This is a genomic window from Gammaproteobacteria bacterium (genome assembly GCA_013214945.1).
Classification (GTDB): Bacteria; Pseudomonadota; Gammaproteobacteria; order Enterobacterales; family Psychrobiaceae; genus Psychrobium.
The window spans coordinates 115,343-173,013 of sequence record JABSRT010000007.1; the positions used below are offsets into that span (position 1 = coordinate 115,343).

Below are 57,671 nucleotides of genomic sequence, written 5' to 3' on the forward strand. Positions count from 1 at the left end.
TGATAAGAAAACCGTGGTTCGTCAGCTTGAATATCTCAATTGGCAGTCGACCCTGACACCGGACAAACTTGGCGTTGTGACGGTAAAACCTGAGTCATTATCAATTACTGGCTTGTTTGATTACCTCGATTATCTTGAGGCCAACAAGCAAGAAACCAGTCGTTATGATTTAGCCTTGTGGCGTAAAGTGATGCAGCCATTAAGCGTTGCCGTGATGATGTTGTTGGCATTATCTTTTGTGTTTGGACCGCTGCGCAGTGTCAGCATGGGGGCTCGTTTGGTGATGGGCATTATTACCGGTTTCTCATTCCATCTTACTAATCAGGCGTTTGGGCCAATTAGTTTGGTTTATAATCTGCCGGCAATTTTAGGCGCGGTATTACCGAGCTTAGTCTTTATTGGTCTGGCGGGTTACTTTCTCAATAAACGCACCTAATTTTTAGCTAACGATTGACTGATAAGTTGGCATAGCTCAATCAACTGTTGCCTGAGTTTAAACTCGGGCGATGCGCTGCAATCGCTGACAATTGCCCAGCCGATGCTAAGGCGGAAGCAGTCTCGATACAAATTTAGTGTGCTAAATTGATGACCGCCGTGAATCGAAATCTGCTGCTTTTGCGCCATCGCTAATAAACGATGGCTGTCTAAATTCTCTAATTGAACCCAAATTACCATGCCACCGTCGGCGGCGCTAATGCGTGTTTGTGACGGTAAATTCGCGCGTAATAGCGCATGATAGTCTAAGGCGTGTTTCGCCAGCGTTAAGCGTAATTTTTTAAGGTGTTTTAAATATTGTCCCGAATCGATAAATTCGCAGATGGTATTTTGAACTGGGTTGTTAACCCCAAACGATTGCACGCAGCGGTACTTAAGGTATTGCTCAAAAAAACGTCCTGGCTCACACCAACCAAGCCGATAACCAGGGGCAATGCTTTTCGGCATTGAACCGCACCATAATACCCAGCCCGATTTATCCCAATATTTAATCGGTAGCGGACAAGTATCGCTATAACCAAGCTCAAGGTAAACATCGTCTTCAATCACGGGTATTTGATAGTGCTGCGCTAAATTGGCAATGTCACGCTTTTGCTCGTTACTCAGACAGATCCCTTGGGGATTAATGTGATTGGCACTGAGCAAACATGCGCTGACATTGTTGTTGGCTAGGTGTTGTTCTAATTGTTTTAAGTCTAACTGCGACTGATGACAAGGGATTTCGACCACTAACCGGCCCATGTTTTCCAACAAATTTAATAAGCCGTTAAAACAAGGGGAGGGTATCGCAATGGCATCGCCAACTTTTGTGGTTACTTCTATCGCGGTTTTAACCGCATCAATACAGCCATTAGTGACCACTAAAGTGTCGGCCGACAGTGGAAAGTATTGGCCACTGAAATGTCGGGCCAAAGCCTGGCGTAAGCTTAAATTACCCTGGTAATCCGGGTACTGGTAAACCCCGTCGCCATATCTTAAATTACCGCGGCGTAAACAACGTGCCAGTATTTCTTGGGGAATGAGTTGCGGTGATAATTGCGCGGTATAAAACGGCCCACCACTGTTTAAACTTGCACTATGGTCCATCTTTGGCTGGCTTACTTTCGCTTTAAAAGTAGGAAAAATAGGGATTGTTGTCTTGTTTAATGGCTGACTGACAAAAAAGCCAGATTGTGGTTTGGCCTGCAACCACCCTTGATCTTGCAGTCGTTGGTAACAGCTGATAGCGGTGGTCATGCTGACCTGATGCAGTTGGGTAAACTTTCGGATCGAGGGCATACGCTGCCCGATAATTAAGCGCTGGTTATTAATGTTGTCAATAATATCTTCACTTAGCTCAATGTAACGTGCGGTCATCTTTACCTCAACTGTACCCTAAAAATATCAAAAAATTACATCTGTTTATCTTTTAGGAAGTCGCGATACTAGTCAAATGATTTTTAATAATTGGAGGAAGTATGAAGCTGTTTCATTTGATATTGGCGATTGGGGTCACGTGTTTATGGGGCTTTAATTTTTCGGTGATTAAGGCTGGCGTCGATAACATAGATCCCTTTGTCTTAACGGGCTTAAGGTTTAGTTTTGCGGCGATCCCTGCGGTATTTTTTGTAGCACGGCCCAAGGTTTCTTGGTGGTATTTAGCCGCTTATGGCTTAACGTTTGGTGTGGGGTTGTGGGGCATGATGTCGCTATCAATTGAGCTTGGCTTGTCGGCGGGCATGGCCAGCATTGTTTTACAATCTAGCGCATTTATCAGCGTGCTAATCGGCTGGTTTTTACTTAAAGAGCGGCTTAATGTAGGCCGTAGAGTAGGGCTTGTTTTATCGGTAGTAGGCTTGTTAATTGTGTTGAGCGTTGAAGATGGTTCGGTGAGCTTGTTAGGTTTTCTGGCTGCTGTTGTTGGGGCATTAAGCCTTAGTGTCATTAGTTTAATCATTAAAAAAGCCCAAATAAAAGAGATGTTCGCATTTGTAGTCTGGTCGTGTTTGTTTGCCCCGATCCCGTTGTTTCTGCTGTCTTATCTAGTTAATGGCAGTGCGGGTTTTGATTTTTTCGGTCAAGGTTTCAATCAAGTTGGCTTAATGTCAGCATTATTTCAAGCTTACCCCACGACGTTACTCGGTTATTGGATTTGGAATAAATTGCAGACCCGTTATCCGCTATCAACCATGGCACCCATTAGCTTGTTGATCCCTATCTTTGGCGTATTAGGGTCGGTCATTTTTTATAATGAGCAGCTCGCACCACTAAAAATGATTGCTTGTAGTTTAATTGTCGCTGGTGTGGCGTTGCCTTTATTTGCTGAGACATTAATTAAATTAACAAAGAGTAATAAGCTTTATTCACGGCAGGAGAGCTAACAATAACCTAGCGGCTCGTTGCTGGCGCAGCGAGTTTTAACCAATGGAAAAGCGGTATTGCCATAAAACTGTCTTAAAAACGTCACAACTGGCTAATAATATAGCGCGCAAATCTACTTGTATTAGGATTAGCATGCGAGTTTCTACATTTACCCGAGTTTTAGCTATTTCACTAACCACTGCGAGCGTGGCATTGGCGTTAACATTATTTTGGGCTAGCGACGCTTTAAACCGCTTGAACCAACAAACAGCAAGTTATACCGATCTAAAAAACATTATTGTTATTGAACTGGCCCATGATGTGCAAACCTATTTGTCAGCAGGGCAGGCTGAATCACTTAATCACGCGAGTGAGATTATTAGTCAGATCAAATCAAGTAATCTCAATATGTTAGAACCTGCGCAACAACAAAATTTAGTGAGTCAGTTAGACCAGCTAGAGCATGGCATTAAAACCAAATACCGTGCTTTAGGTAAATTGGCTGGCAACAATAATGCTTTGTTTGAAAACGCGATTCGTCAGATGTCTGGCGCGGTCAACTCCCTGATCAAATATGCCCAGCAAGGCGCTGCTATTAATGAAATAAACGCGCATAAATACATTGAACTAGCTAATGACTTTTATTTTGAGCTTATTACCTTAAATCAGCGCAGCAATAGATTCGTGGTTGACTTGACGCAAGAAAGCCAACAGTCTCTTGCCCGTAGCTTGGCAGCGTTACAGGCTTTAGCACTTGATATTGAAGGGCTACCCGAGATAGGTCTATATGCTGAAATTGATCAAGATGAGCTGAGTCTCGATACACAAGCGCCTGAAGAGTTAGCGATCGAAATAAAATCAGAATTAATCAGCTGGGTTAATCGCTACGACAAAGACATTAGCACCACCACAGCTCAGGCTAAAAATGTCCAAGCGGGTATTAGCGAGTTGCGCGGACAAATTGCGGGTTTATCTAAAACTATTTTAGCCGCTGAGCAGCAGCTGTATCAACACCGAAAAGAGACCCTCAACGTTGTGTTTTTAGTGTTCTCTAGTGCGATTAGTGCAATCGCATTATTAGCGTTATTCGTTTATTTTATTCAGCGAAGACAAGTTTTAAATCCGCTACTTAAACTATTAAATGCATTTAAAGGTCTAATTGAAACCCAAGCGCTGCAACCAATAGTGGAGCTTGACCCCAACACCGAAGTGGGCGAAATTGCCAATTACTTTAATATTTTGATCAATGCGCAGCAGGTGGAAAACGAGAGTAAGCAGCAGTTGTTGCTGGTCATTAATGCCTTTATGCAAGATATGACAGAGCATTTAGACAACATTAAATCGCACTCAAGCCAAACCGCGCAGCAAGTTGAACAAAACCAAAAATTGCTGATCGACATAAAAGAGCTTGGACAACATGTTAATGAAATCAACGGCCAAGTCGCTGACAATGCAACGAGTACTTTTGCCGCGATGGATCAAAGTAAAAGTCATGCGCTATCAATGTTAGAGGCCAGCTCGACCACTCAGCAGCGGGTGCAACATGGTATGGACAGCTTAAGCGATTTATTACACGGGGTAACCGACGTTCATAAAATTGTAGAATCGATTCAGGTGATTGCAGATCAAACTAACTTGCTAGCGCTTAACGCGGCTATTGAGGCTGCTCGTGCCGGGGAGTTTGGTCGTGGTTTTAGCGTAGTGGCCGATGAGGTACGTAAATTGGCGCAACAAACCCATTATTCGCTCGACGATATTAAGCTGCGGTTAGACAGCTTAAGTCGTCACTCAGGATTAGTGTCAGTGCAAATATCGCAATTGGCCGATGGGGTACAAGCCCAAACTACCAATGCCTCAGAATTAAAAGTTAATGCTGAGCGGGTGGCGGAAAATGCCCAATATACCAATACCGCCGCTAATGATGCTCGCGCATTAGCAAATCAACAAACTGCCTTGCTAGAAAATTTTTCTGGTACGATGGAACGGATGAAAGACCAGGTGCAAGCGACCGATTTATTAATTGCCCACATCGATGATAACTTGCAGCAACAAATTGCTAAGGTGACTAAAAACTTAAAATGGGACAGCGCAAGCATCTAGTGTGAGTGCTCGTTAATGCAACGTCTAAAGGGGAATACATGCTGAGACAGGGAGCCGACTCAGCATGGTAAGTTTTGTGATTAAAGCTGATCCCAGTTTTTTATTCTGTTAGCTTTATGGCTTAATACCACCATTTCAGATCCTGAGATCCGGTCTTGCAGGCTCATATTCTCGCTTTCTTTTGACCAAAGCCAAATGTTACCCAGCCCTAAGAAACCAGTGCCTAAACGAAGCACTGCCTGCAAGGTGCTAATAGAACGGCCGTCCATGCGCTGAATTTTTAAACGCCAAGCTCGCATACCTAATGTTTGACCGCCATGAGTCCAAAACCACACAAAGAACAAACACACTACCGTGATCAAATAACCTGAATAAACATCACTGGTGATTAAACACTGCTGAATGTCGGCGCCATCATCACAGAACTTTGGGTTTAAATTGGCCAACACAGCGACGATAATAAAACCGACAAAATGCGCGACAGCATAAACAGCCATGCCTACCATGTAATCGTATAATAGTGCGCCTAAACGTCGTTTAAATCCTGCGCGGGGGAAATCTGCGTGGTTCTCTGGTGCCATTATTTTATAAGCCTTAAAAAATTTTGCTTAGTTTAACAAAAGTGCTCAGGCTTGTAATGATTTTTAACTAGGGCTTGCTCACTATGACGAAAAGGTTATTCAAAGGCCGGTTTAGGTATTAACTATTCCAGAGTGTTTGTTTTACCGCCACTTAAACGCTTAATTGGTCATTATTGACCGATAATGAAAAATGACGCTTGCCAATAGAACAAGCCTAGGTATAATGCCATCCCATATCAGCGTGTTAACACACTGATAGTTGCATAAAATGCCGGTATGGTGAAATTGGTATACACGACGGATTCAAAATCCGTTGCCTTCGGGCGTGGCGGTTCAAGTCCGCCTACCGGTACCATTTTATGTTCTAAATTAGCCTCACATTGTTGAGGTTTTTTTATGCCTAAAATAAAGCACAAGGCGAACAGCGTCCGACTGTTTACGCGGTACTATTTTATGTTTAAATCAACCAACGAGAGTTGGTTTTTTTATGTCTGAAATTCAGTGTGAACATACAGCTGGCAGTATTAATTACGGTTTATAAATCAATGTAGTTACGTTTTTACTTGATCGAATAATTGTCGATAGGCGCTCTTATAGAAAATAAAGATATCTTGGTGTTGCCTAAATATGCTTCTGATGAAAGTTATTGAATATCAGTTATATTTCTTTGCGTGTCCCATCTTTGTTTTTTAACTAACTTCACGCTACAACTCTGCACGAAAACTTGTCTATAGCCTCAAAATTTAGAGGTTAGTTTTTCGTTGAGCCTTGGCTTTGGCAGGTGCTGTTTACTAATGCGTACGATCAGTGATGTGTGCCTATAACGCTACCTCTGTTGGTCGTGAACTTGCTCAGGATATTTTATTAAATTTTAATCCAAACGTTTTGCCGTTCATTTCTGTTTGATAATATTTAATGCTGGTATCATTTATAACTCTTTGTACTAATTGGATATCAGAGTTATCTGTATTACAGCCGAAATACACAGCTTTTAATGGTGCAGGCCATGGGTGTAAGCTATCACCTGTAGAAACTATATGGCGCCATTCATCTTCATAACCCCAGTGCATGGACTTAGTAAATAAAATACGGTGCATACTTGCTTTTTTTGATGCCGGATTTATTAGTGATTGTGTGCTTAATGTGGGATGGTTGTTGGTATAGAATATTTTTTTAGTCGCTTCGTCATCAGACAAAGCTGAAGTATTTATTCGTTCAAACTCTAGACACATACCTTTGTGTTCACACCCGTAATGTGCCCATAGAAGTAGGTTTTTATTGGTGGTACTCAGTGAGAGAACACCTAATTCTTCAATTTCTTGTTGAAATGATTTTAACTCTCCATCGAGAGGCGCTTTATTTGATACCATTGCGCCCTCCATATCCTCTCCAAACGCGGCATTTATTTTTGTGCTATTGGTAGTTCCGTCATAGGTACGAAGTTTCCCTGTGACATAAAATCGGGTATCGAAAGGGTCGTTAAATCTAGCTGGTTTAGAATACCATATCATTTTTTGCGATAGAGCTGATAGTTGGTTTTTGTTGATAGGCCCGTATTTGAACAGAGTTTTTATTTCTGGGAATTTCAATGCTATCCAATCCTTTATATATTGAGTTTAATACTGGGAGCTTTACTGCATGGATAATATATTGATTAACAGAAAGTTTCACAACTAGTTTTATCTGCCTAATCAATTCTTATATGAGCAGTAAATTCAGTAGTGAGCGTAATCGCTAATTTGATTTATCACTTATAGAATCAGCGTTTCAGCCGTGTGTGTCACAAGCTCGTATGGGGATATATAACATTTACCCTACGCACGTATCTAATCATTCCAACTGTTACCAGTTAACTAAGCTGTTAATTCTCCAGTCTCACAATAATTATCAAACCTTTTATTTACTAGTTTTTGATAGGTATTATAATTCTTAAATTCGTTTACAATGAATTCATCTGATACCCCCATCTGTAGAACTTCAAATTGCATTTTCTCAAATAGCTGTATTATTATGAATGTAAAGTCGGATAAGCATTTTGAATTAACTAGCTCTGGTGCTCTGAGGATTCCGAAGTTGTGTTTGAGATCTGATGGTGACATGAAACTGGGTAGGTAAATAGCAGGGTCGTTTTTTGTTGTTGCCTTAATGCCTTTTCGCCACCTTGATACGCGCTTTTTGATATGGCTTATTTCAGGGTTTACATACTCCTGTTTCTCTAGAATACGATCTTCACTTTTGGCTTCTTGCTCTTGAATAGCATTTGCAATGTCTGTGTAGAAAGTGGTCCACGATATACTGTTAGTTTTATATTTGTGTGTTGCCCATTTGGACTTTATTAATTTGATGAGGTTGCTATTACTGCGTTCCAGCTGACTTTTTTTGTTTAAGCTTGGTAAACACTGGCTCACTATGGACTTATATCCTGCTTCTCCATCTGGCTCACCAAATTCTGTGACCAAAAACTTTTCATATAGAGCGGCCCAATGTAGCACCATACTTATTAGGTAACTTGCCTCTGCCTCTTTGGTTCTATTGCTAAAATCCATGTTAACTGTCGGTAACCAGTATGCTGTTAATTCATTTAAGAAGTGATAGTTCTCCTCTTGTGTTTTACTTTGTCTTTCTCGTCCTGTTTTTATGAATTGTTTGTCTACCTCGCATAGTGCATTAATGAACTCAAAAAACTTTGATTGTTTTGTATTGTGACAACTTAACATCGCACCTCTTATTATTGATTTTAATAAGAACCATCCACCGATGTTTTTGGGATCTTCCGTTACCAAATCAGTAAAGTCTTCAGTAAAATCTAAGTTAATACCTAGTTCCTTGAAGTGATAAATTAATTTATTTACATCCATCTGCTCAGATCTGATTTCTCGAAATATCTGCTGATCGGATGTAATTGACTCGTCCTCTTTTATCATTCGGCTCATTTTCAGCATCATGTCTGCATCAGATTTAAAGAGTTTTGTTGAGAAGAATATTAGCTCTTGAAAGTGATTGAAAATAAGGCCTTTTTGAAATCCTTTATGTCGTGTATTCATATTTCAGTCAAATGTCCCTTTTATTTGTTTTCGTGAGCGTATCATCAACGTTGCTCTATATGAATAGATATTTTATCACTTAAAACTTAAGGACTTATTATGACTTTTATTAAACCACAAGATAACTCAAGCAACATGGGAAATGCCAATAAAGGTACTTCAGGAACTAATAAGCAGCGCGGTCAGGCTCAGGGAAATAGAAGTAAGCAACTTCAGCAAAACCGCCAAACTAGCAATAAATAAAGGGGTACCCTAATGAGTAGAGATTCTAACGATGATCGTAGTGACAGCATGAACCCAAATAATGATGCATATTGGGATAGTCTAGACAATCATGGAGATCAATTAAATCCGAATAATGATGAGTATAGCGGTGATGACGAGTAACAACATTACATCTCCCCTGCATTGTTAAGCATCGCGCGTAGCCTCTGATTTATAATTTTAATTAGGGGCTTTATATTTACATAGGAGATACTTAAGTAAACCAAGGCATTAAAACAGCATTATCATAACATTGTTGGTGTGTGTTTTTGTTCGCATTAACACGATAACTAATTGATTTTCAAAAACAAAGATAGGGCACGCATAAAGATCTACTTAATAAATAAAGAGTTAATTATTAGCTAGATGTTTCCAGTCAAATTACGATTTATATTATTTGGTTTAACAAGCCTCATTTAGTTGAGGCTTATTCATGTCCTAATTTCGATGTATACAATAATTAGCCTGAATTTTGGAATGTTAGTTTTTATTAATTAAGTAGCGACGGCTGCGCCCTTCGCCAACTGGCATTAAGATTTCTTTTTCAACGAGATCTACAATATCTCTTGCCGCGGTAGCGTCTGTAGTTTTAGCTAATGCTTTATACTTTTTACGAGAAATACCCTCACTAAAATCCGCAGTTTCTAATAAGCGAACAATCAATTTTTGTTGTCTGACATTGATAAGTGTTTTCTGATGTCTTTGCCAAAAATGAGTCGATTGCATCACTCGTTCAAATTCTTTCTTAGCATCGGTAGCAGCAATTTCTACCATAGATAAAAACCAGACTATCCAAGCGGTTAAATCAAGGTTATTACCTTCATTAATACAACGCTGATGGCTCTTTACCCCGCAACGCTGATGACTTTTCATCTCGCAACGCTGATGGCTCTCCAGCTGTTGATAATATTCAGTGCGGTGGTTTTCAAGAGCAGATGACAATGAATATAGGCGTAGGTTTGTATGTTCCGCTTCGGCTAGACAACGTTCAGCAATAATACGAGATAATCGGCCGTTACCATCATCAAAAGGGTGAACAGTCACAAACCAGAATTTAGCGATAGCAGCTCTGATGAAAGTTGATTCATCTGATGAGGTATTTAGCCAGTTAAAAAACGTATCCATTTCTTGTTCTACTTCGTTCTTTTCCGCACAGGGCGCTTCAAAGTGGATTTGTTGTTTACCGTATCGCCCTGAAATAATCTGCATTGTGTCATCGCGATAATCACCAATAGTCATAGGTGTGATTATTGGTGCAACAGGAAAAAGCATGTGATGCCATTGCTTTATAACATCGTGAGTTATTTGCTGATCGGTACTGCGGATCGCCGACAATAAAAGCTCAACCATCGCATCACTTTGTTTATGTGCTCTTGTTGCAAGGGAGGTACTCCCAGTGCCGATGCCGAGTTTATTAACGATGCTGGAACGCACGGAATCTCGATCATATAACTCGCCTTCTATTTTAGCTGAGGCTAGTGTTTCATCGAGTAAAATGGCCGCTTCCCAGTCTAAGCGTTGTTCATGAGTGAGCACTGCACTTAATTGTTTTAACGGCGAAACAGCTTGTATGCACGACTCAAGTTTTTGCATAACGATGGCTTTGTCATAAGTAAAGTTAGGCCAGTCTTTGTGTTGCCAAATGTATGAAGGAGAGTGGGGCATAATTTCCTCTTGAGTCGTTTAGGTGAGCTAATCGTATCAAATTATGAGTCGATTAGGCGTGTTAATCAACTCATTTATACATTTTATGCCTGAAATCAGTTGCCGTCAGGCGTGGCGGTTCAAGTGCTATACCCCAGCCTATTATTGTTTCTTAAGCAAAATAACAGCCAATCTTAAGCGTTTCTTTAGTGTCGACGAGTAGGCTAGACAAAAATTAATTAGCCGAGTTAATCAATGTTTAGCCTTATAAGAAATAAAAGCCCGCTCTTTGAAATTAGCAGTAATCAATTGATTATTTATCTCTCATTACTGTTTACCGTGTTATTTAATTTCCCCTTTCTAAATGGTGTCAGGGCGGCGGTATTTGAGGTCAATGATTACTCAATCGGGTTCTTGTTATCGGTGCCTGTTTTATTGTTTAGTCTTATTGCGATATTTTTTTCTTTGCTCGCTATTCCGCTGTTATTTCGCCCTATAGCAATGATAATCACAGTGCTATCGACGTTTGTTTTTTATGGCACCAGTGTTTACGGCGTGGTATTTGACTATGGCATGATTCAAAACACCTTTGAAACAGATGTATCGGAGGCTATGTCATATATCAATGTGTCTGCAGTAACAATAATCACGCTTATTGTTGTGCCTGTTACCTACCTTATTTACCAAGTAAAAATCACCTATAAACCCTTGCCTAAAGAGCTGCTCAGTCGATTAGTACTGGTTGTATGTTTATTTGCGACAGCTGCCGTGATTGCTAAGGTGTATTACGCTGACTATGCCGCGACGGGACGAAATAATCGCTATCTAAAAAAAGAGATTATCCCATTTCAGTTTGTTAGCAGCGGTTTTAAGTTTTTTTACGATGAGTTTTTAGCCCCAGAAAAACAATTTAAATTGTTAGATACCACACCGTCATTGATTAATACGGGTAACAAACCCAAAGTTACTATTGTGGTGGTCGGGGAAACCGCGCGGGCAAAGAATTTTGAGTATAACGGTTACGACAGAGCGACTAATGAATATACCCGAGTCTATTCTCCAAGCTATTTTTCAAATGTAGCGTCATGCGGTACTGCGACGGCGGTTTCTGTGCCATGCATGTTTTCGCAACAAACTAGAAGCAACTTCTCTAGATCTGACACGGATAACCAGCAAAACTTACTTGATATTGCCCAACTTGCTGGCGCTGATGTTCTGTGGATTGATAACAATAGTGGCTGTAAAGATGTTTGTAACCGTGTGCCTTCGATTCAAATCGATCCACAGCAAGACTCGCCACTGTGTGATGGCACTTATTGTTATGACGAAATATTGGTGCAGCAGTTAAAGAAAAAGCTAGCAAACATTCATGCTCAATCGACCTTAATTGTGTTGCACATGATTGGGTCGCACGGCCCTACGTATTTTAAGCGCTATCCTACTGAGGCGAAAAAGTTTGTTCCAGATTGCCCACAAAGCGATATCCAAAATTGCAGTCAGCAAGCGCTAATCAATACTTATGACAATACCATTTTGTATAGCGACTTGGTTAATGCACAAATTATTGCTGCGTTGCAGTCTTACTCATCATCTTACGATCTGTCTTTTATCTATGTCTCTGATCATGGTGAATCATTGGGTGAGAGCGGTGCTTACCTTCATGGTTTCCCTTATGCCTTAGCGCCAGCTGAGCAAACGCATGTGCCAATGTATTTTTGGTCGTCGCACCATCAGCGTGAATTCAAGGATTGTCTAGCGCCATTGAGCAATCGCTCGTTATCACATGACAACGTATTTCATAGCCTGATCAATTTAACCGGCCTTAACACTAAGGCGTTCGATGCGCAGTTGAATCTTTTTAATTCGTGCCAAACCTAAGGTAAACCCAAATGACAACAAATTTAAAGCAACGAACTGGCTTGAAACGCGTGCTTTTCACGGTCGTTCATTCTGGAAATGGCTTCAAGTGGCTGTTAAAAAATGAAGCAGCATTTCAACAGGAGGTTGCGTTATTTGTGCCGTTAAGTGGCGTGGCACTGATGTTAGACATCTCGCTTGCAAACCAACTAATTCTAATCTGCTCGCTGTTATTTGTATTATTTGCAGAGCTGGTTAATACCGCCATTGAAGTGGTGGTTGACCGCATAGGCAGCGAATTTAATACCTTGTCTGGTGTGGCTAAAGATATTGGATCGGCCGCGGTCTTTATATCGATGCTGATGGCTGCACTTATTTGGTGTGCAGTATTGTGGGGATAATCAAAGGACAGATATTTTTCGCTAAAATACTCAAGCGTAAAGGAACCAACTAGCACCAATAGCACTCGAACCTGCCTTAGTTGAAAAGGTCATTGCCCATGTGTTATTTGGGCTAGCCTATAGTGATAGCTGTATCGTCGTCTTGGCTGTTCAGCGCTTGTTGTAATAAATTTTAGGAAATTATAGTGAAACTTTTGATTGTTGAAGACTCTGAACCACTAAGGCGCAGTTTGTGTGTTGGGTTTGAAAATAGTGGATATACGGTTGAACAATCGGGTGATGGTGCGCAAGCATTAAGCTTAATCGCGAATAATGAATTCGATTTGGTGGTGTTAGATATTATGCTGCCTAGCGTCGATGGCTTGGCGATACTTAAAAGTATGCGTGCGAGCAACTCTTCGTCACGCGTTATTATTTTGTCGGCAAAAGCTCGCCCTGATGAAAAAGTAAATGGTTTGATGCTCGGTGCCGATGATTATCTTTCGAAACCATTTTTATTCGACGAATTGCTTGCTCGGGTGCAAACCGTATTACGGCGTGGGGCGTTGTTAAATAGTACCGACAGCAAAATAGTCATTGATGATTTCGAGCTAGATACTGCAATGAAATGTCTTAACTATTACGATAACGTCATAGAACTTACGCGAAAAGAGTATCAGATAATTAATTGTCTGTTTTCAGCCAAAGGAAAAATAGTAACGATCAATAAGATCAGTGAAATGATTGTTGGTGATTTTGACATGCTGTCAAAGAGCACAATCGAAGTACATATTTCAGCGATAAAAAAGAAAGTTCGCAAGGTTGGTGGTGAATTACCGATTAGAAATAAGCGCGGATTCGGTTATATTGCAGGTGGTTAATTTATGCGTTCAATAAGACAGCAGTTAATAAAAACCATCTCTATTATATTATCAGTGGTGCTGTTCGTGATTTTTCTGGTCGTCGATATTAGTTTAGACAGCTGGGTTGAAGAGCAGTTTAATCACTCGTTAGAGCAGAAAGCTAACTATTTGAAAAACCTAGTCGATGAAGATGATGGGGTGATTGAATTTGACTTTTCTGCTCAATTTATGCCGGAATTTTCCGCGCAGTTGAACCAAGAATATTTTCAGCTTTGGAGCAATGACAGCACGGTTGAAAAATCAGATTCTTTTAAACACTTACCGGATGTTAATTTACCCAGACTCGATCTTATGATCAACACCTCTACTATTGTCGATACCGTGTTGCCTAACGGTCGAGATGGTCGAGTAATCATTACTCATTTCTTGCCACAAGCTGGTGATAGTGGCGAAATGCAGATGCAAACGGCGACATACCTTTCCGTTGCTATGCCGACAAAAGATCTAAGCCAGCTCACTATTATTGTCGATATCTCATTAATATTGAGCTTTATGTTAGCAATTTTTGCGGTGAGATATTTTGTCAGTAAAATAGTGACGAAAGGTTTAAGGCCATTGCTTGAGTTAAATGAGCAGATCAAAAATTTAGATATTACCAAAGCAAATGCGCTACTTGAAGTGGGTGAAAGTAGAGTTGAAGAAATAGAGCCAATCCGCAGAGAGCTCAATAGCTTTATTAAAAACAACAAAAGATTAATCGAAAATGAGCAGAGACTGACGTCTGACATTGCTCATGAAATTAAAACACCAATTTCTGAAATTATTAGCTTAACTGAAATGTCGATCAAGTACCCAGATGAGGTGCGGATCAATAAAACCTATAAACAGGATGTGCTTGCTTCGTCAACTCGGCTAAATAATATCGTGCATAAGATGCTGCTATTACATCAGGCTGCAAGCCAAGAGCTGGCAATAAATGAGGAACCGGTTGAGATTATTAACGCGATTGAAAATACTTGCTCCTCGTTAAGCTTTAAATACCCAGCTCAAGTAGCGCAGATAATTATCACTAATCCAGATAATTTAACCACGATGTTTGTCGATAAGTTTTGTTTCGAGACGGTATTAAATAACTTGTTAGATAATGCATTTTTTTATGCTGCCGATCACTCTCCAGTGCGGGTTGAGCTCAGTCAGTTAAGTGCATTTCGGTTGCAGATAGCCGTGACAAATCAATGTGACAAAGGCATGAGTCAACTCGAACTTACCAGTTTGTTTGAACCTTTTTATCAGTTAGAAAAATCCCGAACTCACTCGGGACGTCATGGCCTAGGGCTTTCTATTATTAAAAAATTATCTGACTTAGCTAACTACAATATATCGATCGAATATAATAACAACGTAGTCAGCTTTTCTTTTGATGTTCAACTGCTTAATGACTGATTCCTTAATGGCTAGCGCCTTAACTGGTTAATGACTACCCCCTTAACAGTTGAGCGAGTTCGAGATAATTTATTCATTAATTAAGTTGTGATGTTTCGAGCGCCGCTCCTTGCTTTACTTTTTGCTTGGCCAATGCAAATTTGCTCAAGCGAACGATCACTAGGCTACGTAACTTGCCATATGTTATGTCGGCAGTGGATAGCTTGAGAAATTGCTTATAGGCGACTATCGCTTTGTCAATTTCGCCGATGGCCTCATTGGCATAGGCAAAATTAATCATCACAGCGGGATTATTCCCTTGTATTTTGTCAGCAACCTGCAGCATATAAATAGCAGCTTGTGGATTGTCTAACTCCTGTTCGACAATCGCACGTTGTACCCAAATCGCTACCTCATCTCCTTGCCGCGCTATTGCTTCATCGAGGTATAAAGCGGCATTGGCTAAATCTTGATTTAATAGCAGCGCAGTGCCGGCCCAAAACCACGGGCGCCAGTCTTGCGACGATTGAGACGTTAATGGGCTTAATACCCTAATGGCTTGATCAGAGCGGCCCGTTTTTGTTAGTAATCGCCCGTAGGCTAATCGGACGTCGGCATGGTCAGCATCAAGCTTATAGAGCTCGGCCAGTTTAGTGCTGGCGCGGGCTAAATTACCGGTCTTTTCCAGTTTTAGCGTTGTTGCCAGCATTAACTCGATGCTCGGTTGTGTCGCTGTGGCGGCAGTGCCCACTGGCTGCGCTAAGGCCGCAGGCGACAACATCAACACAAGTATCATCATAAGGTAGGTAAACAATGTTTTCATTGGCGGTTATCCTGTGGCTGAGGTTTATTAATTGCGGAAAAACTATCGTCGATCACCGTGGGCGTAATGAAAATAATCAGTTCTTTTTTTACGGTATTTTCATAATTACCTTCAAACAATTGTCCAACCCCAAAGACGTCTTTAATGCCTGGCACACCGCGGTTTGTTTTAGATTGTTGGGTTTGGATTAGACCACCGATAATAATAGTTTCTCCGTTAAGCGCTCTGATTAAAGAAGAGGTTTGTCTTATGTCGAGATTAGGCGCGGATGACAGCACATTACCTGTCGAGTCTTTGACCTCGCTAACACTTGAAACGCGGGTGATAACGGGCGAAACGTCCATAATCACCCAGCCATCCTTTGATATTTGAGGGGTGATCGACAGCACAATGCCTTCAGTAACGACTTGGGGCACGTCGGTGGTGCTGGTGGTTGAGCCGGCCGTAGTAGTATCGGTGCTTTGCTCTCGCCTGAAAAAGGTCCGATCGGTACCTACCTTGATCAGTGCTGATTGGTTATTGAGGGTACGGATGTGGGGTTGAGACACAATTTTAACTTCCCCTTGTTCTTTTAGTGCATTGATTGTTGCCGATAATTGGTTAGCTCCGTTGGCCCCAAAATCAAAAATACCCAGTGACAGGGTTGGGTTTAAGGCTGCGCCAACACCCGTTGGTGCCGTGATAATATTACTGAGACTGAAATCGGTTTGAATGCTACTTTTATTGGAGCTCGCTAGCCGAGACCAATCGACACCGAGGCTATAATCGTCATTGAGTGTTACCTCGAGAATTTTTACCTGAATATCGACCTGTCGGCGAATAGAGTTGTTAATATCGTCAATGTATTGGGCCATTTCCTTAACTCTGGGGTGACGGTCCGAGATCTGAATGGTGCCGGCAATGTTATTAATCACCAATCGTCCTTCAGCAGACACGAGCGTTTTTAACTGCTTTTCTAGCTCGGCCCAAAATTCAATCCGGTTTTCCTGTTTAATGCTAATGTTTCCGGCTTGGGCACCAGATCCCTCTCCGCCTCCTGAAGAGCTACCCGAGCTGACACTTGCTTCACTTGAGGAGGTTCCTACCCGGTTTAGACGAATATAATTGACGTTAAATATCCGAGTTTGCCACGAGCGTACGCGAATTAAATCTTGTTCAATTTGCCAGTAATAACCCATTGAGCTAAGTAACGCGGTCATTGCGTGGTCAAAAGGTAATTGGTGAAAGTCGACATTAACAACACTGCTAACATCTTGGTCGGTTAAAATATTAAGCTGATAAGTTTTGGCAAATAATCGAATAGCTTGTTGAATTGGCATATCTTTGGCAACGAAGCTATATAGTTTTTCTTTGGTTTGTACCGGCAGCGCATTGGCCACCTCAGGGAAAACTATGCGCTCGGACACGGGAATTTTCTGCAGCTGTTCCAATGAAATAGGCTGAACTTTTTTTGCGTGATAACGCGGAAACTCGGTATTTATTTCCGTTTTTTGCAGACTTGAGCAGCCAAAAAGTAACATTGAATAACCTAGGCTCTGCAAAATAAGGAAAATCCGGTTTTTATTCATCATTTACTCCAAAGAAAGAATGATAGTTTTGGTGGACGTGAGTTGATGGAGACTGACGGTTGTAGAATCAATGGCTAGTACTTTATAGTCATTAATCAATTGACCTACGCTGGTGATCTGACCATTTAAAATCGCAAACTTAGTGGTATTAGCCACGACAAAACCAGTCAGTTGAGGGATTGCGTCGGCGCTAGGTTGTGATGTTAATGCTGAACTTGCTTGAATCTTTTTATTGGTCGGCATGGTTACAACAATCGTTGTTGATTGGCTAGTCGTTGCTGGCTTACTTATGGCGTTAAATTCTGAAAATGGATCACGCATCGGAGCATTGTTCCAAACCAGTTGGTTAATTGCGACTTCGCCACCGGAGTTGGGCCGAGATGGGGACTGTAGAGCAGGGGAGTGCTCAGCAGGAAACCGCTCAGCAGTATAGGCCGTTGCAGCGGGCTCTGCTGCAATTATTGTGCTGTCGCTCGAGACGGCTATTTCATCGCCAAAATAAGGTGATAGCTGGTGTAGTACATAATAAAGTGCCAGCATCACCAAGCCTAAAATAAACCACTTATTATTGATTAAACGGGACATCCATGCCCTCCTCTTGGTGCGATTTAGTGGTCGGCTCTATGGCATTTAAAATATAGGTTGAATCTTTGACCCACAAGTTAATATCTAGGGTAAAGAAAGTAACACCGTTACCATTGCTTTTAACCTTGGTGGCTAGTATTTCTAGATGGTGATGGCCTTGAATCATATTTTGGGTAAAATCGAGCATTTTAGTATACGGCGACTCATTTTTAGCTTGCTCAACGCTCAGTTGAATCTCGATTGGAAAGGAGAAGGTGTTATTGAGGCTTAATTTAGCGGCATCACCGATTAAATAAGTCATTTTAATCTTTAATGATTGAGCATAATCGCTTTGTTCAATCAACCACTGCGCTAACTGCTCAAAATTTTCAAAGATTTTAGCTTCCGCGATCGAAATATCTTGTTCAATTTTATTAAACTCGTCTTCTGACCATTTTCTATACTGAGATTTCACCTCAGACTCTAACTGAATTTTTTGAGATAACAGGTTCAAGTTGGTATGAATAACAGGCAGCCTAATCTCTAAGCTCCAATAAAGAAAAAAAATCTGAACCACGAATATGACGATATAAAGTATTCGCCCGACCGGAGTTTCGAAAACAACTTTTCCAGCGTTATCCATCAGCGCACGAAAATAGATAGCGCCATCGGTTATTTTTAGCTGACGACGTTTAGAGGGAAGGGTAACTTCCTCTGGTGTTAATGGTACGTCCAACGGCATGTTCATTTCATTGTTCCGGTTATTTCAAAAGCAAGAGGCTGCGTGCTTAGGGCTGCACCTGCTTGTAATTGCTGGTACCAGGTCGATTTCCAACTTTTGGTAATGGTGATATTCCAAGGGGGACTTTTCATCAAACTTTCAAGGTGTTGTAAGTCAGAAGTTAGATGATTTAAACTTAATTTACTTTGCCCTTTAAGTTGGATTTCCCACTTAGCATCGACACTTAACACGCTGAGATTGGTCACTGTAAGTCCCGCGGGCATAATATCGCCAAGATGATTAACAAAAAAAATGGGTAATAAATAATGGGCATGAGACTGCAAAGTATTGAGTTTTTCTTGTTCGCGCATTCGCCTTGCTAATAAGCCTTCTATTTTGTTGCGCTCTCTTGTTAGCATGGCGATGTTTGCCGTGACAGCTTTTGAATCTATGGTTTGTTTGGTTAACATATATTCGACCCCCGAAATAATCGTACCAGTGGCTACCGAAGTCACTAACATTACCCACAATGCAACACGGTAAAAAAGTGTGCGATCAATTTTCTTTTGCGCCATCAAGGGAATAAAGTTGGCGGAACGTTGTCCTTTGAGCTTTGATACTTCACAGGCCCAATAGAATGGATCTAAACCATTGGGGTCAAAATGTAACTCTTCTTCTATTTGAGCACCAATTTGCTCAGTAATTTGTTCAGCACCTTCGCCAATTAGCCACGTAGCAGCCACCGATTTTCTTAATTTCTGTCGGGTATAATGGATCGTTCTGTTGATGTCGGTAATAAGTCGTTGTTGGTTTGATTCATTGCCGTTGTAGGGCAGTTCCCTGACAAACAGCACCTCGCCATTGCCGCAAGTAACAACAATTTCAGTTCTTTGTTTAAACAGTGCGGTGAGCACTAATATATCGTCGTCTTTGGCCCGATATGACTCGGTGATAGACGAAACAACTTCGGTCAGTGGCACCAGTTGGCGCGGGGTTAAATAAAATTTCTGACATAATCGTACAATAGCGTCAACCACATGCTGAGGCATAATATGGAGCAAGATGCCTTCTTCATGGTCGTTGTGCCTCGCTTCGTGATAACACCAAGCGGCTTTGTCTTCAAAGGGTTTATTTTGCAGAACTTTACGAGCTAATGACTTTTCTAGGTCGGTCTTGGACATATTTGGCACGGTAAAAAACTCGTGCGTGTGCAGATCATGCTCGTAAGTAATGGTCACCTCGCCACCTCGAGACAAATCCATATGTTCACTTGCCCCTAGCAGTGCTCGATTAAGATCTTCTAGGTTGTGCACTGGAAATGGCGCGGTCCATCTTTCTAGCGTAAAGCCGCGCCGTACTCTGGCGAGACGAAATTCACCATAAATCCAAGAAATTGAAAACTTTGTCACAGCCATTACTCTGTCCAGCCCCCGTCCGTTTTGTACCGAGCAGACCAATCAGACTTAACGATATGAACGAGCTCTTTGCCTGTTGTCGAAAATAATGAAATTTTGGTGTTATCGATAACATAACGGGTAAGGCTGGTTTCTACGCCATCAGTGGCCGCTAAAATTGGATATGTTGTGCCCGCTTCCAATTGAAAATATGGCTGACTGATATGTTGATTACTGAGTAATATACGATGAAATTTATTGGTGAAATTTAAGCGCTGAATTTTTAAATCTGAGCTTTCAACGAGGGTAGCGGTACTTGTTTGATCCCAAATAGCATTAAATACTGACGCCGTATTAGCCACTGCTGCAACGTTGTTACTAAGGTCAGAAATGAGTATTGCCCGGGGAGAGTTGGGGCGGTTTTGTAAACCGTAATTTTGGCTATGCCCCTGAAATACAGCATCAGTGGTGGTAAAAAAACGTGGGTCAAAAATCAATCGGCGGCGATAATTTAGGGCATTAAACTCAATGTCTGTCGCCGAAAAATCACTGCTAGTTTGCACTGCCGCTACCCACGAACTGGTCACTGCTGTTGGCATCGATTTTTTTATCACAACCGACAGTACGATACTTTGGCCGATGCTAGACAAGTTTTTAACTTCGACATCGGCCCGGGCACGTTTAATGGCATCAAAAATGTTGGGGACAAGGGCGCCAGCAAGCATCGCTATAATGGCCATCACGGCGATTAACTCGAGCAAGGTAAAACCGCGGCTCTTATGGCAAGGGCGTTGCTGGGTGTTATTTACAGCGTTATCTGTCATCGCGCTCCCCCGATGCCAGACATCAGGCTAAACATGGGTAAAAAAACCGCGCCGCCAATCAAGCCAACAATAATTATCATGATGACCATAACCATTGGTTCTAATACTGAAAACACCCGTTTTATTTGACGTGGAATTTCTTTATCAAATCGAATAGATACGTATTTTAATGAATTATCCAACCGACCTGTTTCTTCGCCAACGACGATCATTCGTAAGACAATCGGTGAAATAATTTGGTGCTTGCGCAGTCCCTCGGTCATTTGTTTGCCTTCATTAACTGATATTTCTGCTTCCTTAACCGCCAGTGCCATTAAACGGTTGCCGACCAAGCCGTGACACAGTTTTAATGCCTCGAGTATCGGTACACCGGCTTTAAGTAGTAAGCCTAAATTGTGGCAAAAACGCGACTGCACAATAAGGCGGTTGAGCTTGCCAAAGACCGGCAGATTCAAAATTAATTTATCGGTAAATAGGCCAAAGCCAGGGATATGTGCTGGGCCTTTTTTGAATAATAAAACGATAACAACGGGGCAGAGCAAAATTAACCACCAATATTCTGTGGTAAATTCACCGATCTTAACCACCACTCGAGTGAGCAAAGGTAATTCCAAATTCAAACTTTCAAATATCATGCTAAATCGTGGCACGACAAACGAAAACATTAAGAAAATTAATCCTAATACTGCAGAAGCTATCATTATCGGATAAATGCTGGCTTGTTTAATGTCGGCCATAATTTCTTCTTGCCACTCGAGGTGATCACAGATGTCTTCGCACGACGTGGTCAAGTTGCCGCTGTACTCACCTGCTTTAATTAAGTGGGTTATTTGGCTAGAAAAAACCTTGGGGTGTTTAGTCATGGTTTGGTCAAGCGTGTTGCCGGCTTCGATGTTAACTTGTAAATCACGCAGTACTTGAGAGAAATTCTCATCTGGAGTTTCTTGGGCAATCGCCATAATTGCAGTCGCAACGGGTATGCCCGCTGCAAGCATGGAATGTAGGCCATTGAAAAAATCTATTAGCTCTTTACGAGGTACTTTTTTATCGCTAAATTTGTTCTTTTTTGCTTTATTTAGCGCGTTCTTTTCACCCGTATTTTCGCTAGATTCTATAAGCCAATAGCCAATATCATTAACCCGAATTTCTAATGCCTGCTCAGAGTCAGCTGACATGATCCCGTTAACCTGATGACCTTTAGCATCTATTGCCCGGTAATTAAAATCAGCCATTACTTACCAGCCGAATGACTTCATCAACCGTGGTTAAGCCTTGTGCAGCTTTAGCTAAGCCATCTTCAAGCATCGAGGTCATGCCATTTTCTCGGGCAATTTGCTCGATTTCATAAACCGACGCATTTTCGATTATTGGGTTGTGCATCGATTCATTAATCGACATAACCTCGTAAATAGCTAGGCGTCCTTTATACCCTGAATCACCACAGTGCTGGCAACCAACAGCTTGATACAATATTGCTGACTGTGGCAGTAAATGAGCAATATTATAATCTTGGATAGTATTGGCTATATTATCGCTTGGCTTTTTACAGTGAATGCAAAGTTTCCTGACTAACCGCTGCCCGATGGCAGCGTTGAGTGCTGGCGGTAATAAATAGCGTTCTATGCCCATATCAATAAGACGAGGTATCACGCCTGCCGCAGTATTGGTGTGCAAGGTTGCTAACACCAAATGACCTGTTAGCGCTGCCCGTATTGCTAGCTCTGCGGTTTCTAAATCACGAATTTCACCAATCAAAATCACATCAGGATCTTGGCGCAACAAGGCTTTTAACCCCGTGGCAAAGTCCATACCCATCTCCGAATTAATCTGGGTTTGACGGATTTCTGGTAATGAATATTCGATCGGATCTTCTAAGGTAAATACGCTACGGGTTTCGGTATCAATCAGGCTAAGCGCAGTGTAAAGGGTGCTTGTTTTACCGCTGCCAGTTGGTCCAGTAATTAGCACCATGCCATATGACTGATGCATCAAGTGGGTGAATAGGGTTTTGTCTTTATCGGAAAAACCGAGCCAGTCGAGCGATAACTTTACGTTACCGGCATCAAGAATACGCATCACAATGCTTTCACCATGACTAGTGGGTAAGGTTGATACTCTTAAGTCAATTGCTTTGCTGCCGTATTTAAAATGAATGCGGCCATCTTGAGGTATCCGCTTCTCGGAGATATTTAAGTTAGCTATTAATTTTATACGTGACGTTAACGCTGGTATCAAGGTGGCTGGCACTAAAAATTCAGTATGCAATACCCCATCAATTCTAAACCTTATTCGCGCAACATTTTCTCCCGGCTCAAGGTGGATATCAGCCGCACCTTTTTTTATGCCGTAGGCAATAACTTGATTCGCAAGGCGCACCATTGGCGATTCATTCTCTGCGCCTTCATCGTTAGCGCTAATGCCGTGTGCCATTAAAATATCAATGGTTTTACTAATTGATTGGTCTTGGGAATAATGTTGTTCTACCGCTGCTAATACCGTGCTTTGTGACGCCGAAACGACTTTAACCGTGAAGCCAGTTATTCGCTCGATAGCGTCTATAGCAACAACATTAAAAGCATCGGCAAAAGCGACTGTTAATACCCCATCAGTAAACTCAAGCGGGATTAACTTATGCTTTATCGCTTCTTTGTGGGGGATTAGGCTCAAGACATCGGGATCAATTGATATATTGATCAGGTCGACAACTTCCGTTTTACTCTGATGCGCTAACGTATCTGTTAGCGCGTCTGCACTAATAAATCCTAACTCAATCAGCACTTCGCCCAGCATTAAGCCTTGTCTTTTTTGTTCGCGACGGGCTAAATTTAGCTGTATTTCTGATACTAATCCTTCATCCAAGACTAGTTGGCCAAGCGATTTTCTACCTTGAGTTTGTGTATCCAATATCTACTCCATCCATGGGAATTATCGCAGCGAAATCGGTGGTCTTTAGTTTAACTATTAATAGCTCTGCTAGCTCATTGGGTTAATCTATATAAGTTAATCGAAAGGTTGCAGTCATCATTGGATGACCGCGAGCCGTATTAATATTCAGCTAATATTAGACCGTGGTGATGCAGTACAACAAGATAGTTGCATGATCGCTGCCAGAGCCATAGCGTTTAATTTTTCCAGCAGCTTGCCAACGGTCGTCGCCGGTTGTTATGCCACCGTCACCATCAATAATGTTGCTTATTTTTTCTGCGACTTTATCGCTGATATAGTCAGCTCGATAAACTAAAAAAGTACCATCTCTAGTGCCATCGCCATCAATATCGCAAGTGTAGTTGACATCAGCAGTCGCAATAACATCTTGGTTAGCACCTTTGACAATTTGGTGGGTTAACTCGCGATCGAGATAAGGACCATTCCAACCCGGTATTGCTAGCCCAGTACCATTGGCATCGTTGACCATTAAATTATGATATGCAGAATTGGTACTTGTTGGAACATGTCTTGGCCATTTCCCGGTATCTTTATAATACCGAGCGACGGCGAGTTTTAATTCGTGAATTTCTTGAACGTAAGCCGAGACCTTGGCATCTTCGATTGCTTCAAAAATTGGTGGGGCTGCGGCCGACGCTAATATGGCAATAACCGCCATTACCCCGATCATTTCCATTAGGGTAAAACCTAACTGTTTAGATTTTATAGCGTTAGCTTTGTTTGAATTGTGCTTCATGTGACACTCCATTGTTTTAAAAATCCTTTAATACAACTCTATGTTTTTATTTCAACAAAGTGAAGTAATTTAGCGTTGGAAAGAGCACAAAAAGTGATACTTTCAGCTGATTACTTATTTCGGATATAAAGATCGATTGGTCTAATCAACGCGCTGAGTGGGGCGAGAAAAACAAAAAGAAACCCGCTCGATGGCGGGTTTTATCAATGCTATGCCATTAACCAATTACTGCTGCTTGCGCTGGGTTAAACGAAGGCCAAATAATCCCATTGCCATTAAAAATATTGTGGCAGGCACGGGCACCGATGTCGTTGGTAGTGGAATTACCGGCGCTAACTGTCGATCAAACCATAAATATTGGTTTTCTAGCACAGAATTTAAACCTGCTGTGAGCGAACTGGCCAGTTCGACACTGTTGCCTGCGCCATCACCAAAGCCAATGGCAGACACTTCATTGGTGTCAGTTGCGTCCCAGCCCATGGTTTGATAAAAGAAACCTATACTTCCTTCAGTTGCATCTACGGCGTAGTTGTCACCACGTAGTACCAACTGAAAGCTGTTGGTTGGATCGGAATGAGAGTCATACCAACCGACATTATTCCAAGTAACAACTAATTGCTTATCGGTTAAGTTGTAATAAACCACGTCGGAAGCGCGGGTGTCGACATCGCCGAAAAAAGGCGAAATGATCGGTGCATTAGCACCGGTCGGTCCGGTTGGAACGAAAGCGGAGATACCACTTTCGAAGCTAATGTTACCGTTATTATTGATGAAGAGGCTCGAATAAGTTTCGCCAAAAAACGTCACATCAAAGCCTAAATCCAAACTCATGAAACCGTCATCATTGCGGCCGTCGGCTTGGCCAACATTCGCTGAGCTGCCACCCCCGGTGGTAACGATATTAGCACCCAAATCGTTGGTATAGTAACCATCGGTTGTATAAACGTCTGGCCGAACTATTTAAGACCGAATCGGGGATGACCGAAGCGTGAAAAACGCCGCTAACCAGCAATAAACAGCTTGCCGACATGGTGACTACTGATCTACATGTTGTTTTTATTTGAGGGTTTTTATATCTGTGTAAATTATTTCGACACTTTAAAGTGGTGCTATTAAGCTTTACAGCCCACTTCAGGGGAACACATTGTAATCCCCTTACTAAAATCTGCAGTCTGGAATAAGCGCGTTAATCATCAAATTTAGTTATTAAACTAAGAGGTAAAAAATAAGGGGTATTGAATAGACGTAACGGCTGATGTCCTTACCTATTTAAACCGATTCTTGATTGTGCGTCTAAGGTGAGGGATCGGCCTTAGTAATATATTCTGGTTAAGAGCGGGCAATGAAATATCCACATTGTTATTTGTACATTCTATAAAGCTTAATCGTGAATAAATAAGAGAGATTGTCACTGGTATTATATGTAGCGAGGCATTTATCATTATAATAGTAATAAAGTATTAGAAATAAAGTATTGCTAATAGATAAATGCTCAAATACAATTCGATTTTATTCGTACTATTCCCCAAGATTCAATGGGATGCTCGGCAGGATGCTTCAGCACATTTTTATTGCATCAATAATATTAAATTAAGAAGCCTGCATGAGTGAAATTACAATTAAACTGCCCGTAGAATTAGATATTTCAGCCGTCGCTGATTATCACTCCCAAATATTGCTGCCGCTGATAGACGGTGCTAGTCAACAGTCGGTACTAATCGACGCAAGTGATTTAACCCACATCGATAGCGCCGGTATTCAATTGTTGCTCGCCATAGTGCAGCACGCATCACAGCAATACACCACACTCTCTTGGTATTCAATCCCCGATGTGCTTACTCAATGTGCAGCACAATTAGGGTTGACTGACGCATTACTTTTTAAGAAATAATTGAATTATAGGGCACTCAAATGGCAAAGATCCTAGTGGTTGACGACTCGGTATCAATTCGAAACATGGTTTCATTTACTCTGAAACAACAACAGCATGAAATTATTGAAGCTACCGACGGTATAGATGGTTTAGCAAAAGCTAAAACGGGCAAATTTGATTTGGTCATTACCGATATCAATATGCCAAAAATGGACGGCATTGCATTGTGTCAAGCCTTGCGACAAATGCCAGCATTCAAATTCACACCAATATTAATGCTAACAACAGAAAGCTCGACCGATATGAAAATGAAAGGCAAAGGGGCTGGCGCGACAGGCTGGTTAGTGAAGCCGTTTAATCCAGAAAAGTTATTAGCTACGATTAAACGCGTCATAAGGTAGATTGAATGAGTATCGACCTGTCGCAATTTATCCCGACCTTTTTAGAAGAAAGTTTTGAGGGATTAGCGTTAATGGAATCGGGCCTGCTTAATTTAGAAGCGGGTGATAATGAAACTATTGACGCAATATTTCGAGCCGCACATTCCATTAAAGGCGGAGCTGGTACCTTCGGCTTTAACCGAGTAACAGATTTCACTCATCAAGTTGAAACATTGCTCGATCAGATGCGCGATGGCAGCAGGTCGTTAGCTCAAACTGATGTCAATATCCTATTACAGTCAGTCGATTGTATTAAGTTATTAATTGAATGTGCCCGTGATGGAATCGAGTGTGATGATCTAGTAATAACACAGGTTGAAAGTGCGTTAACTGTTACGCTAGAGGGCTCATCTGAACTTTGTTATTACAATGATGAGCCAGAGTTATCTGAGCCGACTATAAGCGATAATAGTGGAAGCGAGAGTCGTGGCTGGAAAATTGCTTTTAAACCGCAGCATCAAATGTTGCAAACGGGCAACGAACCTAAGCATTTATTTAGTGCGCTGGAAGAGCTAGGTGCCTTATCTGTTGTTGCAAATAGTAGCGACGTACCACCGTTAGCCGAATTAGCCCCTGAAGAGTGTTTCTTACATTGGCAGCTTGAGTTAGTGACTAGCTGTGATAAAAGTGAAGTTATTGAAATATTTGAGTGGGTTGAAGACGATTGTGAACTAGAGATTTCGCCGTTAAGTCACCAAGAAACTCCGTTTGAAGCGGCTGAAAAACCTTTATCTTCGACGCCGGTTGTCAGTTCAACCCCAACTTCAGACAAAGAAGCTCGTTCAGCCACACCTAATCCTATTGTCAAAGATAGCTCAACGACAAAATCAACTGCCGAAGGCGGTTCTATTCGCGTGGCGATTGATAAAGTTGATGCGCTAATTAATAGAATTGGTGAGTTGGTGATAACTCAGGCAATGCTGAAACAAATTGGCAGCCAGTTATCCGACGATGACGAAGTCAGTGATAAGTTGCGTGAGGGCCTAGTACAACTTGAAAGCCACACCCGCGAGTTGCAAGAAGATGTTATGCGAATTCGGATGTTGCCAATTAGCTTTGTGTTTAACCGTTTTCCTCGCATGGTTCATGATATCAGTGCTCAGCTCGGTAAAAAAATCGAGTTAAAACTTTCTGGTGAGCAAACCGAGCTAGATAAAACGGTGATGGAAAAAATAGGCGATCCGTTAACTCATCTGGTCCGTAACTCACTCGATCATGGTCTTGAATTCCCTGAAGAACGGTTGGCGGCGGGTAAGGACGAAACTGGAGTTGTCCAGCTAAGTGCTTACCATCAAGGTGGTTATATCGTAATAGATATAAGCGATGATGGTCGTGGCTTAGATACAGATAAAATCTATGCCAAAGCGCTGGAAAAAGGACTCATTACCCCTGAACAAAACCTAAGTACCCAAGAGATAAATCAGCTTATTTTCGCGCCTGGCTTCTCAACCGCTGAAGCGGTCAGTGATTTATCTGGGCGCGGGGTTGGCATGGATGTGGTGCGCCGTAATATTGAATCGCTAGGTGGCCACGTCTCTTTAACCTCTGCCGCGGGGCAGGGATCGTCATTTAGCGTTAGTTTGCCACTAACGCTCGCAATTTTAGATGGCCAACTGATTAAGGTCGCGACTGAAACCTATGTTGTGCCGTTAATTTCGATTGTTGAGTCGGTCCAGTTGTCAGCCGCAGCACTTAATGCGATTGCCGGTAAGCAATCATTGTATCTGTTTCGCGACGAATATATTCCGCTATACAACATGCGACAGTTGTTTGCTCTTCCGGGTTCTAAGAGAGAGCACGATGAAGAAATGGCGATTATTGTTGAAAGTGGCGGCAGTAAGTTTGCATTGGTCGTCGATGAGCTCTTGAGCCAGCAGCAGGTGGTCTTAAAAAGTCTTGAAGCTAACTATATGGCTGTTGAGGGGGTCTCCGGCGCCACTATTCTTGGTGACGGCGAAGTTGCATTAATTATTGATATTAAAGGGCTAGCATCTTTATATCGTCATCATGCTCAATTAGCCAATCGCGCGGCGCAACAGCGCTGTGCGGCAACAATAGAGGAGACGGCATAAGCATGCAACCCATGGCAACCGCTATCACCGGATCAGAAGATAATTTGCAACAGTATTTGTCGTTCATGCTCGCAGGCGAAGAGTACGCGTCCAATATTTTAAAGGTTCAGGAAATTCGAGACTGGACCTCATCGACATTAATTCCCAATAGCCCAGATTACCTTGAAGGGGTACTGAACTTACGGGGCGATATAATTCCAATTATCAACTTGAGAACTCGATTTTTCTTGCCGCCGAGCGAACAGACAGAGCAGCGGATTGTCATTGTTTTAAACATTGAATCAATGGGCAAGAGACGTGCTATGGGCTTGTTAGTAGACGCGGTAGCTGAAACTTATGATGTTGATCTCAATAAAGTAAGACCTGCGCCGGCGAGCTGCTGCGTAATCGAAGATGACTTTATTAGCGGTTTAATCACCGTTGATGAAAAAATGATAATTTTACTAGATGTTGACCAATTACTAAATTCGGGGCTGTTAGGATTAACCTAAGCCACATTAACACTTATTACCAAGTAGTTTGACCTAGAGCCTAGGTTAAGGAGAAAAAATGAGAACTAACATGCCGATCACCGATCGCCGGATCAAAGCAAAACCGGGTCAGGATTTAGTGACAAAAACTGATTTACAAGGACGAATTACCTATGTAAATCAGGGCTTCATTGATATTAGTGGCTACAGTGAACAGGAACTAATTGGTGAAAACCACAATGTGGTACGCCATCCTGATATGCCTCAGGCTGCATTTGCCGACTTATGGGCGACGCTAAAGCTAGGGCGCCCTTGGGTTAAACTGGTGAAAAACCGTTGTAAGAATGGCGATTATTACTGGGTTAAAGCTAATGTAACCCCGCTAACCAAAGACGGCCGTGTGACCGAATACATGTCAGTTCGCTCTGAGCCTACCGATCAAGAAGTGGCTGAAGCTGAATATTTATATGCGCAGCTTAATCGTGGTGAGGCAAGTTTACCTACACCATCAGCCATTAAATCAATGTCGTTACAAGCAGAGCTTACCAAGTGGATAATGCTGGCAACTGTGTTGATGGCAGCTATTACCGCGGGTCTATTATTAAGCCCTGTGGCTACCGAATTAGCACTAATTGGTCCCGTGATCGGTTTTATTGTTTTAGCCTTTGGTGCCAAAAAGATATTGAATAACAAGGTTATTAAACCAATAAATCGAGCAATTAGCGATCTTGGGTTAATCACTCAAGGCAATTATTATGCGCCGATCGCGGTTGAAGACGCGGGTGAGCTTGGTGATTTATCGCGGATGGTTAAATCAGTACAGATCTCAATGGGCTTTGAAGTTAATAATGCCAATGAAACAGCGCAAAATGCTGAACGAATTAAGGTTGCACTCGATCGTGTAACCTCTAGCGTGATGATGGCGGATAATAACGCGAACATTATTTACTGTAACGATGCTGTAATGACCATGCTTAACATAGCCGAAGAGGATATCCGTCAGGACTTACCCGATTTTAATGCCAATACTTTAATTGGTACGTCGATTGATGGTTTCCATAAAGATCCTTCGCATCAACGCCGAATGTTAGAAGGTTTAAAATCGACCTTTAAAGGTAAGATTAAAGTGGGGCCACGCCACTTTACATTGATTGCATCGCCAGTTATCGATACCAATGGTAACCGTTTGGGCAGTGTTGTTGAATGGGCTGATATTACCCAGCAGTTAGCTGCTGAAAATGAAGTTGAAACCATGATCGCAGATGCATCACGAGGTGTGTTAAGTACCCGCCTCGATGCCAAGAAATACGATGGTTTTATCGGTAGCCTTGCTCATGGTATGAATGAGATGCTTGACGCCATCGTTGAGCCCGTTAGTCAGATTAAACGTGTGGTAGCCTCATTGGCTGAAGGTGATTTAAGCGCCCGTATGGAAGGGGATTTTGCCGGTGAATTCGCCGAATTAGATGATTCATTGCAAGAAGCAATGGCTAAACTTGAACAAATTGTTGATGAAATTCGCACAGGTACTGGCCATATCGCTTCGGGTGCTTCAGAAATATCTAAAGGTAATAGCACCTTAAGTAATCGTACAGAATCACAGGCTGCTAGCCTTGAAGAAACAGCTGCCAGCATGGAAGAAATGACTGCTACTGTCCGTCAAAACTCAGGCAACGCTGATAAGGCAAATGAATTGGCTGAAAATGCCAAGCGCTTAGCTGAACAGGGCGGAGATATTTCTGCCAAGGTTTCACTCTCAATGAGTGAAATTAGCAACTCAAGCAGCCAGATAGCCGATATTATCGGCGTTATCGATGAAATTGCGTTCCAAACTAATTTATTGGCACTTAATGCGGCGGTTGAAGCTGCCCGTGCTGGTGAACAGGGGCGAGGTTTTGCGGTAGTAGCAGCTGAAGTTCGTAATTTGGCCCAGCGTAGTGCTGGCGCAGCCAAAGAAATTAAAGGGCTAATCAGTAGCAGTGCCGCAAAGGTTGAAGAAGGTAGCCGTTATGTTGAGCAATCAGGCAAAGCGCTGACAGAGATTATTACGGCAATTCATGATGTTTCTTCAACGGTGAGTGAAATTGCATTGGCCAGTAAAGAACAAGCCACGGGTATCGACCAAGTGAATGTTGCGGTATCAGAAATGGATGAAGGCACTCAGCAAAATGCAGCGCTAGTACAAGAGGTTGCAGCAGCATCTGAAAGTATGGAAGAACAAGCGGTGCAATTGCGTCAGTTAGTTGGCTTCTTTACGATTAACATTGCTGAGAAGACAGCAGTCAAGATTGCGGCTAGAGCACCAGTGCCACCTGTCAGAACCAAAAGGCCAACACCGAGATATCAACCAACTCAGGCTGATATGGAATGGGAAGAGTTTTAATCAACCAAGTGTAGTTTAGGCAGAGGAGCACCAGCAAGCTTTGATGGTTGCTTCACTGCACTGAGGAGTAATGGTTGACAATGAAACTTGTAACCGACACATCTGCTCGCCCAAAAAAGGCCGAACGAGAGTTTGCGCTGAGCAGTCATAATTTTGATCGGATCCGAAATCGGATTTATGCCCATGCCGGAATTTCACTGGCTGATCATAAGGTCGATTTGGTTTATAACCGGCTGGTACGTCGAATTCGTGCGCTACAGTTAAGTGGTTTTCCTCAATACCTTGATTATATCGAGCAATCCGAAGGTGAACTGTCGCATTTCATTAATGCCATGACCACTAACCTGACGTCGTTTTACCGTGAAGCTCATCATTTTGAGTACATAAGTACTACCTACTTAGCGCAGCTAGAGCAGGCGGGGCAACGCAAATTACGCGTTTGGTCTGCGGCTTGCTCTGTTGGCGAAGAACCTTACAGCATTGCGATATCTTTGCTCGAATCCGGTATTGATTTATCAGACTGGCAGGTGGAAATAATTGCCACAGACATTGATACCAATGTTTTGACAACGGCCAAGGCCGCAGTCTATCCGTTGCAACGGATTAAAGGTTTATCGCTGGCACGTAAGAGGCTGGGCTTTCTAAGGGGCACAGGTGTTAATGCCGATCAAGTTATGATTAAACCGCAGTTACGTAATTGGCTTACCTTTAGCCACTGTAATCTAATGGAACAATGGCCGGTTACTGAACAAGTCGATATTATATTTTGCCGTAATGTAATGATTTATTTCGATAAAGATACGCAGAATAAATTGTTGGCACGAATGGAATTATTGTTGAAACCTGGAGGCCTGCTTTGTATCGGACATTCCGAGTCACCGGCTAGGCCAATGGATAATTTTAAATTACTTGGGCGAACCATGTATCAAAAATTAACCTAGCGGGTAGTTAAGATAACAATTAGATCGCGAATTTATTTAGTTATTGATGGCGCGAGTACAACAAGGAGCAGTAAGCCTAAGATGGAAAAGTTTTCTGAGTTTAAACATATCAGGCAATTTTGGATGCCAAAACACCAAAGTTACGGCGTTAAAATTAAGGCGGGAGAATATTACGTAACCGTTCAGGATGAAATGATTGCCACCGTATTAGGCTCTTGCATCGCGGTGTGTATTCGTGACCCTAAAGCGGGTGTCGGCGGGATTAATCATTTTATTTTGCCAGATACGAATAACGATATTCTATCGGCGTCAAACCGTTATGGTGTTTTTGCGATGGAACAGCTGATTAATGGCATTATTAAACGTGGTGGCAAGCGTGAAAACTTTGAAATAAAGCTTGCTGGTGGCGGTAATATTATGGGTGGCTCCCACTTGATTGGCCAACGAAATATCAAGTTTATAAAAGACTTTTTAGCGACTGAAGGCTATCGGATCACCAGTGAGGATCTTGGTGGAAATAGACCCAGAAGAATGTTGTATAACATTACCCGGGGAAAGCTTTTGGTGCAAAAACTTAATAGCCAGCACCATCAGGAGCTTGAGTTTGAAAATATGGTAAAAAATACGCCACTTCCCGCTCAGGATTACGGTGATGTTGAATTGTTTGCTGATTAAGAGATAAATAAATGAGCCCAATCAAAGTACTTATTGTCGATGACTCAAAGTTAATGAGGCAAATTTTGACCGAGTTTTTGTCGCATGAACCTAACATTACGGTGGTGGGTGCTGCGAGAGATCCCTTTGAAGCACGCGACATGATTAAACAGCTTAATCCTGATGTTTTAACTTTAGATGTTGAAATGCCAAAAATGGACGGCATTACATTTTTGCGTAACTTAATGCGATTGCGACCAATGCCAGTAGTGATGTTGTCAACGCTAACTTCGCAAGGTGCTGACGTCACGTTGCAAGCGCTGGAACTGGGCGCTGTAGATTTTATTGCTAAGCCAAAATCGCAAGAGTTGCTCAATAATCAGAGTGATTTTAAGCAGGAACTAATAGCTAAAATTACCTGCGCTGCGGCGGTTGATCCTAAAAAGTTGCGATCAGCATTCGAGTCCAATGATAATTTATTAAAATTTAATACAGACGTTTCCAACTGCATTATTGCTATTGGTGCCTCAACGGGGGGAACTGAAGCCTTGCGCTTTGTGTTAAGGACAATGCCAACCAACAGTCCCGCCATCGTTATAACTCAGCATCTGCCAGCTAGTTTTAACCTTAGGTTTGCTCAACGCCTTAACAGCCATTGTCGTATGACGGTAACTCTGGCACAGACTGGGCAAAAATTAGAACGAGGCCATATTTATATTGCGCCTGGCGACCGGCACCTTAAGTTTACTCAGCGCGGTGACGACTGCTTTTGTCAGCTTGATGACTCACCGCCCGTTAATCGTCATAAACCGGCAGTTGACGTGATGTTTAGTTCGCTAGCTCAACTGGAGCGGGTCAAGGTTTTTGGCGCGCTGCTTACCGGAATGGGTAGTGACGGTGCAGCGGGAATGTTAGCGCTTAAACAAAAGGGCCATTTTACGTTAATTCAGGATCTGGCATCGAGTGTGATTTGGGGAATGCCCGGCAGCGCATTCAAGCTCAACGCTCATTGTGAGCAAAGCCCGCTAGACGATGTGGCTAACAGGTTAATTACGACAATTTCTCAAGCTATAAAAGTTAACAATAGGAAACAAAATGTCTAAGTTTCATCCGCCAGTAGTCTGGCTTGGTATTATGGCTGTAATGTCATTGATGTTATGTCAAGTGTTTGATGTTACATCAGTTTGGCAATATGCTATCGAGTTTACTTTACTGGGTGTTTTTACCTTTCAATTAATTAATCATCAACGTACCCGGATGATGGGTGCATCTACGGCTGTTGGCGTAGAGAGTCAATATGAGGTTGAATTTAACCGCACATTATCAGAAATTTATAGCGAACTTGAGCAAACGATTAGTTGTGAACATCAGGTAATTCATACCGAAGTTGATCGTGCGACTCATTTGGTGCGTGATGCTGTTCATGGCATGAGTGATTCATTTCATAGCATGAAGGCGCTAACAGATAAGCAACATAAGTTATTAAATGATTTGCTCGCGTCCCAGCAGAACTCTGAATCACCAGAAAGCATTCAAAGTTATATTGCTGATTCTTCTTTGTTGTTAGAGCAATTTGTTGGTGTTGTCATCAATACCTCAAAACAAAGCCTAAAAGTGTTAAGTCATATTGATGACATGGTGGTTCAGGTTGATGAGATATTTAAGCTGCTTGAGAGCGTTGAGGGGTTGGCAACCCGAACCAATCTGTTGGCATTAAACGCCAGCATTGAAGCGGCGCGAGCCGGTGAAGTTGGTCGTGGTTTTGCGGTCGTTGCCGATGAGGTTCGTTCGTTATCAATAAGCTCCTCAGAGCTCAATAGTCAAATTCGTGGTCTAATTGATGGCGCCAAAGGCACCATTAATACCCTGCGCTCATCAGTCGAAGCAATGGCTTCTGCCGATTTATCTCAGACGCTTGATTCGAAAGCCAAAATAACTGAAATATCAAAAAGTGTTACTGGGCTGAACAGTAATATGCAGCACACACTTACTGTTTTGGCGCAAATGAGTGATGAAATGGATGGTGCAGTCGTTGATGCAGTACGTTCATTGCAATTTGAAGATATTACGACCCAAGCGTTGCAATCACTTAATAGTAACATCGAACAGTTTGCTCTGGTGGGTGATGAGCTTAAACGACTAGCGCGTAGCAACCAACCAGTTCAATCTCAACTACAGACAATTCGCTTAGTTTGCGAGCAAGCTAGATTGGAAACATCACAACAAAAAAGTAACCGCACCGTATCTCAGGATGATATGGCTGAGGGTGAAATCGAGTTATTTTAAATTGATATTAGAAGGAAGTTATTTTGGCAATTACTAGTTCAAATTCAACAGTAAACAGAGATGTTGTCATTACAGTGACAGATCGTTTTGATTTTTCACAATACAAAGTTTTTCGTGATTGTTACCGTTCTGAGAATACCGTGGGCAGAGTATTTAGGGTTAATTTAAAGAGGGCGACCTATATGGATTCGTCGGCGCTGGGCATGTTGTTATTAATGAAAGAACATGCCGATCAGATTAAAGGCAAGGTTATTATCGAAGAGCCTAATGACGCGATCAATAAAGTGTTTGAAATAGCCCAGTTTCATCAGTTAATGGAAGTTAAGAGCTAGTATTGAAATGAAAAAGTTGCTTAAAACAGTTTTAATTATTTGCAGTAACGGTAATGATGGCAGCGGATTAGCTCAGACTTTATTTACTGGACAAAACTTAACTATTACGGTGAGTGAGAGCGGCGAGCAAGGCATTGTCGAGTTTTATCGCCAGCCGCCGGAGTTAATTGTTATTTACCCGGTATCGACTGATGTGGCGGCTTTTGATCTATGTAGTCAGCTTAAGGCGCTAACAACTCAAACGTCGGTGCCCATAATGTTAGCGGCTGATGAGCTTGATGAGCAATGTATCACCCGTTATATCGATGCCGGTGTTGATGATATTGTTTATAAATGGATCCCATCTAGCGCTTTTCGTTTAAAACTATACTCACTGTTTCGCCGCAGCGAGATTTATCAGCAGCTTTATCAATTAACCGCACAAAAGCAGCATGACGAAGAATTAGCCGAACAATTATTTAGCCGGGTGGTTGAAAAGGGCAATATTGCTGAACGGCAAATAAAAATATTTAAACGATCGGCCGATACTTTTAGTGGTGATGTACAAATTACGGCAGCGTGCCCCAATGGCGATATTAATATTCTGTTGGGTGACTTTACGGGGCATGGTTTAAGTTCAGCTATTGGTGCCATTCCGTTAGCTGAAACGTTTAGAGCGATGACAGCTAAAGGTTATGACCAGCTTGCAATAATAAGACAAATCAACCGTAAGATGCATAGTATCTTGCCCACCCAGATGTTTCTTGCACTGTCGATGGTGACACTCTCGGTCTCTGAGCGTGTCGCCTATGTGTGGAACTCTGGCATGGAAGATGTGTTAATTTTCGATAATGGCTCGGGAAAATTAGTTAAGCGCATTGGCTCATTTCATCCGCCGTTGGGTATTTCGTCTAATTTATTTAATGAATCAACTCCGCGCGTTATTCCTCTGGGTGAGCAGGATCGGATCATTATGTACAGCGATGGCCTGGTTGAAGCGAGAAACCCGGCGGGAGAAATGTTTGGCGAGCAGCATTTTGTTGAAGCTGTTACTTTAGGCCTGCATCACAATACCGTTCAGCAAAATATTATTAGTGCGTTGGAATTCTTTTGCGAAGATACTGAGCAAGATGACGATATCTCATTAGTTGATATTAGCTGTGATATGGCGGCTTATCCGATAGTTAATGACAAATTGCTGGCAGAAGCGTCGACAGTGTCGCAGACAATGACACCACGCACGGATTGGCAGTGGAACTGGGATATCGCACTTGCGGGCGATAAGCTGATTAATGTTAACCCTGTGCCAATAATTATGAATCAAATTCAGGAGATGGAAGGCACAGGCGAGCACTGGCATAATCTTTATACGGTGCTGACTGAGCTTTATGTTAATGCGTTAGACCATGGGATTTTGGGCTTAGATTCGGCAATCAAGAGCTCGCCGCAGGGATTTGCGCAATACTTTGAAGAGAAAGAGCAGCGTTTAAGTGAGACTTTCGAGGGCTACATAAAATTTAAACTTAAACACTATGGCAATAGTGAAGGTGGAGCCTTAGACATAACAATTACTGACTCTGGTTCAGGGTTCGAGTTTACACCTTGGATTGAGCAGCAAGATGATATGCTCAGTGATACGCTGGTGAGAAATTCGTTTAGTGGGCGTGGTATTAAGCTAGTGCGGGCGTTATGTCAGGAGCTAAGCTATCACGAGGGGGGCAGAACAGCCAAAGCGTTATATGTATGGCACAAGTAAACTTGGGTTCACATGCTTAAGCAACCATTACGTCATCAGATGATAGCGTAATGGTTGGGCATGGCTAAGCAGCAACTTGGTCTAGCTGCTGCGGACTAAGCAGAGTATCAACATTGAGTAATAAAATTAATTTCTCGTCAATTTCAACCAGTCCTTGTAAATACTGAGTGTTTAAGCTCTCGCTACAATCTGGTGTTGAACGTATATCGGCTTGATTAATCATATGAGTATCGGATACCGCATCCACCACGATGCCCAGTACCAGCGCTTTACCATTATTATTAATGTTTAATACGATAACGACAGTGGTTGGTCCGTATTCAACACTAGCTAATGAAAAACGCTCTCTGAGATCAAGGATAGGCACAATAGTGCCACGTAGATTAATGACGCCTTTAATAAAAGGAGGGGTATCAGGTAGCTGAGTTGTTTCTGTCCAGCCTCTTATTTCATGCACTTGCAGTATATCGACGCCATATTCTACGCCATTGAGGATGAAGGTTAAAAACTGACGCATGCCATCTTGCATCCAATCAATGTTATGGTTTGTTTGCTGTGAATTAACTGGCTGCATAATAAGTTCTCTAAATTAAAAAAGTAAAACGAGGAGGTATCTCAGTAATGCGATACGCTCTTGAGTCTGGATTGAGATCAATCAATTAGTTCAATTTCTTTGTTTTGTGATGAAATTGGAATTAATATCTCATCAATCGGGACCGGTTTGCTAAATGCATAACCTTGGGCGTAATCAACGCCAATTTTTTTTAGGTGATGAGCAATTTCGTCATTCTCAACAAATTCTGCAATGGTTTCAATGCCCATCACATGACCTATATCGTTGATTGATCTCACCATGGCTTCATCGATAGGATCGGTTAAAATGTCTTTAACGAACATGCCATCAATTTTTAAGACATCGACCGCTAGATTTTTTAAATAACCAAAAGATGATAAACCGCTACCGAAATCATCAAGCGCGAATTTACAACCATGTTGGCGCAGTGATTCAATAAACATCTTAGCCGCACTTAAATTAGTAATCGCTGCGGTTTCAGTTATTTCAAAGTAGATTTGTTGTGCCGGAATTTTATTGAGCTTTAATTGGCTAATTATATAGTTAAGCAATGGTGTATTACCGAGAGACTGACCCGATAAATTAATTGAAATATGGTCTACGTGACTTAGTTGATCAGAATGTCTGCTAATCCAGTTAAAGGTGTTTTTGATAACCCAATGATCAATGCGAGTTGCTAGGTGGTAACGCTCAGCAGTGGGCAAAAATTTTGCCGGTGATATTAACTCGCGCTGGTGGTTAACGAGTCGTAGTAATACCTCAAAACTTGAATTGCACTTTTTATTAAGCGGTACTATTTCTTGGGCGAATAAAGCAAAACGATTTTGATCAAGCGCTTCACCTATTTCGTTAGCCCAATAAGTATCATCTTGGCGACGCAATAAGGTTTCATCATTGTGACGATATACCTGTACTCTGTTACGGCCAGCATCTTTAGCGGCATAACAGGCAGTATCAGCTTCATTGAGTACATCAATATAATTGGCACTATTAATGTCAATGTGAGTGATGCCGATACTGACACCAACTGAGAACACATGGTCTTGCCAGCAAAAGCGGAAATTATTAATTAAATTAATTAATTCATACGCTTTGTTTTGCGCCTGTTGTTCATCTACTTCTTCCAGTAAAATGACAAACTCATCACCGCCTAAGCGGGCTAAGGTATTAGCTTGGCTAAAATGTTGCTGCAACAGGCAACTAACTTGGCGCAATAACTCATCACCGGCGATATGGCCACAGGTATCATTGATCACTTTAAATTGATCTAAATCGAGGAAAAATAACGTGTAGTTGTTAAGTTTTAGATGTGCTGCGCTAATAGCAAATTTGAGCCGTACCTCAAATTCTCGTCGATTAATTAGACCCGTTAACATGTCATGACTAGCTTGATAGCTCATTTGTGCCGTAATTTTCCGTACTTCGGTTATATCTTCTTGAATAATAACTAGATGAGTTACTTCGCCAGTGGTGCTAAAAATGGGAGAAATACACTCTTTAGCCCAATAAGATTGACCATCCTTGCGGCGATAATTAACTTCGCCTTGCCACTCATTACCGCTAAGTAAAGAAAGCCTGCGTTGCTGTTCTTGTTGGCGATTGTTTTCATCAGCACATAGCGACGATAATGACTGCCCGATGGACTCTTGCGGCTGATAGCCCGTAAGAATAGTAAATTTTGGATTAACATATTCAATCGTTAGATTGGTATCGGCAATGACCACTGACGTAGGGCTGTGCTCAACGGCTAATGATAACTTCTTTAGTTTTTGGCTATTTTGCTGTAATAACGACTCTCGGGCATAGGCTTCTGACATGTCTTGAATGTGGATTAAACAATGCCTTACTTTCTCAGCAGTACGGATAGGTAAAATAGTGATTTGTTGTTCGACATATTTATCGCTGCTACCACAGTCTTGATAGAACGGCAGTGGGTTTATATGTAATGTATTGGACAATACAGAGGCCATGCCTCGTTGCAACGCTTGCTTTATTAGCGGAATTAAAGGGCTGTCCGAGGGGAGCCCTAACGTACTAATTAGAGGCTGGCCCAGTACATCTTTACTGCTTAGGCGTGACACCTTGCTAACCCAGCGATTCCAATGTTGAATTTTTACGTCGTGGTCAACAACAATGATGCCGGTATTAATACGATTGATTAGGTCTTTTAATAACTCGAAATCCATGAGGGCGCTCTGTAGTTGTTAGGTATAAGCTTGCAGATAATCATCTAGCTCGGCCAGCAATATATCCATTGATGCCGCTGTCATCACAAAAGAGACTTGGCCACTAATCAATTTATTAGGCAGCGAAAATGACATGGCTAGCAATAGCACTAGCGCGTCTGGGCCTAAACCTAGGCGTTCGATATTCATGATGTAATCAATTTCACCGGAACGAAGCAGGGGAATGCCACTTTCTAGTTCACAATCTAACATGTCGCTAATACAGCCAAAACATGCGTTAAGAATGATATTGGAGACTTCTTTGAGTGCTTCATGCTCGAGTTCACTAAGCATTTCTAATGAAATTTCGCTACCTAATATTCGCCTGACTAATTCAAGGCTGCTTTGCTCACCAAAAAATAAAAATGCATTACCAGAAAAGTCCCCTTCAAATTCTTGCTCCACGGCATCTAATTTATGCTCGGCCGCATTTGACAACAACTTTTTTGCTTGCTCAATGCTCATGCAATCGAGGTAAGGAACGGATAATACTATTTCATCTTTTAACATTTCGCTTAAGGCTGCGGCGGCGTGCCCCATACCAATATTAAATAATTCACCTAATGCATCACGCTGCATTTCTGACAATAGAGAGGCTGACAAATAAATTAGTCCTGTAGGCTTGATAACTTTTGAACAAAATCTAGTACTTTTTGTTCGTTGATTGGCTTATTTATAAACTCAACCCCTTGTTCTTGAGCACGTAATTTAAGGCTTTGCTGAATATTGGCAGAAAATATACCAATCAGTGCATTGGGTTGCAGTTCTTTTAGCTGGGGGTAGGCATCTAGTCCGGTTATTCCCGGCATGTTGTGATCTAGAGTAATAAGTTCGAAATCCTGCTGCTGCGCCAGTTCGATTCCTTGGCGTGCATCTGCTGCTTCTACTATGTTCCAATGAGCATAGTGGGTTGATATTATTTTACACAGGATCATTCGACTGAGCTTACTATCGTCGATAACCAAACAATTTACTACAGAACTCATTGTCTACTTCCTTTTATTTATAACGATTGTGACAAGGCACTGAGGTTACAAATATCTAATAACAAAATACTAAGTATATAATTTAGTATCGAATTATAGAGTAAAACCATTAATAATTATAATACTATTGAGCAATATAATAGATGTAGCACTTAAGGATCTGTATCTGTCAGGAAATGGCTGGTTCATGGGGTTAAAATCACAGAACTTGCAGGATATTTTCATGTGATAAATTAATCCTGAAGATTAAATTTCAGCTATAAAAGTTGATGACATAGCAATCTGTAGCTTGTTACTCATTTTGTATAAGAGTCCTAAAATTACTAAACAGCACGGTCGCGATTATTAAACATAGCGTTATTAAAAACAGCGACAGCCATTTCCCCCAGCGCATATTGTGGCTGGCCGCAGACCAAAACTTGGCTTGAGGTTTGGGGTCGGCTTTGTTTACTCTCGCGATTCGCATGCCATACAGATAAGTGCCGCTCACGGCTAAAGTACTTAAAATAACCCCAAAAACAAAATAGATAATCTTTGATGGTAAGCCAGCAAATGTGCCGAAATGCAAGGGATCTGCGGCTTCAGAAATTCGCGCATGTAACGACAAATCCACACCACGATTAAGCGCGAGTTGCTCACCAGATCTCGGGTCGAAACTAATCATATTAGCCCGAGCTCGCACTAATATCGCACTGGCTTGACCTTGGAATAAAACGCCGTCGCCGGCGTGTTGGGGAAAGAATACCTTGGTTATTTCAAGCGCAGGAAACTCAAGGCGGGTGGTCGCGAGCATTTGATTAAACACAGCGACCGAGGGCATCACGCTTGCAACCTTTTTTTGCTCGGTTGTTTGCTGCGCGGTTGTATTTAAATTGGTATCTAAACTGGTATCTAAATTGGTCTCTAAAGCAGTATTTAAGCTCTGATCTAAAGTTGTGCCGCGTTCGGGATAAGTCGCCCGCAAGCCTAATACTTCAACTAAATACCAGATGCCTGTCACGGCAATGATCAACACAAACCACAGGCTCCATACACCGGCTAAGCGATGAACATCGCCCCAGAAAAATTTTCGGTGTGAACGCCGTGGCATTCTGAATAATCCACGCCACCATTTGCGGTAAATGACTAAGCTAGTGATTAATGACAGCATCATCCCCATGGCGACCGAGCTGACAATGGGAATGCCGATTATCGTTGGCAACATTAAATGGCGATGGGCCATTCTAAAAAATCGTTGCCAGTTGTACCAGCGACCCTCTCCTAAATATTGACCACTGCTAGGGTGGAAAAAATTACGATGATAGCTGCTCTCATTTTGTAGATAAACCAGTTCAACACTAAACCAAGGGTCGAGTGGGGCTTTGATGTGCAGTAATTTTTTGTTGGGCTGTTGTTGTTTAACTTTTTGATAAATAGCAGCCCAATTGGTTGATTTAACACTGCTAGTGTCCGTTCGCATAGCGGGATTAGTGAGCCAGTCTATTTCATGAGAAAACACCGCCAAGGTGCCGGTAATTAAAACAAAACAAATAAAGATCGAGAATTTAAACCCAACCCAGCTATGGACTTTGAACCATTTTGCTCGATTCACACCGTGACTCACTTCTTACAAATAAAACTAAAATCAAAACAAAAAAAAGCCCTAGATTAGGGCTTTTTATAAAACGCGCTTAAAGGTTATTCAAAATGATAGGTCACAGATACGCCCACTTGACGTGGGGCACCGCCACGAACAGAAACGCTATCGCCGTTACCTGGAGTGTTCATTTGCAAGTAGAATTTGTCGGTTAAGTTAGTGACATAGGCATCTATATTGTAATTTTCGCCTTGGTAGCCGGCTTTTAAATTAACCAAGGTGCGTGAGTTAAGTTTAATAGTATTACTAAAGTCACTATACATGCCGTCTTGGTAATTAACCGTACCGCTAACATAAAGTGCGTCAGTTAAGTAAATACGCGCGCCAATTGCTGCGGTTAAGTCTGGCGAATATACAAAATCGTTACCACTTAGGTCACCTTCGGTCGGGCTAACGAACCGGGTAAACTCAGTGTGGGCATAACCGATGCTGGCAAAAATACTAACGTCGTCAGACACCGTATAGTGCGTTTCGGCTTCAAGGCCATAAATCTCAGACTCGCCAGCGTTAACGGTAATGCAGTCATAGGTGGTTTCACATTCAGATACTTGCTGATCTTTCCAGTCGCCGTAATATGCGTTGGCGTTAAAAATAAGGTCACCTTGTAACCACACTGAGCGGTAGGCCAGTTCGAAGTTATCTAAATATTCAGGATCATACTGGTATTGTTCGCCAGTCAGCGATAGTCCTGCACCACCGGCACGGTAGCCTTGTTTGTAAAACGCACTAATCGACGAGTCATCGTTGATTGCGTAAGAAATGCCGGCTTGTGGTAAAAACGCATCATATTTTACTTGGTGTTCAGGGAAGTTGGTGGCGCTAAGTAAACTCATTAAATAAGCATTTGTTCCTGCAACACCCGCTTGAACTGCAGCGGGCACGGTGGCAGGATCTGGCAATTCGCTGCCAGTCACTAGACTGGTCGCAGAATTGGATAAAGAATCTTGAGTTTCGTTATCATAACGGAAACCTGCAGATACCGTCACTCGCTCTGTCAGTTTGTAATCCCATTCAGTAAATAACGCATAATTTGTCGTTTGCTGCTCAAACGGGGTGTGGCGATCAATTTCTAATATCGCGGGATAGAAAGGAGCTAACAGCGGGTTAGGAAGTAGGTCGGTTAGTTCAATATTGCTTAAGCTACGCGTATCGTTAACTAACTCCACTTCGGTATAGTACAGCCCGACCACACCTTGTAGTTTGCTTGAGTTGTAACTTAGGCGTAATTCCTGTGCCCAGTTTTTATCTTGGGCATTACGGCCACGGTAAGCATTGCCACCTTCTGGGCCTTCGTCGTCATCGTCAATACGAGAGTAGTCACCATCAATAAACGAAGTTACCGCGCTTAAATTAAATTGATCGTTTAGCTGATAATTTAGCTCAAGCGAACCCGTGGTTGCGTCATACTCTTCGTTGGCTGCGATATTGGCAGAACTGATAAAGCTGTCGATGGGTTGTAAATCTTCACGGTAAATGTCTTGACCGCGCACGGTTTTTGCATGACCTAATGCTACGTTAGCACTGAATTTTTCGTTAAATTCGACATAATATTGGGCGCGAAGATTGGTATTTTCGCGGGCATCAAACTCGTCATCATTTAAGGTAACATTGTTAATGTAACCGTCGGTGGTAGAACGTTGAGCAGATAGGCGTAACGCTGAATTTTCGGTTACCGCAATATTGGCCATCAACGAGCCAGCCTGCGATCCCAAATTACCCTTTTCAAGCTTTACGCTAGCCAGGTTCTGATCCAGTTGTGGTCGGTTAGTTTTCACCACCATTGCGCCGATCAGCGCATTACGGCCAACGTTAGTCGATTGCGGGCCACGTAGAATTTCCACCTGATCAACATCCCATAAATCCTTAGGATTAAAGCGGGTTGAATAACCGGTATAGGCGACATTATCAATATATAAAGTGCCTAATGCGCCGCTGCCGCCCCCCGTTGATGCCGAGCTTTGAGTAATACCACGTAAACCAAAAGACTCGCCGCCAGCAAAAGAAAAGGCGTTGGGGGTAATGTCGAGCAAGTCGCTAAAGCTAACTACTGGCATTAACGCAATATCATCGGCCGTGATAATAGAAACACTTTCTTTGGTGTCTTGCAGAGAACGCGCAATTTTTTGACCACTAACGGTAATAGTTTCCAGCGTTGACTCATCAGCTGGCAATGCCCCAGCAAAGGATAGTTGGCTGGTTGTTGCCATTAATGTTGCTAACGCAACCTTAGATAACGAAAAATGTTTCATGATGCTACTGCCTCGGATTTCTGGGTGGTGATGAAATTTGGCAGGATTGTAACACCCGTTTTAATTGTAAACAATAATGATTTGTATTTACTTGGAATAATATTGAACTAATTGAAATTAACTTAACTTACTGTATATCAATGAATTATGTGGTGTGGTTTTAATTATATGATTTATGTTGGGTATTAGTAGTGGGCTGTGCCTAATGAAAATCAGTGACTTAGCCGGTATGTGTTGAATAGTTATCGTGTCGTTTAATGGTAATATTTAAGCTTTTATAGTTAGTGGTTAACGGCTAGCTATAAAAGCTTAACCGTTTGGAACAATGCATTAGTGCGCTTTAGCTTTGAGTTATGCCGTAGCCGATAATTTAGCGCCAGCTTAACACTGGCTCCATGAGCGCACTAAGTTGTGATAAATACCCGTTAAGCGTTTTACTTCAAAGTCATCACTGCCGCGATCCATGGTTAATACTTGAATTGACTGGTCTAGTTCAAAAAGTTGCTCACGTTGCCCGCTGTCATTGACTAAGCTTTGAATCCAAAAAAAGGCGCAAACTCGCTTACCTTGGGTAACTGCTCGTACTTGATGCAAACTGGTTGACGGGTACAAAATTAAATCACCAGCACTTAATTTTACTTCTTGAGCGCCATATTGAGTTTCGATGGCCAACTCACCGCCTTGGTAATCTTCTGGCTCATCAAAAAATAGCGTTGCAGACACATCTGTACGTAAGCTTTGGCCATCGGCGAGCGACATAATCGCATTGTCGACATGCAAACCATAATGACCACCATTTTGGTAGCGATTAAATTTTGGCGGAAATATTTTGTTGGGCAAGGCCGCTGAAATAAACGTTGGATGAGTGCTCAAGCGGTGTAGCAGTGTTTGGCTTAAGTGCTTGGTTAATTCTGCATTATCGTCCAGCTGCTGATTGGCTTTAACATGAACGGCCTGGCCGCCAGCGGTTAATTTGCCATCTAACCAAGGAGCATGGTCAAGGTGCTCTCGAAACTGTTTCACTTCGTCTTTGCTTAATACTTGCGGAATGGTAAGTAACATAATTATTTCCTGAAATCGCGTCTTTGACTATGGGTTATAAAGGCAGTCGGGGGTGATATCAGCTAACGTTGCACAGCCCATAAGTGCCATGGTTAGCTCAAACTCTTCAACAAACAGCCGTAAAATGTGTGCTACGCCGAGTGCGCCCGCAACACCTAAACCGTGCAATTGTGGTCGGCCAATCAGTACCGCGTCAGCGCCTAAGGCAATGGCTTTAAAAATGTCCGAGCCACGGCGAATACCACTGTCTAATAACAGGGTGAAATCGGGGCCAACCTGTTGGCGAATCAGCGGCAGCATTTCAATGGTGGCCGGTAATCCGTCAAGCGTACGTCCGCCATGATTGGACACCACAATGCCTGCTAAGCCCATGGCAGCTGCTTTTTTAGCATCGTTAGGATTGATAATACCTTTGAGAAAAATAGGTAATTTAGTTTGAGTTTGTAACCAAGCGATATCTTGCCACGTTGGCGCATCGCCCATTATGCCATTAAGAATAATGCTTTGATCTGGGTTTAATGTTTGCGGCGGCAGTTGAGTGTGCTGGCTTAAATTAACCGCTTCAACACCTGCTGGCATAGTAAAATTCGCGCGTTGTGCACGGTTGCGCAGGCCATTTACTGGTGCGTCAATGGTCACGACTAAGCTGGTATAACCCGCTTGTTCGGCGCGTTTAACTAATGAGAGAGTATTTTCTTTAGCGTCTTGAAAATATAACTGGAACCACTTGTTGGTGGTTAGTTTATCGGCCATTTGCTCAAGTGTGGTTGAAGCAAGTGTGCTGCTAATAAAGCCAGTATTAATGACGTTAGCCGCTTCAATAGTGGCTAATTCGCCCTGCGGATGAACCAATTTTTGGTAAGCAACAGGGGCTAATAATATCGGGTACTTAAAAGATTGCCCGGCTAAATCGCACTGGCTTGAGGCATGCTCAAAGTTAGCCAATACTTTTGGAATGAGTTTAATTTGGTCAAAGGCATCGCGGTTGTTATTGAGCGTGATGTCATCGGCAACTCCGCCTTCGATATATTCATAAATATCGTGTCGGACAAAATGATGAAATATCCGTTGATAGTCACCCGGTGAAACAATATCGCGTGGGATCTGCTGCAATGGCGGGCTAATTTTTGCTGAATTTGGCATCGTTGACTAATTTAATAAAAATAATAAGTTAGGTGAATGTATATTATAAACCCAAGCAAGTACGGTTAGCACCTGCCTGAGTTTAGTTGTTGATCACTTTACAATTTTCATAAAGCCTTATTGCTAAGGCCTTGTCTATAAAGTGACGCTTTTAGCAATTTACTTAGAACTCGTATGAAAGCGTTAACTTAGTGTTACGTGCTGCGCCAATGTAAGCAAAGGTAGCACCACGATATGCCGTTAAGTAGTAGTCTTTGTCTGCAAGGTTAGCGACGTTTAGGCGAAGTTTTAGCTGTTCATTAATTTCATAATTAGCAAATAAATCGAACACTGTATAGCTAGGTACACTTAGCTCCTCGTTGGCAGCGCTGTCAGGTTGGCCAACAAAAATTTCACTTGAATAGGTTGCAACTGCACCCGCAGAAAACTGAGGTGTGAACTGATAACGTACTTGCGCATATGCACTTTCGTCAGCGAAGTTAGCTAATGCTTTACCAAGAGAATCATCATTAACCGAATCTAAAATCTCTGAATCCATTAATGATGCACCAAGTTGAATGCTTAGGTCATGAGTAATGTTACCAACTAATGATACTTCAAGCCCTTTAACACGGTTTTTACCTGTATTTAAAGTACCTTCAGACGTGTAGTCAGCACCTTCCATTACGTCACTTTTGGTGATTTGGAAAATAGCCGCTGTTGCCAATAGTTTTTCATCAAACAGGTTCCATTTGGTACCAATTTCGATGTTCTCTACTTTTTCAGGCTTGCTTTGGGCAATCGTTGTTGTGTCGCCACAAATGCCGCCGTAACCACAGTTACCGCCAACATCAGACTCGCCGCCGTTAATGTTAGCAGCGGTGCTGTATGTTGCATAAATATTGCCAGCGTCACTTAGCTGATAAACAAAACCGACGTGACCATTCCATAGAGTATCGTCATATGAATAGTTATTGTCCGTCACAATGCTAGTTGCTCTATCTCGACTGGCAACGGTATTATCGTAATCAAAGTGATCCATACGCACACCAACAAAAGCTGACAATTTATCAGTTAACTGTACCGTGTCCATTGCTGACAAAGAGATAGTCTCAACATTGTAGTCTGAGTCTTGGTCACCTTTGGTGATCTCACGTCCTAATAAATTATTAATGTCGTCAACCAGATCACCGTTAGCATCAAGTCCACAATAGCTTGCACTAACACCACCACGGCCTCCGACAATACAGTTGGTTGTGCCGGTATTGGTGTAGTTGTAAGCACCATTAGTTACATTCATGTCTGAATATTCAGCGCTGAAAATAAACTGATGTTCCATATCAGCCAGATCAGCGGTTAAATAAGCATTTAATTGATTAACAAAGTAATCAACCTCTTGCCAACCCTGGTGGGTGCTAAAGGCTGTTGTGGCAGCGCCTGGTGCATCTGGATCACTAGCATCTCTGGTACTCGCCTTAATTCCAGTAACGACGTAACCGTTTTCGGTGGTGCCGTAACGCATGCTATTTTGGAACGACAGTTGGTCATTGACCTTGTAGTTAGCACGAACCGTGTAAGTTGAAACGGTCGAGTCTAAGAAATCTTCATCTTGGGCGTAGGCAGGGATATCTTTAACTACTTGGTTAGTATCACGGATGATGTAGCTGCCTAAATCAGGCTTGTCATGGGCGTTTAAGTAGTAATAATCGGCTACGATTGCTAGTTTTTCTGTCGCATGGAAGTTACCCGATAACGCAAAACCGGTGCGTTTTTTATCTGCTGGCGCGCGATCAGGAACATCTGCACCGACCAATAAAATGTTGGCACGTACTGCGGCGTCTTCACTAATCGCAACATTGCTGTCTAAAGCAAAACGCTTGTAGTCGTTAGTGCCAACACCCGCTTGCAGCTTGTTAAAGTCATAATCAGTGCTTGCTTGCTTCGTTATGCTATTAACGGCGCCACCACTTGAACCACGGCCAGCAAAAGTAGAGCTTGGGCCTTTAGTTATTTCAACTTGCTCAACCGCAAAGCTTTCGCGCGTGGTCATGCCTGGATCGCGAATACTATCGACAAACACATCACTGCGCGCTTCGTGGCCACGGATAACATAACGGTCACCAAAAGCGTTACCGTTTTCACCTGTTCCCAAGCTAATGCCTGGTTGTGCAGCAAGAATGTCGCGTAAGTCTTCTTTACCTGACTCTTGAATTTGAGTTTGGGTTAACACCGTAATCGTTTGTGGTGTTTTTGCTAGCTCAGCCACGTGACGTCTGTCACCAGAGATTTTAGCTTTGTATGGCGCACCTTCTTCGGCATAAGGGTTAGTATCACTAGCGCGTTCTGTAACTTGCATCGTATCAAGTACAATTGGCTCGTCAATATCTTGAGCGTGTACTACATTGCCTACCAATAGTGCCGCAGCACTTAATAGTAAAGCGCTCTTACTGGCAGAAATAATTGGCTGGCGCAGACTAAGCGCTGGTTTAGCTTTAATACTGTTGTTCATGTTTATCCTACTTAATTATTGGTAATTAGTTATTGGTAATTAGAGAAAAATTAATGGGTATAACTAGAGTCAAACGTGCTCTTTTAAGTTTTTCAGGAGGCTGTGGTAAAGGTTGTGCCAGCTTAAGCATGTCTAATGCCGACTGATCTAACAGCTGATGCCCTGAGGTTTTCTTTATGCTCTGCGCTAAAACATTTCCGGTTGGATCGATAGTAAATTGCAGTTGAACAACGCCCTGTTGTTTTTGTTTTTTTGCTGCAATTGGGTATTGTTTGTATTTGTTGAGCCAGGCGAGTAAATGGGAAAAATAATCTTTATTACTGCCTTTAAAACCACCCGTTGATTGCTCCATTGCAATGCCGGTGCCTCGGACGCTCGCTTTGGTTGCTACTTGTTCTTTTGCCGCAACTTGCTTGGTCTCTTGCTCTGTTGGTTGAGTTGGCTGGCTGACTTTTTTAGGCGGCTGCTGTTTAATCTCTTGTGGCGTCGGCTTAACAACTTTTTGCTGCGCGACCTTTTTGGTGACGACGTAATCAGCTTTTTTAGTTGTCGGTACTAACTTTTTAGTGGTGAGTTGTTTAACTGCGACTGTTTTTTTCTCAATTATTTTCTTGGTGATTACTTGCTTGACTACCACTGGTTTAACAGGTTTTGGTTGTTCTTTTTTAACTGCTTTTACGGGCGCTGGTTGGACCGATTCCGGCTTTTTTTGCGGCGTGGTGGCCAAGGCATCTTTGGCTAACAACTGCTTAGCCATGTCAGCATAAGAACCGATTTGGCCTAAGCCGACGTCAATACCATTGGTACCTTCGCCAGTTGTACCATCGGTGGGTTGGTGATTCGCAAAAGCGAAATAACTCACAGCGACCAGCAAATGAAACATAATTGACAGTACGGCCAGCAGCAGACACTTTAACCAAGGGCTAGGGTTCATTTAATTGGTCCTAGTCTGTTGAGTAATAAGATTAATAGTGGCGATTTGATGCTGCCTAATAACATTTAATACGGTATCTAGGTAGCCAGCGGTCACCTGTTGGTCGACATGTAAATTAATACTATTAGGAACATCTTTAGCGATCGCTTGGCCAAATTGCTCTACTGACATCTTTGTTTCATTCCAATAAATATCGTTGCTCAGGGTCAAGGTGATTTGGACCGGTTGCGCAGTAATAGGGTGGTCAATCTGAGCCGCCACGGGGTGATTAAGCTCAACCGGAATAGAAGGTTGAATTGAGCCAGCCACCATAAAAAATATTAATAATAAAAAAACAATATTGATCAACGGAATAAGCGCATCATCAGATTGCTTTTTACGTGGTGCTTTTACGCTTAAAAGGCTCATCGGTTAATCTTCGCTCTTATCGTGCAATACATTACCCAAGGTAACTTGCGTTATGTTGGCCGCTTTTAGTTGGGTTAGGGTGGTCATAATTGTTTGCACATCAATTTGTGGCTGTGGAATTAATACCGTGGCCAAGCTTGGGTCGAGCACCGCAATTAAGTCGGCTAACGCGTTAAATTCTTGCGCGTGTTTATCATCGGTTAAAGCCGTTGTTAACAGTGAAAATGTCTTATTTTCTCTGATGATAACTAACTGGGTTTTTTCTTCGCTGACCAGTGAGTCGCTACCAGCATTAGCCGTTTGTAATTCAAGCTTATGCCACTTTATAAACGTCGAGGTCAGCATGAAAAACATTAATAAAATGAATACCACATCAATCAATGCCGTTAAGCTAATGGCTTTTTTTGCGCGCTTTTTTGTTGATAACGACGCTGCCAATGACGGGGTCGCCGATGATAAATTTAAGCTGTTGCTCATGAGGCGTTTTGCAATGTGCTGGTGGCCGGGCTAGTAGTGATTTGCTTGTTCGTAGCGCTAGCTTTGTCATTGGCTTTGATGGTGGCTTGCAAGGTAAATAGCCAGCTAAGATCGTCTTGGATTTGCTCCGTTTCAACTTCAACTCGACGCTCTAACCAGCTATGCGCTATTGATACTGGGATCGCAACGGCCATGCCGACAGCGGTGGTTAATAACGCCTGCCAAATACCACCCGACAATATCGCTGGGTTGACTTGCGAACCTGCGGCTTCCATGGCTTTAAATGCTTCGATCATGCCGAGCACTGTGCCTAATAATCCAAGTAATGGTGCAATCATTGCGATCACTTCTAATACCCGTAAAAAGCTGTGAAGCTGGCTAATTTCCAATTGTGCTAATCGTACTGACTCTGCTTTAGCGCTTTGGTCATCGAAATCAGCGTTATCAAATAACTGTAATGTTTTGGCAATGATTTTTGAGCGCGGATTCGCTTGGCCATTGACTAATACTAAGGCTTGGCTGCGGTGATTATTCGCCAGCAGTTTTCTGGCCTGAACCGCACTGGTATTAGATAGTTTTAATACTGCCCAAAATTGCCATGTTTTAAAGAAAAAAACCGCAACAGCGACGATAGAGCAAAGTGCTAATGCCCAAATGACGGCACCGCCTTCGATTAAAAAATTAAAAAACATAAACATTGGATCTAATAAAGAACTGGCCATTTTAATACCTCTTAAGCTAATTAATTTGCATTGTTATTGCTGATAAAGCGCTCTGGTCTGCTCCAGAGAATTTAGACTTCATTTGGATCATCACTAAATAAATAAAAACGCAAAGCTAAATATGATCGTTAATCGCAAGTCGAATGATTATCATTTGACTCTTGTGTTATAATAATACCGCCTAAAAATTAAGTTTTAGAAAGAATCTCGCTAAAATATGTTTTGATTGATGTGAACTTAGCGCAAAGTCTAATTTAAAAGTAAGTTTATTATGTTATAAATCAGCCGTTTTCTAAGTCGATTGAGAATTGGTATCTCGGCTTAGCCTGCTAAAAACCCGCACATAATAAGAGCTTAATATAGGAATGAATAGTGAGTTTTTACTTACATCACTATGAAGTGGAACTTAATAATTGATGAATAAATAATCAGATGGATAGTAATTTTATAAAACGGCTTAAACTAATGGCCATTTTTTGTCATGTAATTGACAGTGGTTCAATGCGCCAAGCGGCAAAAAATTTAAATATGACACCGTCAGCTGTCAGTCAGTTCATAACTCAGTTAGAAACAGAATTAGGGATCACGTTAATTTACCGCTCAACCCGCAAGATAAGTTTGTCGGAGGCGGGTTTAAATTATTACAAGCAAGGGCAGCAAATGTTATTGGCCGCAGAGCGAGCCGATAATGTGATTAGTGAACAAAAAGATAGCCTCGACGGTGAATTACGGATATCTGTACCTGTTGGCATGGCGACTAATCCGCTAGCCGAAGCGCTGGCCGATTTATTAAAAAGTCAGCCAAAACTTAATTTAAGCATTATTGCCAGTGACGAATATGTCGACCCAATTGCCGAGCGAATTGATATTGCGATTAATGTTGGTCAGCCTGCCGATTCAGGGTTTATTTATCATTATTTAGGCGATCCCGCGCGACATTTTTACGCCAGTCCTGAGTATTTACGGCTACATGGGCGCCCGGTAGTGCCTGCTGATCTAGAGCAGCATACTTGGTTAGGGTTAAGAAATAACTGCGCATTAAATCAAACCGTTTTGACTAAAGCTGGCAGTGATAGTATTAACTATACGCCTAAACTTAGAATGCAGTTTAACGATCTTAACTCGATGATTGCGCATGTTAAAGAAGGGCTTGGCATTGCAGTATTGCCGCAGTTAGAAATTAAACGACTCATTGGCACCGGTGAGCTGGTGTCGGTATTAGATGATTGGTCAATGCCGGGGTTTCATCTGTATGCGCTGACCATGGATAAAAAACTGTCATTAAAAGTTAAAGTAGCGCTTGATACGCTTAAAGACTATTTTAATAAGCAAGTTTAATTAGCAAGTTTAATATGTAAAATAGTGCCGCGTAAGTGCCAGATGTAACACGGGGTTTCATCTGGCGCTGGTCGTTATTTGGCGAGTAAATTGTCAGGTAAATTCCAGCTGGTAATTAGCTGTTCACCTTGCCAGTTTTCAATGGTTAGCCATACCTTATGGGTTGCTTGTAAAGCTTCAGGAGCAATGGCGTGAACATGTTGGCCGTGTTGGCTGCCATGTAAAATACCGTCAGTGCCCGCTTGTAAAGTAGCAAGTGGCAGCGCTGCTGCGCCGATGTTTAAATAAGCTTGGCGGATTTGCGCGATATCACCTTGTTTGAATATAAGCATGAAATCTTTTACGTAACTTTCATCATGCATATAAGGTTGTTTTAAATCAAAAGGCATTGGGCTAATTTCGTAAGCGCCTATTTGCTTAGCTGGCCAAAGCGCAGGAAATTCAGGTGCTAATGACTGATAGAAAAACCAACAAGGTAAAATCAACACCAGCGCATTCAATTTGTATTTGTGGCGATGCCACAGTGAGTTATTAAGACGTGCCATTAGTGACCCCCTGATTGTAAAATGTCAGCTGGCTGCAAAGAGTCAACGGGTTGCGATGTCGTGGCGACGGGTTGTTCGCGTCGACCCGCTTTAACCGTGCGACTGCCCCAGATTAAAAAGCCAGTAATTGACATGCCGCTTAATAAAATGCCAAAAACAAACCAAATAAACTTGGTAAATAATCCACCAATAGTCCCGTAGTGTAATGGGTCGGCAATGTGCATTAACGTTTGTAGTAGGGTCATGTTATGCGGTGCTATGTCGCTTTCAATCACGCCTGTCCAGGGGTTTATCGTCAATTTATATGCGGTGCTGTCGTAAAAGATAAAATCACCCGTGCCAGACAGGTGGTAGTTATCGCGGTTATGCTCAGGCAGCATGACGTAACTGGTTTTAAAGTCAGGGTAGCGCTGTTTGGCAATAGCGATAGCGTCTTGCAATGATACTGGATTAGCAGGAATGCTAGCGTTGTTGGTCGTCACTTCCTTCATCGGGACTTGGCTGACGGGGATTAAAGGCGCATGCGGCTCAATATCCACTTGGTTATGCCAAAAGATAGCTTGAGTTAAATACCACAATCCTGAGATGCTCATCAGTACCAAAAACCACATTGACCACACACCGGCGAGTCGGTGTAAATCGGCTAATAATGTCTTTTTTCCTTGGTGAAATCGTAGCTTAGGTTGGGTAAAAGCGCGCCAGAAATTTTTATAAATCATCAGTCCTGTTATTAACGCGCCGAGCATGACAAATGCCATTGCGCAGACTAAATAATAACCGACACTGTAACTGTTTTGCCACGGAAATAATAACCAGCCATGCAACGAGCGCATAAAACCAATAAAGGTAATGTCTTGGTTTATCTGTTGTATGTCACCGCTGTATTGATTGACGTACGCAATAGCGTAAGGTTTGTCGCTATCGGTAAAAACAATCGGCGTCACTAAATACGATTCCCGTTTCATGACCGAACTAATTTTTGCCGTCGGGTAAGCTTGTTGGACTATCTCAACTAACTCGTTAACAGGCTTTGCTGGTAGCTGCTGCGGGTTAGTCGCTCGTGCTGCTTGATTGGTTAACCACGTTAATTCATGACTGACCACTGAGATTGTACCGGTTAAACACACGACACAAAATATTAGCCAAATTGGCAGTGAACACCAGCCATGCAGGTTAAACCAAAATTTATTACTAAGTTTTGCCATTTGTTCTCCAGAGGAACTTTGTGATAACACGTATAAGTAGAAAACCCACGCTAACAATTTCGTTAGCGTGGGTTTGGATTATCCCCGGTAAATTAAGCACCAGAGGATAGCTATTTTTAATCGCTGATTAGGCGATACTTGGTCGATTAAAGCTGATAAGTTAGGCCCAAAGTAACATTACGCGGGGCGCCATATCTGTATTGATCAAAGAAACCTACTTGGCTGTAGTATTTTTTGTCGAACAGGTTTTCTACATTCAACTGAACCTGTAATTTGTCATTAAAATCATAACGTGCCATCAAGTTTACTAAGCTGTAGCTTTGCTGGCTTAATGTTTCTGCAGCGCTAGTAATTGGGTTGGCAACATTTTGATATTTCTCACTTTGCCAATTAAGTCCGCCGCCAATCATTAAACCTTGCAGCTGATCTGAAAATTGGTAGGTTGAGAAAATTTTAAGTTGTTTACGTGGATGATCTGAGCTTATGACATTACCAGCAGCATCTTCGGCATTAAATTGCGAATAACCAACACTAATATTCCAGTCGGTGCTAGGCTGGCCAACGATTTCGACTTCAAAACCTTTACTCGTCGTACCTTGCGCTGCAAAAGAAGCCTCAATAATGGTGCCTGGCACGAAATGTCCGCTGTCAGTTTGCGCTAAGTTGTCTTGATCAATGCTAAAGATAGCGACCGAGGTATGCAGCATATCGTTGAGAAATGTGCTTTTTAGGCCAATTTCTTTGCTTTTACCTGTTAGCGGATCAAGGAAATCGCCATTACGATCAATCGCAGTTTGTGGCTTGAAAATTTCGGTATAACTGGCATAAAGTCGGTGATCGGCTGTCAGATCATAAAGCGCGCCAATATAAGGTACTAGTACCCCGTTATCACCAAAATCTACTGCTGCTCCGTAGCTGGTACCCTGACGTTGCCAGTTTGACAAGCGAGCACCGGTAATTAATTTTAAATTATCGCTTAAACTTAAGCGAGTCGCCGCGTAAAGCCCTTTTTGCTCGGTTTCAAGATCGGCCGCTACGGTACTTTCGGTTGCCCATTGCGGCTCTGCATATGAGCCATCCCATTGATTAAAATCACCGGTTGCTGCTGAACTTATCACCGCAAAGGTATTGGTAGTGGCTTGCTGCTTGCTCATTAGCGCGCCAACCACGAATTCATGCTCATGATTTAATAAAACAAAATCGCCTTTTAAACGAACATCAATGCTGTTTTGTGTGCTGCTACCGTTACTGTTATAAGCCCAAGCGTTTAGTCCTGTACCGTTGGCAGAATCGGGGGTGCCATAAAGGTAAAGTAACTTAGATTCTTGATTGTGCTCAATGTGATTGAAGTTGGTAATTAGCTGCCAGCCATTATTGAAAAAATGCTCAAGGTTGGCAAAATAATTGTTACTGGTGGTGTCCCATTGGGTCCAGTCTGCTGCGGTGGTAGTAGAGCTATCCCAGTTGGTACGACTGCCATCGCTATACCAGGGCGCTAAATTGCCCCACGTTGGTGAGGTTGGGGTGTTTTTCTGCTGGCTAGCACCGACGCGAAGCAAGGTGTCAGGACTTAGATCTGCTTCGACAACACCGTAAAATACTTGAGTTTGCTCTTGGTAAAGCTCAAGGAACGAGTCCGCTTGTTGATATTTAGCGACAACTCGTGCGCGGATTGTGCCGGCTTCATTTAATCCAGACGCTAAGTCAGCCGTTAGTTGACGTTTATTCCAGCTGCCAATACTGCTGTTAAGGTAGCCTTCAAACTCAGCGCTGTCTGCATGTTTGCGTACTAAGTTGATTGACGCAGAAGGGTCGCCAGCACCAGTGAGTAAACCAGTAGCACCACGGACAAATTCAATGCGATCGTAAATGGAAACATCGGTAATCGTTTCGCCAGAATCACCGGCTAAACTCCAAGCCAGTGGCA

50 protein-coding genes, 1 tRNA gene and 1 pseudogene (2 of these 52 running past the window's edge) are annotated in these 57,671 nt (G+C 42.3%); 21 read left to right on the forward strand and 31 right to left on the reverse strand.

Going from position 1 to position 57,671, the window contains the following annotated elements:
- Nucleotides 1-436 carry the final stretch of an LPS export ABC transporter permease LptG gene (gene lptG / locus HRU23_07010; GenBank protein ID NRA53880.1) on the forward strand. Its footprint begins 629 nt before the window's first position, so only the last 436 of its 1,065 coding nucleotides appear in the window; its start codon lies beyond the left edge, outside the window; it ends in the stop codon at nucleotides 434-436.
- On the opposite strand, the gene HRU23_07015 is transcribed toward lptG, so the two are convergent.
- Nucleotides 433-1,851 carry a PLP-dependent aminotransferase family protein gene (locus HRU23_07015; protein ID NRA53881.1) on the reverse strand — a complete coding sequence of 473 codons (1,419 nt, stop codon included), beginning with the start codon at nucleotides 1,849-1,851 and terminating at the stop codon, nucleotides 433-435. The genes lptG and HRU23_07015 overlap by 4 nt on opposite strands.
- Before the next feature lie 101 nt (nucleotides 1,852-1,952).
- Here HRU23_07015 and HRU23_07020 point away from each other — a divergent pair, with 101 nt between their 5' ends.
- Both HRU23_07020 and HRU23_07025 read left to right on the forward strand, forming a co-directional pair.
- The gene (locus HRU23_07020; protein ID NRA53882.1) at nucleotides 1,953-2,855 is read left to right on the forward strand and encodes an EamA family transporter; all 903 of its coding nucleotides are present in this window, start codon (nucleotides 1,953-1,955) and stop codon (nucleotides 2,853-2,855) included.
- 133 nt (nucleotides 2,856-2,988) lie between these two features.
- A complete protein-coding gene (locus HRU23_07025) occupies nucleotides 2,989-4,935 on the forward strand; it encodes a methyl-accepting chemotaxis protein (GenBank protein ID NRA53883.1) in 1,947 nt (648 codons plus the stop codon).
- An 80-nt stretch (nucleotides 4,936-5,015) separates the two neighbouring features.
- On the opposite strand, the gene HRU23_07030 is transcribed toward HRU23_07025, so the two are convergent.
- On the reverse strand, nucleotides 5,016-5,516 hold the full coding sequence (locus HRU23_07030) for an RDD family protein (protein NRA53884.1): 501 nt from the start codon (nucleotides 5,514-5,516) through the stop codon (nucleotides 5,016-5,018).
- Nucleotides 5,517-5,786: 270 nt separating this feature from the next.
- On the opposite strand from HRU23_07030, the gene HRU23_07035 reads away from it, so the two are divergent.
- A tRNA-Leu gene (locus tag HRU23_07035) sits at nucleotides 5,787-5,871 on the forward strand.
- Between the two features lie 496 nt (nucleotides 5,872-6,367).
- On the opposite strand, the gene HRU23_07040 is transcribed toward HRU23_07035, so the two are convergent.
- Both HRU23_07040 and HRU23_07045 read right to left on the reverse strand, forming a co-directional pair.
- A complete protein-coding gene (locus HRU23_07040; GenBank protein ID NRA53885.1) occupies nucleotides 6,368-7,027 on the reverse strand; it encodes a DUF2971 domain-containing protein in 660 nt (219 codons plus the stop codon).
- Nucleotides 7,028-7,369: 342 nt separating this feature from the next.
- Nucleotides 7,370-8,560: a hypothetical protein gene (locus tag HRU23_07045; protein NRA53886.1), complete on the reverse strand. Its 1,191-nt coding sequence runs from the start codon at nucleotides 8,558-8,560 to the stop codon at nucleotides 7,370-7,372.
- A 99-nt stretch (nucleotides 8,561-8,659) separates the two neighbouring features.
- Here HRU23_07045 and HRU23_07050 point away from each other — a divergent pair, with 99 nt between their 5' ends.
- The gene (locus HRU23_07050; protein ID NRA53887.1) at nucleotides 8,660-8,803 is read left to right on the forward strand and encodes a hypothetical protein; all 144 of its coding nucleotides are present in this window, start codon (nucleotides 8,660-8,662) and stop codon (nucleotides 8,801-8,803) included.
- 501 nt (nucleotides 8,804-9,304) lie between these two features.
- Here HRU23_07050 and HRU23_07055 read toward each other — a convergent pair.
- Complete coding sequence (locus HRU23_07055) at nucleotides 9,305-10,489, reverse strand: Fic family protein (protein ID NRA53888.1); 1,185 nt, start codon at nucleotides 10,487-10,489, stop codon at nucleotides 9,305-9,307.
- 234 nt (nucleotides 10,490-10,723) lie between these two features.
- Between HRU23_07055 and HRU23_07060 the strand changes: the two genes are divergently transcribed.
- The 4 genes from HRU23_07060 (at nucleotide 10,724) to HRU23_07075 (ending at nucleotide 15,011) form a co-directional block, all read left to right on the forward strand.
- A complete protein-coding gene (locus HRU23_07060; GenBank protein NRA53889.1) occupies nucleotides 10,724-12,346 on the forward strand; it encodes a phosphoethanolamine--lipid A transferase in 1,623 nt (540 codons plus the stop codon).
- A gap of 11 nt (nucleotides 12,347-12,357) precedes the next feature.
- Entirely contained in the window at nucleotides 12,358-12,726 is a 369-nt protein-coding gene (locus tag HRU23_07065; protein ID NRA53890.1) for a diacylglycerol kinase, read from the forward strand.
- Between the two features lie 185 nt (nucleotides 12,727-12,911).
- Nucleotides 12,912-13,586 carry a response regulator transcription factor gene (locus HRU23_07070; GenBank protein NRA53891.1) on the forward strand — a complete coding sequence of 225 codons (675 nt, stop codon included), beginning with the start codon at nucleotides 12,912-12,914 and terminating at the stop codon, nucleotides 13,584-13,586.
- Between the two features lie 3 nt (nucleotides 13,587-13,589).
- Nucleotides 13,590-15,011: a HAMP domain-containing histidine kinase gene (locus HRU23_07075; protein ID NRA53892.1), complete on the forward strand. Its 1,422-nt coding sequence runs from the start codon at nucleotides 13,590-13,592 to the stop codon at nucleotides 15,009-15,011.
- A 76-nt stretch (nucleotides 15,012-15,087) separates the two neighbouring features.
- Here HRU23_07075 and HRU23_07080 read toward each other — a convergent pair whose 3' ends face one another.
- From HRU23_07080 to HRU23_07125, 10 genes and pseudogenes are all read right to left on the reverse strand, one after another.
- Nucleotides 15,088-15,813: a tetratricopeptide repeat protein gene (locus HRU23_07080; protein NRA53893.1), complete on the reverse strand. Its 726-nt coding sequence runs from the start codon at nucleotides 15,811-15,813 to the stop codon at nucleotides 15,088-15,090.
- Nucleotides 15,810-17,381, reverse strand: a complete 1,572-nt coding sequence (locus HRU23_07085; protein NRA53894.1) for a secretin N-terminal domain-containing protein — start codon at nucleotides 17,379-17,381, stop codon at nucleotides 15,810-15,812. The genes HRU23_07080 and HRU23_07085 overlap by 4 nt, the downstream gene beginning before the upstream one ends.
- Before the next feature lie 3 nt (nucleotides 17,382-17,384).
- Nucleotides 17,385-17,966 carry a hypothetical protein gene (locus HRU23_07090; protein ID NRA53895.1) on the reverse strand — a complete coding sequence of 194 codons (582 nt, stop codon included), beginning with the start codon at nucleotides 17,964-17,966 and terminating at the stop codon, nucleotides 17,385-17,387.
- Complete coding sequence (locus HRU23_07095) at nucleotides 17,947-18,693, reverse strand: hypothetical protein (protein ID NRA53896.1); 747 nt, start codon at nucleotides 18,691-18,693, stop codon at nucleotides 17,947-17,949. The genes HRU23_07090 and HRU23_07095 overlap by 20 nt, the downstream gene beginning before the upstream one ends.
- Nucleotides 18,690-20,081 carry a hypothetical protein gene (locus HRU23_07100; protein ID NRA53897.1) on the reverse strand — a complete coding sequence of 464 codons (1,392 nt, stop codon included), beginning with the start codon at nucleotides 20,079-20,081 and terminating at the stop codon, nucleotides 18,690-18,692. Before HRU23_07100 ends, HRU23_07095 begins: the two co-directional genes overlap by 4 nt.
- Entirely contained in the window at nucleotides 20,081-20,884 is an 804-nt protein-coding gene (locus tag HRU23_07105; protein NRA53898.1) for a prepilin-type N-terminal cleavage/methylation domain-containing protein, read from the reverse strand. Before HRU23_07105 ends, HRU23_07100 begins: the two co-directional genes overlap by 1 nt.
- Nucleotides 20,881-22,116, reverse strand: a complete 1,236-nt coding sequence (locus HRU23_07110) for a type II secretion system F family protein (protein ID NRA53899.1) — start codon at nucleotides 22,114-22,116, stop codon at nucleotides 20,881-20,883. Before HRU23_07110 ends, HRU23_07105 begins: the two co-directional genes overlap by 4 nt.
- Nucleotides 22,109-23,788 (reverse strand): Flp pilus assembly complex ATPase component TadA, encoded by a 1,680-nt coding sequence (gene tadA / locus HRU23_07115; GenBank protein ID NRA53900.1) that lies wholly within the window; start codon nucleotides 23,786-23,788, stop codon nucleotides 22,109-22,111. The genes HRU23_07110 and tadA overlap by 8 nt, the downstream gene beginning before the upstream one ends.
- A gap of 157 nt (nucleotides 23,789-23,945) precedes the next feature.
- Nucleotides 23,946-24,566 carry a prepilin-type N-terminal cleavage/methylation domain-containing protein gene (locus tag HRU23_07120; GenBank protein ID NRA53901.1) on the reverse strand — a complete coding sequence of 207 codons (621 nt, stop codon included), beginning with the start codon at nucleotides 24,564-24,566 and terminating at the stop codon, nucleotides 23,946-23,948.
- 225 nt (nucleotides 24,567-24,791) lie between these two features.
- Nucleotides 24,792-25,596: pseudogene (locus tag HRU23_07125) on the reverse strand (PEP-CTERM sorting domain-containing protein).
- Between the two features lie 573 nt (nucleotides 25,597-26,169).
- On the opposite strand from HRU23_07125, the gene HRU23_07130 reads away from it, so the two are divergent.
- From HRU23_07130 to HRU23_07180, 11 genes are all read left to right on the forward strand, one after another.
- Complete coding sequence (locus HRU23_07130; protein NRA53902.1) at nucleotides 26,170-26,457, forward strand: STAS domain-containing protein; 288 nt, start codon at nucleotides 26,170-26,172, stop codon at nucleotides 26,455-26,457.
- 20 nt (nucleotides 26,458-26,477) lie between these two features.
- A complete protein-coding gene (locus tag HRU23_07135) occupies nucleotides 26,478-26,840 on the forward strand; it encodes a response regulator (protein NRA53903.1) in 363 nt (120 codons plus the stop codon).
- 5 nt (nucleotides 26,841-26,845) lie between these two features.
- Nucleotides 26,846-28,951: a chemotaxis protein CheA gene (locus HRU23_07140; protein NRA53904.1), complete on the forward strand. Its 2,106-nt coding sequence runs from the start codon at nucleotides 26,846-26,848 to the stop codon at nucleotides 28,949-28,951.
- Nucleotides 28,952-28,953: 2 nt separating this feature from the next.
- A complete protein-coding gene (locus tag HRU23_07145) occupies nucleotides 28,954-29,442 on the forward strand; it encodes a purine-binding chemotaxis protein CheW (GenBank protein ID NRA53905.1) in 489 nt (162 codons plus the stop codon).
- Between the two features lie 58 nt (nucleotides 29,443-29,500).
- Nucleotides 29,501-31,804, forward strand: a complete 2,304-nt coding sequence (locus tag HRU23_07150; GenBank protein NRA53906.1) for a PAS domain S-box protein — start codon at nucleotides 29,501-29,503, stop codon at nucleotides 31,802-31,804.
- 80 nt (nucleotides 31,805-31,884) lie between these two features.
- Nucleotides 31,885-32,745, forward strand: a complete 861-nt coding sequence (locus HRU23_07155; protein ID NRA53907.1) for a methyltransferase domain-containing protein — start codon at nucleotides 31,885-31,887, stop codon at nucleotides 32,743-32,745.
- 81 nt (nucleotides 32,746-32,826) lie between these two features.
- Nucleotides 32,827-33,420 (forward strand): hypothetical protein, encoded by a 594-nt coding sequence (locus tag HRU23_07160; GenBank protein NRA53908.1) that lies wholly within the window; start codon nucleotides 32,827-32,829, stop codon nucleotides 33,418-33,420.
- An 11-nt stretch (nucleotides 33,421-33,431) separates the two neighbouring features.
- Nucleotides 33,432-34,502 (forward strand): chemotaxis response regulator protein-glutamate methylesterase, encoded by a 1,071-nt coding sequence (locus HRU23_07165; protein NRA53909.1) that lies wholly within the window; start codon nucleotides 33,432-33,434, stop codon nucleotides 34,500-34,502.
- Entirely contained in the window at nucleotides 34,495-35,685 is a 1,191-nt protein-coding gene (locus HRU23_07170; protein NRA53910.1) for a chemotaxis protein, read from the forward strand. The genes HRU23_07165 and HRU23_07170 overlap by 8 nt, the downstream gene beginning before the upstream one ends.
- A gap of 23 nt (nucleotides 35,686-35,708) precedes the next feature.
- Complete coding sequence (locus tag HRU23_07175) at nucleotides 35,709-36,017, forward strand: STAS domain-containing protein (GenBank protein ID NRA53911.1); 309 nt, start codon at nucleotides 35,709-35,711, stop codon at nucleotides 36,015-36,017.
- A 7-nt stretch (nucleotides 36,018-36,024) separates the two neighbouring features.
- On the forward strand, nucleotides 36,025-37,752 hold the full coding sequence (locus HRU23_07180) for a SpoIIE family protein phosphatase (protein NRA53912.1): 1,728 nt from the start codon (nucleotides 36,025-36,027) through the stop codon (nucleotides 37,750-37,752).
- 64 nt (nucleotides 37,753-37,816) lie between these two features.
- Here the strand turns inward: HRU23_07180 and HRU23_07185 are convergent, their stop codons facing one another.
- The 13 genes from HRU23_07185 to HRU23_07245 all read right to left on the reverse strand — a co-directional run bounded on the left by HRU23_07185 (nucleotide 37,817) and on the right by HRU23_07245 (nucleotide 52,626).
- A complete protein-coding gene (locus HRU23_07185; protein ID NRA53913.1) occupies nucleotides 37,817-38,326 on the reverse strand; it encodes a purine-binding chemotaxis protein CheW in 510 nt (169 codons plus the stop codon).
- Nucleotides 38,327-38,403: 77 nt separating this feature from the next.
- Nucleotides 38,404-40,512 carry an EAL domain-containing protein gene (locus tag HRU23_07190; GenBank protein ID NRA53914.1) on the reverse strand — a complete coding sequence of 703 codons (2,109 nt, stop codon included), beginning with the start codon at nucleotides 40,510-40,512 and terminating at the stop codon, nucleotides 38,404-38,406.
- Nucleotides 40,513-40,530: 18 nt separating this feature from the next.
- Nucleotides 40,531-41,154, reverse strand: a complete 624-nt coding sequence (locus HRU23_07195; GenBank protein ID NRA53915.1) for a chemotaxis protein CheC — start codon at nucleotides 41,152-41,154, stop codon at nucleotides 40,531-40,533.
- A gap of 5 nt (nucleotides 41,155-41,159) precedes the next feature.
- A complete protein-coding gene (locus HRU23_07200) occupies nucleotides 41,160-41,537 on the reverse strand; it encodes a response regulator (protein NRA53916.1) in 378 nt (125 codons plus the stop codon).
- A gap of 292 nt (nucleotides 41,538-41,829) precedes the next feature.
- A complete protein-coding gene (locus HRU23_07205; protein ID NRA53917.1) occupies nucleotides 41,830-43,128 on the reverse strand; it encodes a PepSY domain-containing protein in 1,299 nt (432 codons plus the stop codon).
- Between the two features lie 86 nt (nucleotides 43,129-43,214).
- Entirely contained in the window at nucleotides 43,215-45,422 is a 2,208-nt protein-coding gene (locus HRU23_07210; protein ID NRA53918.1) for a TonB-dependent receptor, read from the reverse strand.
- A 381-nt stretch (nucleotides 45,423-45,803) separates the two neighbouring features.
- A complete protein-coding gene (locus HRU23_07215) occupies nucleotides 45,804-46,484 on the reverse strand; it encodes a Fe2+-dependent dioxygenase (protein ID NRA53919.1) in 681 nt (226 codons plus the stop codon).
- A gap of 27 nt (nucleotides 46,485-46,511) precedes the next feature.
- Entirely contained in the window at nucleotides 46,512-47,627 is a 1,116-nt protein-coding gene (locus HRU23_07220) for an alpha-hydroxy-acid oxidizing protein (GenBank protein ID NRA53920.1), read from the reverse strand.
- A gap of 163 nt (nucleotides 47,628-47,790) precedes the next feature.
- Complete coding sequence (locus HRU23_07225; GenBank protein ID NRA53921.1) at nucleotides 47,791-50,115, reverse strand: TonB-dependent receptor; 2,325 nt, start codon at nucleotides 50,113-50,115, stop codon at nucleotides 47,791-47,793.
- 25 nt (nucleotides 50,116-50,140) lie between these two features.
- Nucleotides 50,141-51,049, reverse strand: a complete 909-nt coding sequence (locus HRU23_07230; GenBank protein ID NRA53922.1) for an energy transducer TonB — start codon at nucleotides 51,047-51,049, stop codon at nucleotides 50,141-50,143.
- A complete protein-coding gene (locus HRU23_07235; protein ID NRA53923.1) occupies nucleotides 51,050-51,457 on the reverse strand; it encodes a biopolymer transporter ExbD in 408 nt (135 codons plus the stop codon).
- Nucleotides 51,458-51,460: 3 nt separating this feature from the next.
- A complete protein-coding gene (locus HRU23_07240) occupies nucleotides 51,461-51,934 on the reverse strand; it encodes a biopolymer transporter ExbD (protein NRA53924.1) in 474 nt (157 codons plus the stop codon).
- A complete protein-coding gene (locus HRU23_07245; GenBank protein NRA53925.1) occupies nucleotides 51,931-52,626 on the reverse strand; it encodes a MotA/TolQ/ExbB proton channel family protein in 696 nt (231 codons plus the stop codon). Before HRU23_07245 ends, HRU23_07240 begins: the two co-directional genes overlap by 4 nt.
- 462 nt (nucleotides 52,627-53,088) lie before the next feature.
- Here HRU23_07245 and HRU23_07250 point away from each other — a divergent pair, with 462 nt between their 5' ends.
- Nucleotides 53,089-53,994 (forward strand): LysR family transcriptional regulator, encoded by a 906-nt coding sequence (locus tag HRU23_07250; GenBank protein NRA53926.1) that lies wholly within the window; start codon nucleotides 53,089-53,091, stop codon nucleotides 53,992-53,994.
- Nucleotides 53,995-54,068: 74 nt separating this feature from the next.
- Here HRU23_07250 and HRU23_07255 read toward each other — a convergent pair whose 3' ends face one another.
- From HRU23_07255 to HRU23_07265, 3 genes are all read right to left on the reverse strand, one after another.
- Nucleotides 54,069-54,539 (reverse strand): hypothetical protein, encoded by a 471-nt coding sequence (locus tag HRU23_07255; GenBank protein NRA53927.1) that lies wholly within the window; start codon nucleotides 54,537-54,539, stop codon nucleotides 54,069-54,071.
- Nucleotides 54,539-55,744: a PepSY domain-containing protein gene (locus HRU23_07260; protein ID NRA53928.1), complete on the reverse strand. Its 1,206-nt coding sequence runs from the start codon at nucleotides 55,742-55,744 to the stop codon at nucleotides 54,539-54,541. Before HRU23_07260 ends, HRU23_07255 begins: the two co-directional genes overlap by 1 nt.
- Before the next feature lie 146 nt (nucleotides 55,745-55,890).
- Nucleotides 55,891-57,671, reverse strand: partial view of a TonB-dependent siderophore receptor gene (locus HRU23_07265; GenBank protein NRA53929.1) — the 3' portion only. The gene runs 340 nt beyond the window's last position; only the last 1,781 of its 2,121 coding nucleotides appear in the window; its start codon lies off the right edge, out of view — the gene reads right to left on this strand; it ends in the stop codon at nucleotides 55,891-55,893.

Coding starts and splice junctions, on each gene's coding strand:
- HRU23_07015 (NRA53881.1), bottom strand. CDS start 1,851: ATGACCGCACGTTACATTGAGCTAAGTGAAGATATTATTGACAACATT.
- HRU23_07020 (NRA53882.1), top strand. CDS start 1,953: ATGAAGCTGTTTCATTTGATATTGGCGATTGGGGTCACGTGTTTATGG.
- HRU23_07025 (NRA53883.1), top strand. CDS start 2,989: ATGCGAGTTTCTACATTTACCCGAGTTTTAGCTATTTCACTAACCACT.
- HRU23_07030 (NRA53884.1), bottom strand. CDS start 5,516: ATGGCACCAGAGAACCACGCAGATTTCCCCCGCGCAGGATTTAAACGA.
- HRU23_07040 (NRA53885.1), bottom strand. CDS start 7,027: ATGATATGGTATTCTAAACCAGCTAGATTTAACGACCCTTTCGATACC.
- HRU23_07045 (NRA53886.1), bottom strand. CDS start 8,560: ATGAATACACGACATAAAGGATTTCAAAAAGGCCTTATTTTCAATCAC.
- HRU23_07050 (NRA53887.1), top strand. CDS start 8,660: ATGACTTTTATTAAACCACAAGATAACTCAAGCAACATGGGAAATGCC.
- HRU23_07055 (NRA53888.1), bottom strand. CDS start 10,489: ATGCCCCACTCTCCTTCATACATTTGGCAACACAAAGACTGGCCTAAC.
- HRU23_07060 (NRA53889.1), top strand. CDS start 10,724: ATGTTTAGCCTTATAAGAAATAAAAGCCCGCTCTTTGAAATTAGCAGT.
- HRU23_07065 (NRA53890.1), top strand. CDS start 12,358: ATGACAACAAATTTAAAGCAACGAACTGGCTTGAAACGCGTGCTTTTC.
- HRU23_07075 (NRA53892.1), top strand. CDS start 13,590: ATGCGTTCAATAAGACAGCAGTTAATAAAAACCATCTCTATTATATTA.
- HRU23_07080 (NRA53893.1), bottom strand. CDS start 15,813: ATGAAAACATTGTTTACCTACCTTATGATGATACTTGTGTTGATGTTG.
- HRU23_07085 (NRA53894.1), bottom strand. CDS start 17,381: ATGAATAAAAACCGGATTTTCCTTATTTTGCAGAGCCTAGGTTATTCA.
- HRU23_07090 (NRA53895.1), bottom strand. CDS start 17,966: ATGTCCCGTTTAATCAATAATAAGTGGTTTATTTTAGGCTTGGTGATG.
- HRU23_07095 (NRA53896.1), bottom strand. CDS start 18,693: ATGAACATGCCGTTGGACGTACCATTAACACCAGAGGAAGTTACCCTT.
- HRU23_07100 (NRA53897.1), bottom strand. CDS start 20,081: ATGGCTGTGACAAAGTTTTCAATTTCTTGGATTTATGGTGAATTTCGT.
- HRU23_07105 (NRA53898.1), bottom strand. CDS start 20,884: ATGACAGATAACGCTGTAAATAACACCCAGCAACGCCCTTGCCATAAG.
- HRU23_07110 (NRA53899.1), bottom strand. CDS start 22,116: ATGGCTGATTTTAATTACCGGGCAATAGATGCTAAAGGTCATCAGGTT.
- HRU23_07120 (NRA53901.1), bottom strand. CDS start 24,566: ATGAAGCACAATTCAAACAAAGCTAACGCTATAAAATCTAAACAGTTA.
- HRU23_07130 (NRA53902.1), top strand. CDS start 26,170: ATGAGTGAAATTACAATTAAACTGCCCGTAGAATTAGATATTTCAGCC.
- HRU23_07135 (NRA53903.1), top strand. CDS start 26,478: ATGGCAAAGATCCTAGTGGTTGACGACTCGGTATCAATTCGAAACATG.
- HRU23_07140 (NRA53904.1), top strand. CDS start 26,846: ATGAGTATCGACCTGTCGCAATTTATCCCGACCTTTTTAGAAGAAAGT.
- HRU23_07145 (NRA53905.1), top strand. CDS start 28,954: ATGCAACCCATGGCAACCGCTATCACCGGATCAGAAGATAATTTGCAA.
- HRU23_07150 (NRA53906.1), top strand. CDS start 29,501: ATGAGAACTAACATGCCGATCACCGATCGCCGGATCAAAGCAAAACCG.
- HRU23_07155 (NRA53907.1), top strand. CDS start 31,885: ATGAAACTTGTAACCGACACATCTGCTCGCCCAAAAAAGGCCGAACGA.
- HRU23_07160 (NRA53908.1), top strand. CDS start 32,827: ATGGAAAAGTTTTCTGAGTTTAAACATATCAGGCAATTTTGGATGCCA.
- HRU23_07165 (NRA53909.1), top strand. CDS start 33,432: ATGAGCCCAATCAAAGTACTTATTGTCGATGACTCAAAGTTAATGAGG.
- HRU23_07170 (NRA53910.1), top strand. CDS start 34,495: ATGTCTAAGTTTCATCCGCCAGTAGTCTGGCTTGGTATTATGGCTGTA.
- HRU23_07180 (NRA53912.1), top strand. CDS start 36,025: ATGAAAAAGTTGCTTAAAACAGTTTTAATTATTTGCAGTAACGGTAAT.
- HRU23_07185 (NRA53913.1), bottom strand. CDS start 38,326: ATGCAGCCAGTTAATTCACAGCAAACAAACCATAACATTGATTGGATG.
- HRU23_07190 (NRA53914.1), bottom strand. CDS start 40,512: ATGGATTTCGAGTTATTAAAAGACCTAATCAATCGTATTAATACCGGC.
- HRU23_07200 (NRA53916.1), bottom strand. CDS start 41,537: ATGAGTTCTGTAGTAAATTGTTTGGTTATCGACGATAGTAAGCTCAGT.
- HRU23_07210 (NRA53918.1), bottom strand. CDS start 45,422: ATGAAACATTTTTCGTTATCTAAGGTTGCGTTAGCAACATTAATGGCA.
- HRU23_07215 (NRA53919.1), bottom strand. CDS start 46,484: ATGTTACTTACCATTCCGCAAGTATTAAGCAAAGACGAAGTGAAACAG.
- HRU23_07220 (NRA53920.1), bottom strand. CDS start 47,627: ATGCCAAATTCAGCAAAAATTAGCCCGCCATTGCAGCAGATCCCACGC.
- HRU23_07225 (NRA53921.1), bottom strand. CDS start 50,115: ATGAACAACAGTATTAAAGCTAAACCAGCGCTTAGTCTGCGCCAGCCA.
- HRU23_07230 (NRA53922.1), bottom strand. CDS start 51,049: ATGAACCCTAGCCCTTGGTTAAAGTGTCTGCTGCTGGCCGTACTGTCA.
- HRU23_07235 (NRA53923.1), bottom strand. CDS start 51,457: ATGAGCCTTTTAAGCGTAAAAGCACCACGTAAAAAGCAATCTGATGAT.
- HRU23_07240 (NRA53924.1), bottom strand. CDS start 51,934: ATGAGCAACAGCTTAAATTTATCATCGGCGACCCCGTCATTGGCAGCG.
- HRU23_07245 (NRA53925.1), bottom strand. CDS start 52,626: ATGTTTTTTAATTTTTTAATCGAAGGCGGTGCCGTCATTTGGGCATTA.
- HRU23_07250 (NRA53926.1), top strand. CDS start 53,089: ATGGATAGTAATTTTATAAAACGGCTTAAACTAATGGCCATTTTTTGT.
- HRU23_07255 (NRA53927.1), bottom strand. CDS start 54,539: ATGGCACGTCTTAATAACTCACTGTGGCATCGCCACAAATACAAATTG.
- HRU23_07260 (NRA53928.1), bottom strand. CDS start 55,744: ATGGCAAAACTTAGTAATAAATTTTGGTTTAACCTGCATGGCTGGTGT.